The sequence below is a fragment of the Sphingomonas sp. GW821-FHT10F09 genome (assembly GCF_058809195.1).
This window is the reverse complement of record NZ_JBXASI010000008.1, coordinates 57,672-111,050: the sequence shown is the minus strand read 5'-3', so window position 1 is coordinate 111,050 and position 53,379 is coordinate 57,672. Positions and strand designations below refer to the sequence as shown.

At 64.6% G+C, this 53,379-nt stretch carries 44 protein-coding genes (1 of these 44 cut by a window edge); 20 read left to right on the top strand and 24 right to left on the bottom strand.

Annotation, left to right across the window (positions count from 1 at the left end; genetic code table 11):
- Window positions 1–343: 343 nt before the first annotated feature.
- Window positions 344–502 (bottom strand): hypothetical protein, encoded by a 159-nt coding sequence (locus AC1RTO_RS18385; RefSeq protein WP_493162277.1) that lies wholly within the window; start codon window positions 500–502, stop codon window positions 344–346.
- A 149-nt stretch (window positions 503–651) separates the two neighbouring features.
- On the opposite strand from AC1RTO_RS18385, the gene AC1RTO_RS18380 reads away from it, so the two are divergent.
- Window positions 652–1,293 carry an insulinase family protein gene (locus tag AC1RTO_RS18380; RefSeq protein WP_493162276.1) on the top strand — a complete coding sequence of 214 codons (642 nt, stop codon included), beginning with the start codon at window positions 652–654 and terminating at the stop codon, window positions 1,291–1,293.
- Window positions 1,294–1,668: 375 nt separating this feature from the next.
- Here the strand turns inward: AC1RTO_RS18380 and AC1RTO_RS18375 are convergent, their stop codons facing one another.
- Genes AC1RTO_RS18375 through AC1RTO_RS18365 form a run of 3 tightly spaced genes read right to left on the bottom strand, consistent with a single transcriptional unit; the run spans window position 1,669 to window position 4,837 of the window.
- Window positions 1,669–2,892: a dicarboxylate/amino acid:cation symporter gene (locus tag AC1RTO_RS18375; protein WP_493162275.1), complete on the bottom strand. Its 1,224-nt coding sequence runs from the start codon at window positions 2,890–2,892 to the stop codon at window positions 1,669–1,671.
- Window positions 2,889–3,929 carry an LLM class flavin-dependent oxidoreductase gene (locus AC1RTO_RS18370; RefSeq protein WP_493162274.1) on the bottom strand — a complete coding sequence of 347 codons (1,041 nt, stop codon included), beginning with the start codon at window positions 3,927–3,929 and terminating at the stop codon, window positions 2,889–2,891. The genes AC1RTO_RS18375 and AC1RTO_RS18370 overlap by 4 nt, the downstream gene beginning before the upstream one ends.
- Complete coding sequence (locus tag AC1RTO_RS18365; protein WP_493162273.1) at window positions 3,929–4,837, bottom strand: ATP-grasp domain-containing protein; 909 nt, start codon at window positions 4,835–4,837, stop codon at window positions 3,929–3,931. Before AC1RTO_RS18365 ends, AC1RTO_RS18370 begins: the two co-directional genes overlap by 1 nt.
- Before the next feature lie 633 nt (window positions 4,838–5,470).
- Here AC1RTO_RS18365 and AC1RTO_RS18360 point away from each other — a divergent pair.
- Window positions 5,471–5,728, top strand: coding sequence for a PepSY domain-containing protein (locus tag AC1RTO_RS18360; RefSeq protein WP_493162272.1), 258 nt, complete (start codon window positions 5,471–5,473; stop codon window positions 5,726–5,728).
- Between the two features lie 499 nt (window positions 5,729–6,227).
- Here AC1RTO_RS18360 and AC1RTO_RS18355 read toward each other — a convergent pair whose 3' ends face one another.
- On the bottom strand, window positions 6,228–7,352 hold the full coding sequence (locus AC1RTO_RS18355; RefSeq protein ID WP_493162271.1) for a sensor histidine kinase: 1,125 nt from the start codon (window positions 7,350–7,352) through the stop codon (window positions 6,228–6,230).
- Entirely contained in the window at window positions 7,342–8,580 is a 1,239-nt protein-coding gene (locus AC1RTO_RS18350; RefSeq protein WP_493162270.1) for a sigma-54-dependent transcriptional regulator, read from the bottom strand. The genes AC1RTO_RS18355 and AC1RTO_RS18350 overlap by 11 nt, the downstream gene beginning before the upstream one ends.
- 99 nt (window positions 8,581–8,679) lie before the next feature.
- Here AC1RTO_RS18350 and AC1RTO_RS18345 point away from each other — a divergent pair, with 99 nt between their 5' ends.
- From AC1RTO_RS18345 to AC1RTO_RS18320, 6 genes are all read left to right on the top strand, one after another.
- Window positions 8,680–9,978, top strand: coding sequence for an efflux RND transporter periplasmic adaptor subunit (locus AC1RTO_RS18345; protein WP_493162269.1), 1,299 nt, complete (start codon window positions 8,680–8,682; stop codon window positions 9,976–9,978).
- 13 nt (window positions 9,979–9,991) lie between these two features.
- On the top strand, window positions 9,992–10,669 hold the full coding sequence (locus AC1RTO_RS18340) for an ABC transporter ATP-binding protein (protein ID WP_493162268.1): 678 nt from the start codon (window positions 9,992–9,994) through the stop codon (window positions 10,667–10,669).
- A gap of 13 nt (window positions 10,670–10,682) precedes the next feature.
- Window positions 10,683–13,112 (top strand): FtsX-like permease family protein, encoded by a 2,430-nt coding sequence (locus AC1RTO_RS18335; RefSeq protein WP_493162267.1) that lies wholly within the window; start codon window positions 10,683–10,685, stop codon window positions 13,110–13,112.
- A complete protein-coding gene (locus tag AC1RTO_RS18330) occupies window positions 13,105–14,355 on the top strand; it encodes a TolC family outer membrane protein (RefSeq protein WP_493162266.1) in 1,251 nt (416 codons plus the stop codon). The genes AC1RTO_RS18335 and AC1RTO_RS18330 overlap by 8 nt, the downstream gene beginning before the upstream one ends.
- Window positions 14,356–14,843: 488 nt before the next feature.
- Window positions 14,844–16,805 carry an alpha/beta fold hydrolase gene (locus tag AC1RTO_RS18325; RefSeq protein ID WP_493162265.1) on the top strand — a complete coding sequence of 654 codons (1,962 nt, stop codon included), beginning with the start codon at window positions 14,844–14,846 and terminating at the stop codon, window positions 16,803–16,805.
- A gap of 87 nt (window positions 16,806–16,892) precedes the next feature.
- Window positions 16,893–17,099: a hypothetical protein gene (locus AC1RTO_RS18320; RefSeq protein ID WP_493162264.1), complete on the top strand. Its 207-nt coding sequence runs from the start codon at window positions 16,893–16,895 to the stop codon at window positions 17,097–17,099.
- 201 nt (window positions 17,100–17,300) lie between these two features.
- Here the strand turns inward: AC1RTO_RS18320 and AC1RTO_RS18315 are convergent, their stop codons facing one another.
- From AC1RTO_RS18315 to AC1RTO_RS18305, 3 genes are all read right to left on the bottom strand, one after another.
- A complete protein-coding gene (locus AC1RTO_RS18315) occupies window positions 17,301–18,812 on the bottom strand; it encodes a serine hydrolase domain-containing protein (RefSeq protein WP_493162263.1) in 1,512 nt (503 codons plus the stop codon).
- 433 nt (window positions 18,813–19,245) lie between these two features.
- Window positions 19,246–19,617: a hypothetical protein gene (locus AC1RTO_RS18310; protein ID WP_493162262.1), complete on the bottom strand. Its 372-nt coding sequence runs from the start codon at window positions 19,615–19,617 to the stop codon at window positions 19,246–19,248.
- Between the two features lie 25 nt (window positions 19,618–19,642).
- A complete protein-coding gene (locus tag AC1RTO_RS18305) occupies window positions 19,643–20,587 on the bottom strand; it encodes an SDR family oxidoreductase (RefSeq protein ID WP_493162261.1) in 945 nt (314 codons plus the stop codon).
- Window positions 20,588–20,629: 42 nt separating this feature from the next.
- Between AC1RTO_RS18305 and AC1RTO_RS18300 the strand changes: the two genes are divergently transcribed.
- Window positions 20,630–21,250: a TetR/AcrR family transcriptional regulator gene (locus AC1RTO_RS18300; RefSeq protein ID WP_493162260.1), complete on the top strand. Its 621-nt coding sequence runs from the start codon at window positions 20,630–20,632 to the stop codon at window positions 21,248–21,250.
- A 236-nt stretch (window positions 21,251–21,486) separates the two neighbouring features.
- Window positions 21,487–21,624 (top strand): hypothetical protein, encoded by a 138-nt coding sequence (locus AC1RTO_RS18295; protein ID WP_493162259.1) that lies wholly within the window; start codon window positions 21,487–21,489, stop codon window positions 21,622–21,624.
- A 199-nt stretch (window positions 21,625–21,823) separates the two neighbouring features.
- Here the strand turns inward: AC1RTO_RS18295 and AC1RTO_RS18290 are convergent, their stop codons facing one another.
- The 3 genes from AC1RTO_RS18290 to AC1RTO_RS18280 form a co-directional block, all read right to left on the bottom strand.
- On the bottom strand, window positions 21,824–22,153 hold the full coding sequence (locus tag AC1RTO_RS18290; RefSeq protein WP_493162258.1) for a nuclear transport factor 2 family protein: 330 nt from the start codon (window positions 22,151–22,153) through the stop codon (window positions 21,824–21,826).
- A gap of 331 nt (window positions 22,154–22,484) precedes the next feature.
- The gene (locus tag AC1RTO_RS18285) at window positions 22,485–23,198 is read right to left on the bottom strand and encodes a DUF6597 domain-containing transcriptional factor (RefSeq protein WP_493162257.1); all 714 of its coding nucleotides are present in this window, start codon (window positions 23,196–23,198) and stop codon (window positions 22,485–22,487) included.
- A gap of 408 nt (window positions 23,199–23,606) precedes the next feature.
- Window positions 23,607–23,909: a TetR-like C-terminal domain-containing protein gene (locus AC1RTO_RS18280; RefSeq protein WP_493162255.1), complete on the bottom strand. Its 303-nt coding sequence runs from the start codon at window positions 23,907–23,909 to the stop codon at window positions 23,607–23,609.
- A gap of 204 nt (window positions 23,910–24,113) precedes the next feature.
- Here AC1RTO_RS18280 and AC1RTO_RS18275 point away from each other — a divergent pair, with 204 nt between their 5' ends.
- Both AC1RTO_RS18275 and AC1RTO_RS18270 read left to right on the top strand, forming a co-directional pair.
- Window positions 24,114–25,268, top strand: coding sequence for a DJ-1/PfpI family protein (locus tag AC1RTO_RS18275; RefSeq protein ID WP_493162253.1), 1,155 nt, complete (start codon window positions 24,114–24,116; stop codon window positions 25,266–25,268).
- Window positions 25,261–26,256: a GlxA family transcriptional regulator gene (locus AC1RTO_RS18270; RefSeq protein ID WP_493162251.1), complete on the top strand. Its 996-nt coding sequence runs from the start codon at window positions 25,261–25,263 to the stop codon at window positions 26,254–26,256. Before AC1RTO_RS18275 ends, AC1RTO_RS18270 begins: the two co-directional genes overlap by 8 nt.
- A 302-nt stretch (window positions 26,257–26,558) precedes the next feature.
- Here the strand turns inward: AC1RTO_RS18270 and AC1RTO_RS18265 are convergent, their stop codons facing one another.
- Entirely contained in the window at window positions 26,559–27,194 is a 636-nt protein-coding gene (locus AC1RTO_RS18265; RefSeq protein ID WP_493162249.1) for a TetR/AcrR family transcriptional regulator, read from the bottom strand.
- A gap of 272 nt (window positions 27,195–27,466) precedes the next feature.
- Between AC1RTO_RS18265 and AC1RTO_RS18260 the strand changes: the two genes are divergently transcribed.
- Entirely contained in the window at window positions 27,467–29,617 is a 2,151-nt protein-coding gene (locus tag AC1RTO_RS18260; RefSeq protein ID WP_493162247.1) for a TonB-dependent receptor, read from the top strand.
- A gap of 11 nt (window positions 29,618–29,628) precedes the next feature.
- The gene (locus AC1RTO_RS18255; RefSeq protein WP_493162245.1) at window positions 29,629–30,936 is read left to right on the top strand and encodes a metallophosphoesterase family protein; all 1,308 of its coding nucleotides are present in this window, start codon (window positions 29,629–29,631) and stop codon (window positions 30,934–30,936) included.
- Here AC1RTO_RS18255 and AC1RTO_RS18250 read toward each other — a convergent pair.
- Complete coding sequence (locus AC1RTO_RS18250) at window positions 30,926–31,321, bottom strand: hypothetical protein (protein ID WP_493162243.1); 396 nt, start codon at window positions 31,319–31,321, stop codon at window positions 30,926–30,928. The genes AC1RTO_RS18255 and AC1RTO_RS18250 overlap by 11 nt on opposite strands.
- A gap of 37 nt (window positions 31,322–31,358) precedes the next feature.
- On the opposite strand from AC1RTO_RS18250, the gene AC1RTO_RS18245 reads away from it, so the two are divergent.
- Both AC1RTO_RS18245 and AC1RTO_RS18240 read left to right on the top strand, forming a co-directional pair.
- Window positions 31,359–32,681: a dicarboxylate/amino acid:cation symporter gene (locus tag AC1RTO_RS18245; protein WP_493162241.1), complete on the top strand. Its 1,323-nt coding sequence runs from the start codon at window positions 31,359–31,361 to the stop codon at window positions 32,679–32,681.
- 149 nt (window positions 32,682–32,830) lie between these two features.
- On the top strand, window positions 32,831–33,940 hold the full coding sequence (locus AC1RTO_RS18240; protein WP_493162239.1) for an ABC transporter ATP-binding protein: 1,110 nt from the start codon (window positions 32,831–32,833) through the stop codon (window positions 33,938–33,940).
- Here AC1RTO_RS18240 and AC1RTO_RS18235 read toward each other — a convergent pair.
- The 3 genes from AC1RTO_RS18235 to AC1RTO_RS18225 are packed head-to-tail and all read right to left on the bottom strand — an operon-like array spanning window position 33,901 to window position 36,895.
- The gene (locus AC1RTO_RS18235) at window positions 33,901–34,749 is read right to left on the bottom strand and encodes a carbohydrate ABC transporter permease (RefSeq protein ID WP_493162237.1); all 849 of its coding nucleotides are present in this window, start codon (window positions 34,747–34,749) and stop codon (window positions 33,901–33,903) included. The two genes, AC1RTO_RS18240 and AC1RTO_RS18235, sit on opposite strands and share 40 nt — an antisense overlap.
- Window positions 34,740–35,621 (bottom strand): carbohydrate ABC transporter permease, encoded by an 882-nt coding sequence (locus tag AC1RTO_RS18230; protein WP_493162235.1) that lies wholly within the window; start codon window positions 35,619–35,621, stop codon window positions 34,740–34,742. The genes AC1RTO_RS18235 and AC1RTO_RS18230 overlap by 10 nt, the downstream gene beginning before the upstream one ends.
- A complete protein-coding gene (locus AC1RTO_RS18225; RefSeq protein WP_493162233.1) occupies window positions 35,618–36,895 on the bottom strand; it encodes an extracellular solute-binding protein in 1,278 nt (425 codons plus the stop codon). Before AC1RTO_RS18225 ends, AC1RTO_RS18230 begins: the two co-directional genes overlap by 4 nt.
- A gap of 172 nt (window positions 36,896–37,067) precedes the next feature.
- Between AC1RTO_RS18225 and AC1RTO_RS18220 the strand changes: the two genes are divergently transcribed.
- Window positions 37,068–39,965, top strand: a complete 2,898-nt coding sequence (locus AC1RTO_RS18220) for a TonB-dependent receptor plug domain-containing protein (protein ID WP_493162231.1) — start codon at window positions 37,068–37,070, stop codon at window positions 39,963–39,965.
- Between the two features lie 73 nt (window positions 39,966–40,038).
- Window positions 40,039–40,473 (top strand): acyltransferase, encoded by a 435-nt coding sequence (locus AC1RTO_RS18215; RefSeq protein ID WP_493162229.1) that lies wholly within the window; start codon window positions 40,039–40,041, stop codon window positions 40,471–40,473.
- Between the two features lie 90 nt (window positions 40,474–40,563).
- Here the strand turns inward: AC1RTO_RS18215 and AC1RTO_RS18210 are convergent, their stop codons facing one another.
- From AC1RTO_RS18210 to AC1RTO_RS18195, 4 genes are all read right to left on the bottom strand, one after another.
- Window positions 40,564–41,787 carry a S41 family peptidase gene (locus AC1RTO_RS18210; RefSeq protein WP_493162228.1) on the bottom strand — a complete coding sequence of 408 codons (1,224 nt, stop codon included), beginning with the start codon at window positions 41,785–41,787 and terminating at the stop codon, window positions 40,564–40,566.
- A gap of 83 nt (window positions 41,788–41,870) precedes the next feature.
- Window positions 41,871–42,695, bottom strand: coding sequence for an AraC family ligand binding domain-containing protein (locus AC1RTO_RS18205; protein ID WP_493162227.1), 825 nt, complete (start codon window positions 42,693–42,695; stop codon window positions 41,871–41,873).
- A gap of 282 nt (window positions 42,696–42,977) precedes the next feature.
- Window positions 42,978–43,847: a CE1 family esterase gene (locus AC1RTO_RS18200; RefSeq protein ID WP_493162226.1), complete on the bottom strand. Its 870-nt coding sequence runs from the start codon at window positions 43,845–43,847 to the stop codon at window positions 42,978–42,980.
- 308 nt (window positions 43,848–44,155) lie between these two features.
- A complete protein-coding gene (locus AC1RTO_RS18195) occupies window positions 44,156–44,392 on the bottom strand; it encodes a DUF3253 domain-containing protein (protein ID WP_493162225.1) in 237 nt (78 codons plus the stop codon).
- 239 nt (window positions 44,393–44,631) lie between these two features.
- Between AC1RTO_RS18195 and AC1RTO_RS18190 the strand changes: the two genes are divergently transcribed.
- Together AC1RTO_RS18190 and AC1RTO_RS18185 are read left to right on the top strand one after the other, a co-directional pair.
- Window positions 44,632–45,966 (top strand): chloride channel protein, encoded by a 1,335-nt coding sequence (locus AC1RTO_RS18190; RefSeq protein ID WP_493162224.1) that lies wholly within the window; start codon window positions 44,632–44,634, stop codon window positions 45,964–45,966.
- A gap of 657 nt (window positions 45,967–46,623) precedes the next feature.
- Entirely contained in the window at window positions 46,624–48,990 is a 2,367-nt protein-coding gene (locus tag AC1RTO_RS18185) for a membrane-bound PQQ-dependent dehydrogenase, glucose/quinate/shikimate family (protein ID WP_493162223.1), read from the top strand.
- A gap of 270 nt (window positions 48,991–49,260) precedes the next feature.
- On the opposite strand, the gene AC1RTO_RS18180 is transcribed toward AC1RTO_RS18185, so the two are convergent.
- The 3 genes from AC1RTO_RS18180 to AC1RTO_RS18170 all read right to left on the bottom strand — a co-directional run.
- Window positions 49,261–50,367, bottom strand: coding sequence for a lactonase family protein (locus tag AC1RTO_RS18180; protein WP_493162222.1), 1,107 nt, complete (start codon window positions 50,365–50,367; stop codon window positions 49,261–49,263).
- Window positions 50,368–51,102: 735 nt separating this feature from the next.
- Complete coding sequence (locus tag AC1RTO_RS18175; RefSeq protein WP_493162221.1) at window positions 51,103–52,698, bottom strand: sulfotransferase family protein; 1,596 nt, start codon at window positions 52,696–52,698, stop codon at window positions 51,103–51,105.
- Window positions 52,695–53,379 carry the final stretch of a tryptophan halogenase family protein gene (locus tag AC1RTO_RS18170; RefSeq protein WP_493162220.1) on the bottom strand. The gene runs 830 nt beyond the window's last position, so the window shows 685 of its 1,515 coding nt (coding positions 831–1,515); its start codon lies beyond the right edge, outside the window — the gene reads right to left on this strand; it ends in the stop codon at window positions 52,695–52,697. The genes AC1RTO_RS18175 and AC1RTO_RS18170 overlap by 4 nt, the downstream gene beginning before the upstream one ends.

The window sequence follows — 53,379 nt, the reverse complement described above, 5'->3', positions numbered from 1 at the left end:
GCATACCCGTCACACCGCTCGACGAAGGGGTCCCTTTTGGACGCCGATAGGGGGTCCTTTTTGGACGCCGATTGACACTTAAAGAACGCACATTCACGATCCTGCCTGCTGGCGGTGGTACCAAGCAGACGGCCAGCCAAGTCGAGAGGCGTACATAGGGAACAACGGCAAATCGGCGCTACTTTCCATCCTCGCTCCCTTGCTCGCATTCTCTTCTTCCGGACTCGCTCAAGACAGGGCGTCCCCTCCTAGCAGGGGCAGCGCAGAAGCCGCGGACATACCGGCTTCCGATTGGAAGACGCCCTTGATCGGACGGCTTGCGAATGGCGTGAGGTTTGCGATCTTACTCCGGCGCGGTGAGGAACCTGGCGTCGCGCTGCTCATGCGCAACGAGGGCGGCTTCATCGTTGAACGTCGGCCCGGCGAACGCGGATTGGCTCATCTGATCGAGCATATCGCGTTTCACAGTCCAATGGTCGCCGCGCCGGACGACTTTGATCATCTGAAGCGCATCGGCATTCCGCTGACGTTGCCGGCACCGAATGCAGGCTCCACGTCATGGCGAGAGACCAATTACTATCTCTCGACCAAGACAACGGCCCCAAATGATATTGATGTGTTGCTGACCCTGTTCAGGGATGCTGCCACGGGATGCCCCTTCGCGCGGATGCAGTCGACGCCTCGCGGGGCGAAGTCATGCGGGAAATGGCCGATGAGAAGCCCGGGAACGACATCTACGCCAGCTACATCGCCGCTGTCGCGCCCGGCTCGCCGAACGATGTGATCGATGCGCAGAACTCGGACGATGTGCCGGTAGCGCGCGTCGACACCATCTGCGCCCTCTATCAACGTCTCTATCGTCCCGAAAACATGATGATCGTCATCGTCGGCAACGTGAAGCCCGACGCCATGAGGGCAATTATCGAAAAGCGTTTCGGAGACTGGAAGCCTGCGGATCCAGAAGCGCGCCGCGTACCCGTTCCGGTATTCGATCGCGGTCGCATTCGGCCGATCAGTTTCTCCGCGCTGCCGCAGGGGCGTCGAACGGCGTTGATGACGGTCGTGATGCCAGCGCTGGCCCCGCCATCATCGCATAACCGCCAGGCGCGCGATGATCTCTTGGACCTTCTGGTTACACGTGCGATCAACCTGCGCCTCTCCGCGCTTCAGGCGAACAGCCCGCCCGGAAAAGTGGGCATGTTCATCGACAATGGCGAGCATGGTCAGCGCCAAACAATGCTCTGGGACAATTTCTCGGATGGCCGCTGGGAACTGGCGTCAACAATGGGGTAGCGGTGTCGAACACCTTAGGGTTGAGGCACCAGAACTGTCGAAGGTTCCTGATCCGGTGTCGGCGGTTCGAGTGGCAGCGAACGAAGCGATCGGCTCACCAAGCTGCAAGGTGCGCTGACCGGATCAGTCTGCTTTCCCAAAGCCCCGTCATTTCGCGGTGACGAGAAGGCCGACACATTCTCCTTTCCCGATCCTTTTTGGGAAAGCTCGCGGGGCAGCCGGCAGCGCTGCGGCTCAGCACCTCCTCCGCTCCCAACATAAATGGATGGCAGAAGGTGAGAAACCGAAAGGAGGCTGCGAATGTCCACTTGTGGGTCAGCGCACTGAGGGGGCGTATTGTAGTCGAAAGCACATGTCTGCGCTCCCTCTGATCCTCTAGCTCAAGGGCGCGGGGTCAATGTCTGTTGCCCGTTCCGTCAAAATCGTGGTCAAGGCGACATCGGCCGTCACGTTGGCTGCGGTGGCGAACATGTCGGGGATCGTATCCACGGCCAGGAACAGTGGGAGGAGTTCGATTGGTACGCCGACCGCAAGTGCGACAGGGGCGTAGGCAGCGAAGAAGCTGATCTGGTTCGGCAGGCCGGCGATCACGAGATTGTTCAGCACAGCGAGTAGCGCGACCAAGCCGAGACGGCCCAGGCCGAGCTCGATACCGTTGAGATGCGCCAGCGCGAGTGTCGCAAGACCAATGGCGGTGGGCGCGCTGATCCGGAAAAGCGCCACGGCGAGCGGCAAGACCGTCCCGACGGGTCGTGCCGGCAGGCCCAGCGTCCGAGCGGCCTCCAGCATGGCCGGCAGCGATGCGAGCGACGATTGCGTGCTGAAGGCGACCGATTGGGCCGGCAGCACGGCGCGCAGGAACGTCGACAACGGGGTTCGCGCGACGACCGCGACGAGAAAGACGAACGCCGCCAACAGGAGGATGCCGCCGACGATGCGGGCAACGACGTACCAGAGCAGGAGCGCGCCCACCGCGAAGCCGCTGCGCGCAGCGACGTCGAACGTCAGCGCGAAGACGCCGATCGGCGCGACGAGCAGGACCCAGCCGATGATGACGAGCAGCGTGTCGGCGATGCCCTGAAAGGCATGGACGATCGATGCGGCGCGTGACCGGTCGATGTGACGCAGGGCTATGGCAAAGAACAGTGCGAACAGGACGACGGGCACGACCGCGCCCTGCGCCGCCGAGGCGATCGGATTGACGGGCACCAGCGCGCGCAGGGTTTCGCCGAGCGGCGGCAGATGGGGCACCTTGCCGCCCGCATCCCGTACCGCATCCAGTCCGGTCACCTGCCACTCGCTGAACATCGCGGACCCCAGCGCGACACCGAACAGCGCTGAGGCGGACAGCGCCACCAAGAACGCGCCGATCGCGCGACGCGCTACCCGGCTCGATCCGTCGAGGCCCGATCCACTGCCGAGGCCCGTCACCACCAGCGCGAACACCAGCGGAATGATCGGCATACGCAATGCATCGAGCCAGACCCCGCCGATCGTCTGCAACGCCGGCAGCGCGGCATTCCGTGGCCCCGCCAGATACCCGAGCGCAAGGCCGGCGACCAGACCGGCCAGGATACGCCCGACAGGAGGAACCCTCACGCCGGGTGAGCTTCGCGCATGGCCGTCGTGCCCATGACCTGCACGGCGAAGCGTTCCATCTCCTCCGCCTGCGGGCTCATCTGCAACAGGAGAAGGCCCAGGCCCACCGCCTCATATTCCGCAATCCGCTCCTTCAACTGCTCGGGCGTCCCGACCAGATTGGGCCGCAGCCCGCGGTTGGATACGGAATATTCCTGGAGTTTCAACTCGCGCTCGAGCTGCGTGCCCGACAGCCATTGATCGAAATTGGCATAGCCCGCGGGAAGTTCGGTGACGGTGGTGATGCGCTCCAGTTCACGCTTCGCTTCCGCTTCGCTGTCCCGCACGATCACATAGGCCGCCATGCCGTACTGCATCGGCGCGCCGCCGGTGGCGTGCCGACGGGCGGCCATATCCGCGATCTTGGGCGCGATCGCCGAGACGGGATCGCCGTGCATGACATAGGCATCACATCGCGCCGCGATCATCGCCTTGGCCGCTTCGCTCTCACCGCCCGCATAGACCATCGGTCGCCTGACAGGTTTGGGCGAACAGATCGCCTCTTCCGTCGTGTAGAATGTGCCTGAGAAGCTGAACCGATCCTGCGTCCAGAGGCCATCGACGACCGTCAACCATTCCGCGGTACGGGCATAACGGTCGTCGTGCTGGTCGAATTGCAGCCCATATTGGCGCGCCTCGTCCGCCCACCAACTCGATACGACGTTGAGCGCGAGCCGCCCGCCCGAGATCCGGTCGATGTTCGCCGCGGCCTTGGCGAAAAGCGCGGGGTGATGGAAATTGGGTCGTACCGCGACCATCAACTCCAGTCGCTCCGTCACCGCAGCAAGCGCGGCGGCGGTCGACCAGGCATCGAGCGCGGGCTGTTCGACACCTTTGATGTCGTTGAGGTTAAGCTCCGCGATCAGCGTCAGGTCGTAGCCCCATCGCTCGGCATCCTGCGTCAGAGCCTTGGCATAGGCCCAACTGGCCTTCATGCCCTCGTCGGCGACGTTGCGCAGCCAGCCGCCAAACACCGGCATCCAGAAACCGTAGCGCATCAGCGTGCCTCCTCAATCCAGCGGACGATCCGGTCGACCAGACGATCGTGCGGATCCCAGCCAAGCACGTCGAGCGGCTTCGCTACGAAGTTCGACAGCGCATTGACGTCGTAGAAACGGGGGATGCCGTCGCGATCGTCGATCAACACCTCGACTCCGCCAAGATCGAGTGAGGCGGCTCGCGCGATTGCCTCCGCCGCATCGCGCAGCGGCGCCGACGGCTCGGCCGCCGTCATCGTGATGGCGTTTCCCGCGACCTGACAGGCGTCCGCGGGGCATAGGTCGAACGCCCCGCCCCCGGCAACATCGATCGCATAGAGATAGGCGCGGTCGAGCGTCTCGATCCGGGTGATTGTGCCGCCCCGGGCCGGGACATAATCCTGCACCATCAGCACGCCATCGATGCTGGTCGGCAAGGTGCCATCGGCCACCGCCGCACGCAGCGCGTCCGCGTCGTCGAAGCGCATGATCCCGGCACCGGACCCACCGATATTGGCCTTCACCACCAACGGAAAACCGATTGCCGTAGCCGCCGCCGGAACATCCGCAGCACGGTGGACGACCCGGGTCGCGGGGATCGCGAGCCCCAGCGAAGCAATAAGGGCCAATTGGCGTGCTTTTGACGTGTCGATCGCCAGTGCAGGCGTACCATTCAGCACACGCGCACCCGACATCTCCCATCGCGCGAGCAGCGACTGTGCCCAGAATATCGGATGCTCCGCCTCCCGCAGGAACGCCGACATTGCCAACCGGCTGAGGACGACGGGGGCGGGGGGCGACGTCTCGGCGGGATCGAAGGCTGTCCGCGTGGTCCGAGCGTCATAGGTCACTCCGCGCCGGTCGAGCGCCGCAAAAAGCGGGGTAAACCATTGCGGATGTTCGTAAAGGATGGCGAGGTCAGCGGTCATGGCGGCGATTCCATGCCGGACCTGCCGGCCGATGCAAAACGGTCCGGGCTTTCCTCACCCCAAGAACAGCTTTCAGCGTATCGTTAGCTGGCCGAGGACGGGCCGCACCACGACGTCAGCTGACGCTACATTCCAGGCCCACCCTTGTTGATCTCGGTCGAGCAGGAACTGACGTCCAGATTCTGGCGCCGGAAAGCTGCCCTGAATAGTTGCGTCTGGCATGTTGCGGTTCAGGGATGCCGCCGCTTACACCCGATCGTAGGCGTTCTGCGTCCTGTTCAAAAAGCGACGGTATGATTCGATCGTCGTTGGGCTGATCGAGCAACTTCCTCTCGGATCGTGTAGTCGGCGCAAGGTGGCTGCCAGTGGCTCGCCCACAGACGTTCGCGACAGCGCCTACGCGATGTCAGTTGATCAGGAATTTGCGAGTTGGCCGGAAAGGACTGTCCGGCGTCGGAAATGCATAAGATTGCGCGACGCGGTAGAACAAGCAACCGACACCGCCTTGCCCCCGACTCTGCATCATTCGAGGTTGAGTTATCCTCTCGCGACATGTTCGAATGACGGCTTTCCATCAATGATGGGAACGAGCAGGCCTTACCATGCGATTAACTCGTCCCAAGGGAGTTGATCATGATTAAGAAGCTACTGGTCGTCGCTGTTGCAACCACCGTCATCGGTGCCCCGGCTTATGCCGATATGCCCGGCAAGGGTTGGATCAGCAGCGCGAACGTCAAGAACATGCTGGCCAAGCGCGGCTACCGCGTGACGAAGCTGGAAGCTGACGATGGCCATTGGGAAGGCGAGGCTCGTAAGGCCAACGCCAGCTACGAGTTCCACGTCGATCCTCGTTCTAGTGCGATCACGAAGATGGAACGCGATCACAACTGATTACCCCCGCTCGCCAAGGAGCCCTCAGGAGCCCTCAGGAGCCCTCGGCGTGCGGCGTTCAGCCGTGGGCGCGAGGCAGCGAGCAGTATTGCGAGCCGGTCCGCGCCCATTGCACGGCCATGTCCCAGCCTCGGCCGCGGTCGGGTGATTGCGCAAGTGCGATGCTGACCGGGATTATGCGTTTCCCCGCTACGGACGGTGGCACGATGCGCGATTTCGCCAGACGATCAAAGCATCGATTGGAACGGACCGCCTTAGTATGAAATCAAAGTTGGCGGCTTGAGCGACGGCTTGTTGGTTTCCTTAGTACACAACTTTATATTGGCTTCCGGCCGAGCTCTGCAGTTCATCAGTGTGGCGGCGAGGGCGTATTATTGCTTCACAGATCAACCGATCTATGATCACGAAGTACATCTGAGGCAGACGTGAAATCTCATGAGGGGCTCTTGATCACCCCGCTCTTGCTGCGCGCAAGATAATAATTTTCTACCGTTCGTCCTCAATCAGAACGGGACAAGGCCGTCAGCCTGAACTGTGTGGTACGGTCGTTGTCCAGTTTTACGTCGCCGCCGTGCGCGCGCGCGATGCGGCGGGCGAGGGTGAGGCCGATCCCCGAACCGGTGGGCTTGCTGCTGTGGAAGGGGCGGAAGATGCGGGTGCGGGCGTCAGGCGTGACACCGGGACCGCTGTCGCCGACCAGGATCGTCAGTGCCTTTGGCGCGGAAGTGATCGACAGCGTAACGCTGCCATGATCGCCCGCCGCCTCGGCTCCGTTCTGGAGCAGGGCCCAGACAGCCTGCGTCAGTTGGTCGCGATCCACATCCGCCATCGCCGCGTCCGGGATCGCGCATGTCAGCGTCACGCCCGGACCGAAGCGCGCGGCGAACAGCCGCGCGAGATCGTCGCCGAGTTCCGCCAGGGACACCGGTGCGCGAACCGGGGCGGGGAGGCGAGCGAGATCGCGATAGCCGCGGGTAAAGCCTTCCAGCCCTTCGATCCGGCGGGCGAGCGTCGCGAGAATGTTCGGAAGCGAGGGATGCCCCGCCGCCGCGGCGGTGATCGCGCTATCGGCCAGCGACACGATCGGCGACAGGCCGTTGAGAAGCTCGTGACCGAGGATGTCGATCATCTCGTCGGCGGCGCGATCCTGCGCGGCGCGCTCTTCCGCCTCGACGTCGATCAACGCGACGAGCCGATCGCCTCGACGCCCCTCGACCGCGTCGATCCTTAGGCTGCGACCCTCATGGCGCAGGTTGCGCACGGTATAATCGGCGAGCGCCGATGGCAGAGGCAGGATGCGCTCGTCGGTGGCGAACAACGTTCGGGCGGCGCGATTGATCGCGCGCGCGTCTCGCGCATCGACGCGCACCAGCGGCACAGGGATCTGGTCGAGTAATAGTCGGACCGACAAGGGGTCGAGCGTCTCCGCAGGAATATCGGCCTTCGCGGGCGGACGGTGCATCGCTGCCCATCCGCTCGCCCCCACGATCCACACGACGACCAGTAGCGCACCCGCGGTCGAGGCCCATAGCCCCGCCTGCCAGGACAACACCAGCAACCCGCCGCCGATCGCCAGTGCCAGCCCCGATGCGATCGTCGCGAGGCTGCGCCCCTCAAAGGCCATGGCGCGCCATGCGGCGGTAGAGCGCGCCGCGGCTCAGCCCCAAAGCGGCGGCAGCGTGCGAGACGTTGTGACGATGTTCGCGCAAGGCCGCCTCGATCATCGCGCGCTCGTTCTCGTCGAGGTCGAAGCGCGCCGCCGGCGCGGGAAGCGGGGTCGGGGCAGACGTGGCGACGAGGTCGCCGGGATGGATCGTGTCGCCCTCGCCAAGCAGCACGGCGCGCTCGATCGCGGCAGCGAGCCCGCGGACCTCGTCGGGCCAATCGGCGGCGCGGAGCGCGGCTTCCGCGGCCGAAGAGAGGCGCACGCCCGGGCGGCCGTAGCGGTCAGCGGCGAGGCGGAGGAAGTGGCGCCCCAGGATCAGCACGTCGTCGCCGCGCGTAGCGAGGGGCGGGATCGCGATCTCGACCGTGGCGACGCGCCGGGCGAGCGCGGGCGCGATCGCGGCGGGACGGTCGGCGATCGCGATGCAGCGCGTCGCGTCGGGCAACAGGTGGCGCAGGCGGTCTTGCTCGACCTCGCCGAGCCGATCGGGGTGGCGCAGCAGCAGCGCGCCGCGCACCGTAGCGATCCTCGACCATGACGCAGCGTCGCGCAGGTCGACAATCGTTAGCGGCGTAGCGGCCTGCTTCGAGGCGGCGTGGAGCGCAGCGGCGACGAGGCTGCGCCCGCTGCCTGAGGGACCGCTCACCACGACACCCGCGGGTGTCGGGCCGATGCGCCCAATCAGGGAGCGGACGCGGGCGATCGCGTCGCTCTCGCCGATCAGGCGGGCCGGCTGGTCTGCCACTGCCACCGGCGCGCGCGTCGGGGCCGGACCGGTCTGCCGCGCAACCCGCTCCAGCCTGGCGATGAGGTCGGCATTGCGCCACGGCTTCATCACAAAGTCGCTCGCACCTGCGCGCATTGCCGCTACCGCGATCCTGATGCCGCTGTGTGCTGTAATGACCATGATGCGCGCGGCGAGATCGTCGGCGTGGACGCGCGTGAGAAGCGCCAGCCCCTCCGCGCCGTCGGTCTTGCCCGGCGAGTAATTGAGGTCGAGCAGGATCGCGTCGAACCGCTGCGACGCCAGCAGCGACAGCGCCGCCTCCGGCCCCTCGGCGTGCGCGAGCCGGTGCCCCGCGAGCCGCATCGCCATCCCGAGCGATTCGGCGACATGGCGGTTATCGTCGACAAGCAGGATCGAGAGGCCGCTTGACGCGTCGTTCGGGTGTCCATTTCCGAACACCGTGTCCGCATCCGGACGGACGCCATCTGCGCCTCTTGGAGAAACTGCTGTGTTCATAATGACTTAGGGTTTTTGCTCGACCTGCGCGACACTGCGGCCATGATGACCGAACAGAAGATGGGCGCAAGTGCCCCGTCCGGCACGGGCTCCGGTGCGGCAATGGACCGGCGCGTGGCGCCGAAGCCGAAGCAGTGGTGGCGGCAGCGCGGCGTGCTGATCGTGGTGGCGGTCGCGCTCGTCGCCGTGGCGGCGTGGCGGATGCTGCCCGCGGCCGGATCGACCGACATCTCGGCCCGGGACCTCGACACCGGCGATGTCACGCGCGCCGCGTTCGACGATTATCTTCCGGTGCGCGCCACCGTCGCCCCCCGGCTGACCACTCTGGTCGGCGTCCTGTCGGGCGGGCAGGTGGAGAAACTGCTGGCGCAGGACGGCGCGATGGTGGTGGCGGGTCAGCCGCTCGCGACGCTGGCCAATCCGACGCTCAAACTGGACGTGCTGACGCGCGAGGCGCAGATCGCGAGCCAGCTCGGCGGCATTGCCAGCGAGGGCATGGGGATCGAGCGCAACCGGCTCGACCGCGCGGCGCAGGTTTCGCAGGCCGAATATGACCTCATCAAGGCGCGCCGCGACCTCGGCATCCGCCAGCAGCTTCACGACAAAGGGTTCCTTTCGGACGCGGGGGTGAAGAGCTTCGAGGAGGAAGCGGCCTATCAGGAGCGGCGTCTGGCGCAGCTCCGCAACGGGCGCGCCACCGAGGCCCGCATCACCTCGACGCAATCAGCGCGGCTGGAGGAGACGCAGAGCCGGCTCGCAGGCAATCTGAGCGCGGTGCGCGCCGGGCTGTCGACGCTGACGGTCCGTGCGCCTGCAAGCGGGCGGCTCACCAACTTCACGCTCCAGCCCGGTCAGACGCTGAAGCCTGGTGATCCGGCCGGGCAGGTCGACAGCGAAGGCTCATGGAAGCTTGAAGCGGACGTCGATGAGTTCTTCCTCGGCCGCGTTGCGGTCGGGCAAAAGGCCAGGACCGCGGACGGCGTCTTGCTGACCGTCTCCAAGGTGCTGCCGGCGGTGAAGGAAGGCCGCTTCCGCGTCGAACTGACCTTCGACCGCGCGCCGTCCGCGGGGCTCAACCGCGGTCAAACGCTCGACCTGCGGATCACGCTCGGGGCCGCGAGCAAGGCGGTCGTGGCGCCAGTCGGCGGCTGGCTGGAGGCGGGGGGCGGCAACTCGGCCTTCGTGCTCGACGCAGACAGTACGCATGCCCGCCGCCGCTCGGTCAGGACCGGCCGCCGCAACCCCGAACAGGTGGAAATCGTATCCGGCCTCAATCCCGGCGAGCGCATCGTCACCAGCAACACCTCGTCCGTGAAGGGCGACGTCCTGAACATCCGATAGGGGAGCCAAGCACATGATACGCATGGAGAACATCCAGCGCCACTATGTCTCTGACGAAGTCGAGACCATTGCGCTGGCCGATATCGACCTGCACGTCGCACGGGGCGAGTTCCTCGCCATCATGGGCCCTTCCGGCTGCGGCAAGTCGACCCTGCTCAATACGTTGGGTACCGTCGATCGACCGAGCGCAGGCCGCTATCTGTTCGGCGACCAAGACCTTGCGACGCTGGACGAAAGGGCCTTGGCACGGTTCCGCGGCACGACGCTGGGCTTCGTGTTTCAGAGCTTCAACCTGATCGATGAGCTGACGATCGAGGAGAATGTCGCGCTTGGCCTCGCCTATCGGAGCGATGTGTCGGATCGGCGCACGCGCGTCGCGGCGGCGATGGACAAGGTCGGCATCGCGCACCGCGCTCGCCACTTTCCGCACCAATTGTCCGGCGGTCAACAGCAGCGTGCCGCCATCGCCCGCGCGATCGTCGGCGAGCCGAAGCTGATTCTTGCCGACGAGCCCACCGGCAACCTTGACCTCGCCAATGGGGAGCAGGTGATGAACATCCTCACCGGCCTGAACGACGCCGGCACGACGATCGTGATGGTCACGCATTCGCCCAGCCACGCCGACATGGCGAAGCGCCGCATCGACATGCTCGACGGTCGCATCGTCGCATCCGCCGCGCGCGCGATCTGAAGGAGCCCGTCCGATGAAAGCCTCCGTCTTCACCTCCTTTTACCGCGCGCTGGCGCGACACCGGCTCTACGCCGCAGTCAATATTGGCGGTCTTGCCGTCGGGATTGCGGTGTTCCTCGTGCTCGGGCTTTACGTGCGGTTCGAGACCGGGTTCGAGAAGTGGCTGCCTGGTCACGACAAGGTCTATGTTGTGCAAACGGTGTGGACCATCCCGGAGAGCCCGGCGAACGGCCCTTATCCTTGGACGATGGGCGGATTGCTCGACGAGATGCGACAGGATTTTTCTGGCATCGTCGGCGCCCAGATCAATGGCGGAGACAGAGGAGGTGCGATCCTCGCCGGCGGTCGCGCGACAACGGTGGATGCGGCCCAAGTCGGTTCCAGTTTCTTCAAGGTGATGCCGCTGCCGTTGATTTCTGGCGATCATGCGTCCGCGCTGGCGCAGCCGGGGAATGCTGCGATCGACGAAACGACCGCGCGCGCCTATTTCGGCAATCGCGATCCGATCGGGCAGACGCTGGTCCTGTCGATGGACAAGGTCCGGACCTATCGCGTCAGTGCCGTGTTTCGCGACCTGCCCAGGAACAGCGATTTCAAGCTGTCGGTTCTGGTGCCGCTCACCCGCGACATGGCGAACCGATATTGGCATCACTGGGGCAGTGCGTCGCTCCGCACCCTGCTCCGCTTCGACACACCGGCCGCCGCGCGGGCATTCGAGAGCAAGCTGCCCGCCTTCGTCGACCGCCGGGGGAAGGAGCTGGCAGAGCCGGGAACCAGGCCATCGAACACCCAGCAACTCAAGCTGCTGCCGCTGACCGATCTGCACCTGACGCCCGAGGGCAGCGATAGCGGGAGCCGCAAGCTGACCGTCGTCACGCTGGGGCTGGTGGGCGTGCTGACGCTGCTGATCGCGGTGGTCAATTACGTCAATCTCGCCACCGCCCGTGCCGGGCTGCGCGCCCGCGAGGTGGCGATGCGCAAGGTGTTGGGCGCCGACCGTGGCGCATTGGTGCGGCAATTCCTCGGCGAGGCGGTGCTGACTGTGGCGATCGCCGCGCTTGTCGGGCTGATCCTCGCGGAACTTGGGCTGCCGCTGGTCAATGCCGCCGGTGGCTTGTCGCTGACGATCCCCTACGGCGTGATCGTTCCGGCGCTGGCGGTGCTCGCCATCATCGTCGGCGTGTTGGCGGGAGCCTATCCCGCGCTGATGCTGGCGCGCTTCCCCGCGGCGGCCGTTCTGGCCTCGTCGCGCTCGCCCGGCGGCGGGAGGGCGGGCACCCGCGTCCGCGAGTTGCTGGTGATCGGGCAGTTCGGACTCGCGATTGCCTTCATGATAGGCACGGCGGTGCTGGTCGCGCAGACGCGGCACGTCCGTTCCACCGACCTCGGCTTCCAGCGCGATTCGTTGCTCGTACTGACCTCATTGTCTGACCCGGCCGTGCCGGTGGATCGCAAGAACACGATCCTCGCCGCGATCCGCGCCTTGCCGCAGGTGACGGACGCCACCATCGCCAACGCCGCGGTCGGGGGCAGCGGGGAGAGCAACAACACCAACATGCCGCTGCCCGGCGTGGCCGGGCCGGGGCCGTCGCTCACCTGGGTTCTGATCAGCCCGCGCTTCTTCGAAACGCATGGCACGCGGTTGCTCGCGGGGCGCTGGTTCGACGACGCATATGGCGGCGACGACACGACCGGTCGCAAAGCCACGGATGGCGCGAACATCGTCATCAACCGCCGTGCGCTGCCCACGCTGCGATTCAAGACGGCGCAGGAGGCAATCGGAAAGACGCTGGGCGGCGATCGGCCGCGCACCATCATCGGTGTGGTCGATGACATGCGCTTCGACACGCCGCGCAACCCGATCGCGCCCACTTATTACATCTATACGCGCAAGCCGGAGACAGTCGGCACGTCGGTCGCGACGATCCGCATCGCCGGTGACCCGCGCGGCGCAGTCAAAAACGTGGCGGACCTTTGGCAGCGTATGGTGCCCCAGGTGCCACTGGCACTCAAAACCGCCAATCAACGGCTCGCCGAATTCTACGAGGCCGACGATCGCGCCACTCACCTTTTCGCGATCGGGGCGGGGCTTGCGGTGCTGATCGGGTGCGTCGGCTTGTGGGGACTCGCCTCCTTCAACACCGCGCGCCGAACGAAGGAGATCGGTATCCGCAAGACGCTGGGTGCCTCATCCGGCGACATCGTCAAGCTTCTGGTGGGGCAGTTCCTGCATCCGGTACTGATCGCCAATCTTGTCGCCTGGCCGCTCGCCTATTTCGCGATGCGAACGTGGCTGGCGGGGTTCAGTGATGCCGTGACGCTTTCGCCGGTCTACTTCCTCGGGGCGAGCGCGCTGGCGATCGTCATCGCGGTGATGACTGTGCTCGGGCAAGCGCTGCGCGCCAGCCACGCGGCTCCCGCGTGGGCGTTGCGCCATGACTAAGCGCGCAATGTTGCTGGCGGCGGCGCTGACGCTGGCGATGCCGGCCTCCGGGGAGACGCTGCGCGAGGCGCTAGCGGAGGCGTGGGCGAGCAATCCCGCGCTCGGCGCGGCCCGCGCGCGGCAGGACGCGCTGGCGGAAACCCCCGAACAGGCGCGTGCTGCCGGTCGCCTCACCGCCGCGGCCACGGGGGGCGCGGGGTATGACGACCTCGGCTATGGCCGTGTCGCGAACGGCGTCGTGGCGGCAACGCTGCCGATCTGGACCGGAGGGCGCGTCCCCTCCGCGGTGCGCGCCGCCAGCAGTGACGTCGCGGCCGGGCGCGAGCGGCTGCGTGATACGGAGCAGGCGGTGCTGGAGCAGGTAGTAGAGGTCTATGCTGCCGTGCTTTTCAACCAGCAATCGGTGGAGGTTGCGCGCGTCGGGATCGAGCGTCTTGACCGGCAGGTCGAAGAGGCGCGCTCCCGCTTCGGGCTAGGTCAGTCGACGCTGACCGACGTCGCGCAGCTGGAGGCGCAGCGGGCGAGTGTCGCTGCGAACCTCGCCGATGCCGAAGGCGCACTGGCGACCACCCGAGCCGCCTATCGCGCGATCGTCGGGCGGCCGGCGGGGACACTGACCGTGCCCGCGGACGACACCGGGCCGGACCTGCCGCGCACGCTCGACGACGCACGCGGCGCAGCGGCGGAGAGCAACCCCTTGCTGTTGGCTCAACGTCGCGCGCTCGGCGCCAGTGCGGCGCGGATCGATGTCGCGCGGGCAGAGGGGGCGCCAGCGCTGGACGCCTCCGGAGGGTACGGGCGCGGAACGCGGATCGGCGAGGCGGGCGGCGGGTTCCCGCTCGCGGGTAATGCCGGGCTGACGCTGCGCATCCCGCTGATGACCGGCGGCTTGGTCGGTTCGCGCGTGCGGGAAGCGCGGGCGAACTGGCGTGCCGACCGCTTCGCCGTCGATGCCGCCACGCGCGAGGCGGAGCGCGGCACAGATTCGGCCTGGGCAGCGCTGACCGCTGCTCGCACACGCCTGGAGGCGGGTGTCGCCGGTCTGAAAGCCGCTGACGTCGCGCTTCGCGGCGTGCGCGCGGAATATGGCTTCGGCCTGCGCTCGACGGTGGACATCCTGATCGCGGATCAGAGCTATCGCGGTGCGCAGCTCGACGTCGCGCGCGCGCGGGCCGACGTACTGGTCGCGCAAGCCGGCGTGTTACGGGCCATCGGCGGCCTGACCCTCGCCGCCTATGGCTGACCGGTGGGGCGGGTTTGGCCTTCACGCCGCTGATGTGGCTTGCTGACAATGCCAGCGCGTCGGAGTGGCGAATGATGTCGGTGAGCGCATGGACCTTGGTGGCCTAGCCCCTGCCTGCCTGGCCGATCGCCTGCGCCTGCCGCCGCTTTTCGCACTGACTGCGCGACGCTGAACCCTTACGTACGATTGTTCTCCTGTGGCCGTCTCGCGCAATCGCGGCACCGACGTCATCCGAACGATGGACTACAATGAATGTCTGTCCGACTCAGGAAAGCTACTCGCTGCACCTGAATGTCCGGTTCTGGCTCCTTCTGCGCTCACCCCGCGCGAGTTTACTCACGTCGATCAATCGGTTGGTACGGAACAGCCCTCAGCCTGCGCGAGTTTGGTAAGGGGGCTAAACTCTGTCCGGAATGAAAATGTCGACGATCGAAACTGAGCGCCTGACAATCCACTATGCCGTCCACGGCTTACCGAGCGATGAAGTCGTGTTGCTGCTTCACGGCTGGCCGGACGATTCGTCCACTTGGGACGACGTCATTCCCACGCTGACTGATGCCGGTCTGCGCGTGATCGTGCCGACGCTGCGTGGGTTTGGCGACACACGCTTCGTGTCGGATGCGGTGCCGCGAACCGGAAACAGTGCGATCCACGCGCTGGACATGATCGCGCTGATGGACGCGCTCGGCGTCGAGCGCTTCATGGTCGCCGGGCACGACTGGGGATCGAACATCGCCGAGGGGCTTGCGGTGGGCTGGCCCGACCGGGTCGAGCGCATGGCGATGCTCGCCACCCCGCCGAGGCTCGGCGGTATGCCGACGCCGCCGTTCGAGCAGGCGCAGCGGCAATGGTATCACTGGTTCATGGCGACTGCGCGGGGCGCACAGGCGGTGCGCGACGACCGCAATGGTTTCGCACGCATCCACTGGAACAACTGGTCGCCGCCGGGCTGGTACGACGAGGCGACGTTCGATCGGGTGTCGCGCGCGTGGGAGAACCCCGACTGGGTTGACGTGACCCTGCACAGCTATCGCGCGCGCTGGGACGAGGCAGAGCCTGATCCCGACAGCCGGTGGCTGGAGGACAAGGTAAAGGCGACGAAGACGCTGTCTCTGCCGACGATGTATATTCAAGGAGATGCCGATGGGGTGAACCCGCCGTCCGCTTCGAAGGACGTGCCGTCCAAGTTCACGGGGCCGTTTGCGTTCGTCCACATGGTCGGCGTCGGGCACTTTCCGCAGCGCGAGAACCCTGAAGGCGTGTCGCGCCACCTGCTCGACGTGTTCACCGGCGATCCCGCCGACCTCGCCGATACCACTGACCGGAGTCTGTACATGAAGAAAGCCACGCCCGTTCTCGCCGGCCTTGCCGCAGCCGGTGTCCTCGCCGTCACCGCGGTCGGGCTCGCCCAGGCGCAGGGACGGAGCGGGCAGCTGACGCAGGTCGCGCAGTTCGATCACCAGGTGACGGGCGTCGCCGTCGCGGAGGACGGGCGCCTCTTCGTCAACTTCCCGCGCTGGACCGACGACGCGCCGATCTCGGTCGCCGAGGTGCTCAAGGACGGTTCGACCCGGGCTTATCCAGATGCCAAGTGGAACAGCTGGCGGAACGCGCGCGCCAACGAGCTACCGGTCAGCGACCATTTCGTCTGCGTCCAGTCGATCGTGCCCGACGGCCATGGCAATCTCTGGGTTCTCGACCCCGGCGCCCCAGGCAACGAAAAGATTCTGGAGGGCGCGCCCAAAATCGTGCGGATCGATCTCGGCACTAACCAAGTGACCAAGGTCATCCATGTCCCCGGCGACGTCGCGCTCCAGGGCACCTACCTCAACGACATCCGCTTCTCGCCCGACGGGAAGACCGGCTACATCACCGACAGCGGCACCCGCGGGGCGATTATCGTCGTCAACCTGGAAACGGGCAAGGGCTTCCGCGCGCTGGACGGCCACCCCTCGACCCAGATCGACAAGACGGTCCAGGTCACGCTCGACGGCAAGCCGCTGATCCGGCCCGACGGCCGGCAGCCCGCCTTTGCCGCGGACGGCATTGCGATCTCGAACGACGGCCAGACGCTGTACTGGCAGGCGCTCACCGGCAAGACGCTCTACCAGATCGATACGGCTAGGCTGCGCCCCGATGTCAGCGAGAGCGAGCGCGCCGCCGCGGTCAAGGTCGTCGCGCAGACCCATGTCGCCGACGGGATTTGGATGAGCAAGGCGGGCACACTCTTTCTGACCTCGCCGACCGACTATTCGATCAAGAAGCTGAACGGCTCGACCGTCGAGACGGTGCTGACTGACCGCCGGCTGCGCTGGCCCGACACCCTTGCCGAAGGGCCCGACGGAAGAGTCTACGTCACCGCCAGTCACATCCAGGATACGCAGTGGTTCACGCCGGGCGCGCCGCCGTCGATCCGTACGCAGCTCTTCTCTTTCGCACCCGCAAAGTGAGCACCGCCATGACCTGTCTGCGCTAGAGCGAAGACATCGAGACACCCGAGGCCGACGCAGGCGACAATCGACGGCATCATCCAAGGGATGACTGAGCAGAGCAAGAGCATCGAGAATCGCGAAGGGGATGTGGTGCACGCGAGCCATGCCAGGAACACCGCCTGCGTAATCGTCGGGATGACCGTCGCCGACGACCTGCCGCCCGAACAAACGACCGAAGATGGGGAGCGCCAAAGGGCATCGGAATGGCAGCTTGTGCGTCCAACCGCCGCTGCGCGGCCGATCAACGCTTAGAGATGGCGACCAGCTAACGCGGTTAGGGCTTCCCGAAACCCTTAACTGGGTCGATCGCGGCTTTACCGTTTCTCCGTCTCCATCTGCCAGATCCGGGAAAACAACAATGTTGGCGCAGCCAAGGTTGCCAAGCGTCTTGTCAGGTCCATCGTCAAAGGCCTTCGCCTACAGCAATGTGGTCAGGATGCCGGTGTCGCGTCATCAGCGAGCCGGTGTTTGCAGCCGCTTCAGCGCATCGCTGGCATAGGTGTTGGTCGGATCGAGCGCCAGCGACTGGCGGAACAGGGTGATCGCCTGTCCGGGATCGCCTTCGGCCACGGCGATGTCGGCCAGTCCATGGTGGCTGTAGGCGGACTTGGGATAGACGGTCAGGTTGAAGCGGAAGATCGCCTTGGCGTCGGCATAGCGATGCGCCTCGTACAGATCATAGCCCAGCCCCACCGGCGCATCGTCGCTGAAATCGAGCTTCGCCCCCGACCGTTTAACCTCGCCATAGTGCTTGATGGCGCCGGCGACGCCATCGCGGTCGATCCGATTCCGCAGGATTTCGCGAAGCTGGGCGACTGGCGTCGTCACCGACTGACCGAAGGCGATGGCCGCCATCGCGTTGCCGACCTTTCCCGCCGATGCGCGGTCGCTGTTACTCAGCACGATGACGGTGAGATTGTCTGCGGGGAAGCAAATGATGTAGGTCGAAAAGCCGTTGTCGCTGCCGGAATGGTCCATTTCGCGGCGCCCGAACCGCTCGGCTACCCGCCAGCCGAAGCCGTAATTGTTCTTCACCGGCGTAAACATCGCGTTGAGCGACGCTTGGCCGACCAGCTTGCCGCGAACAAGTGCCCGGTCCCACAGTAGCAGGTCCCCCACCGTCGAATACAGCCCGCCCGCGGCGTAGCCGACCGTGTGGCTGATGATCGGCGCATTGATGAAGGTGGTGCCCAGCGAGTAATAGCCCGATGCCCGATGCGGGATCAGCGCGCGCGTGTTGTCATCACCGCTGTGCGTCATGCCGGGTGGTTCGAGAATGCTCCGCTTTACATACTCGCCCCAGCCCAGCCCCGACGTGCGCTCGATGATGAGGCCGAGCAGGTGGTAGCCAGAGTTGGAATAGTCGTATTTCTCGCCAGGCGCGAACCTGAGCGGCAGGTCACGGAACAGTGCGACCAGCTCGGCGGGCTTGTAGTCGCGCCGCGACAGAGCCTCGTCCCAGTCGGGCAGGCTGGAGAAGTTGGGGATGCCCGACGTGTGGTTTAGAAGCTGCCGGATCGTGATCGGCTTCCACGCGACCGGACAGTCGGTCAGGTAGCGGCAGATCGGGTCATCGACATTGAGCCTGCCCTGTTCCTGAAGCTGCATGATCGCGAGCGCGGTGAACTGCTTGGTGACGGACGCGAGGCGGAACACCGTGTTCGGGCCGTTGGGCACGCCCAGTTCGTATTTCGCCATGCCGTAGCTGCGTGCGAACACCGGCTTGCCGCCCCGCGCCAGCAACACGGTCCCGGAGAACTGCTCGTTCTGGGTGGCAGCACGGAGATAGGCGTCGAGTGCCGCATCGAGCGCCGGTTCGGTCGGCGCGGCCGTGGACGTTGGCAGCGCTGCCGGCACCTGAGCCGTCGCCGGCAGCGCAACGGCGGTCAGCGTCAACGCGGCGCTCCAGGCCACGCGCGGGATTATCGTCCGCCGCCATGCCCGCTTTCCATCGGTCACCACCACCGGCTTCCTCTTGCGCCGTTGAAAAAACTACGTGTATTGCATTAGCAATACACATGAGTTCGGGGAAGGCATGCACCTGAAGATTTTACGGACAGCGACCGTCGCGGCGACCGCCATAGCCAATTTCGCAACGCCCGCTTCTGCGATCAAGCCGGACGACGCGATCGGGAAAATAACTTGCGAAAGCGGCCCCGCCCGGCGGTTCGGGACGTCGGACGTTGTCCAGACTGTCCCGTTCAACCTTCGTTTGCAGGAACGAGTTTTAAATCATCGAGCCTGTCTGATCGCCCGATCATGACTTCGGCTATTCCGGAAGGGTAGCCAACAAAAAATGCTCGCACTGTTCGGACTGCGCCCGCGTGGTCTGCGTCATGCCGTTGTCGCGGCCCCGCGATTGATCACCGAGCAATAATTGCGATATAATCAGGGCCTATCATCGCAGACTGCGCTCAACCACGATGGCGGTGGCCAACAGGACGGCGAAAATGCCCGTGTTCAATTTGGGCTCCCAATAGTCCATCGCAAGGAAGGTCAGAGCCAGCCAGGCTGCTCCGCCCGCTACCGACAGCGCCATGACAGTAGGATCGCGCAACAGGTCAGGCTGTCGCCGCACCGCCCAGAGGCACAACAGCCCGAACAGCACCTGGCTGAGGGCGAACGCCGAGTTCAGCCCGTAGTAAAGCGTGGTCTCCTTCCCTGGCACGCGCTTCCCGCGCCAATACTGGTTCGCGACATCGATCGCGAAATGCATCGTGCCGGTGAACGTCAGCCAACCGAAGGCGGCGAAGGTTAGATATCTGGCCATCAATACCTCCTTGTTGCCGGACCGTTCAGAGGCGCACCCCGGTGGCGTCCTGTGACAATGTCCACAGCTGCTCGGCCGCTGCCCCGGCCAGCGCTTGCGGCGGGATCTTGGTCTTGGCCGGATGGCCGCGCGTCTCGCCGAACCGATCGGGACCATAATAGCCGCCCGCCTCTGCATCGGGCGATGTCGCAGCGAACAGTAGCGGCAACGCGCCTTGTGGTGCGGGCTGGAACAGGAACGGCAGCAGCAATCGGACACGGCTGTGCATGCTTCCGCGCCCCGGGCCGTTGTGGAGCAGCTCGGTACGCGCGACGCCGGGGTGGGCGGCGATGCTGCGGATGTTCCACCCGGCCATCGCGCTGCGCCGTTCGAATTCGAAAGCAAACATCAAACACGCGATTTTCGATCGGGCATAGACCGGCATCGCGTCATAGCCGTCACGCGCGTTCCAATCGTCCCAATCGACCGATCCCGCCCGCGCCGCTACACTCGACACCGACACGACCCGAGCCCCCGGCGACGCCTGCAGCAGGGGCAACAGCTGTCCCGTCAGCGCGAAATGGCCGATATGATTGGTACCGAATTGCAGCTCGAAGCCGTCCGCCGTCTCGCGACGCTCGGGCGGCACCATCACGCCGGCGTTGTTGACGAGCAGGTCAACCTGTTGCTGCTCATCCCGGAGCCGCTCGGCGAAGTGCGCGATCGAGGCAAGCGAGGCGAGATCCAAGGCGCTGAAGCGAACCTTCGCAACCGGTACCTCCGAGCGGATCCGCGCAACGGCATCGGCACCTCTGCGCTGATCTCGCCCTGCGATCACGACCTCGGCACCGGCCCGGGACAGCGCCTGCGCCACCTCGAAGCCGAGCCCGCCCGTGCCAGTCACTATCGCTACACGCCCGTTCTGGCGGGGCATGTCTTCTATTGTCCACTTTCCCGTCGTCGCTGATCCTGTTATCTGCACTGAGTGCATATATTAACTTGCACTAAGTGCATAAATCAAGCGTGAACAGGAATGTTGATTAACGATCACTCAACCACGCCCGGCGTGCGGGAGCGCAAGAAACGGGAGACGCTGCGTCGGATCACCGATGCCGGCATATGCCTGTTCATTGAAAAAGGTATCGACGCGACCACAGTGGACGAGATCGCCGTGATGGCCGGCATCTCACGCAGGACGTTCTTCCACTATTTCAAGTCGAAGGACGACATACTGCTATCGCTCCAGTCCGGCATGGGGGATTTGATTGCACAGCGCGTGCGTCAGGCGGACGCGGAGTCTACCCCCCTCGATGCGATTCGCGCGGCAGTGATCGCGGTCTGTGCCGATGTACCGGCTGACGACATGATCGCGATCGATCGGCTCATGCGCTCGAACCCAGCGGTACAGGCACGCAAGCAGGCAAGTTACATCGAGCATGAACGAACCTTGTTTACCGCTTTACGTGGACGATGGCCTGATCGCACACGCGAGACGGCGTTGCGCCTGGTCGCCATGCTGGCCATCGGTGCGATCCGTCTTGCGACCGAGGCCATCGATCAGGAGGGTGAAAAGCGCACGCTCGTCGAGCTTTTGGACATAACGTTCGATGCCATAGTCTCAGAATCGTCGGGCAGACGACCAACGACTGCATGAGTCCGCCCGGCTACCTGTGTTGCAGTTATACCGCTGTTTTTCGGTCTCAACCGAATTCCCGATCAGCCATCCAGACAGTGCGGAAACCCGGCAGCTGGTCCATGGTGTCGCGAGTTCAGCCTGACCGCGCTCGCCTACAATCTCAGGCGAGCCATCACTCTCATCAGCATTCCAGGCCTGATCCAGGCGGGTGACGAACTGACCCGCGCTGCCAATTGCCCCGATATAGCCCAGACATGCTCCAGACAAATACGCCGCCCGCACAGCAGAAAACCCGGATCTTGATGCTTGCTGATCCGCTTGGTGAAAAACGTCAGGTTGGCGCCGTGCTGCCGCGTTTTCGCACGGTCTGCGATCCTTTTTGGGAAAGCTGACATGGCAGCGGGCGGCACCGAGGCTCAGCACCTCCCACGCTGCCAACATGGAATGGATAGCAGAAGGTGGGGCGCCAAAAAGGAGGCCGCGAATGACCGGATGCGGGTCTTGGCCGCCGAAGTTGGCGAAAGAAGCGGTCGGGCAAAGCCCCCAAGCTTATCTATCAGCAGAGCCTCTGCGCTTCCGATCCTGCGTCGGCTATCGCTGCTTTTGGCGAATAGGGTCAGATTTCTGCGCTTGCTCGTTGATCTGAACGTTAGAACCATGGGCAATGATGAGTTCATCGCTTTGTGGAATCAGAACGAGTGACATGCGATCGCGGCTTGGCGGCATTTGCTCGCCGAAGGGCGTTTTGAATGCGCCGACTGTCCATCGAAGCACGGCGGCAAAGGCTCCTCCGGGCAAGACGACAACGGACTCGATTGCTTCGAGTGTCAGAGGGACACCCTTGAACATGATATCGAAGTAAGCGCGGTGAGCTTGGTCGACCTGCGTCTTGCCCTGCCAATGCATGCCCACGATGTTCACTCAGTGCACATCACCAGCGTACAGTTTGGCCATCGCGTCCATATCGGAGGCGTTCCACGCCGCGGCGTATCGTTTCGCCAGTCGCTGCACCTTGTCAGCCGTCGTGTTCAGCATCGCTGCCCCTGTCCCACTGCTCATTAACGGCCCTGTCGCAAGTAGCCCCAATATCGTTTGCCGCCGGTCCATGTCGCGTCCTCCATAGGTGGGGGCGGATTAGCGCCAGCGACACGGCCGCGATTCAACAAAAGCGTCAGCGACCTCGCGCCCACTCTGCAAAGAAGCTGGCGGGGAGACCTCCGGCGAGGGCACGACAATCGCGTACAAAGTGCGCCTAATCGGCATAACCGGCCTCATGGACCAACCCCGTCCAGGTAGCACACGGCAAGCCGACTTTCGCGTCGAGCACCGCATTGAGGCGTACCATTCGCGCAAACAGTTTGGGGGTGAGGCCGACCTGTCGCTCGAACCGACGCGTGAACTGTCCGTCACTGAGTTCCGCCCCCCGGGCAAGCGCGCGCACGCCCAACCTTCCCCCCGCACGTTGCAACGCCGCGGCGGAAAACGCCACCGGATCGACGGGGGATAGGCGATCGACTTTGCTCCTCAACCAGCGCTCTGCGGCGCCGACCCGCTCATCGAAGTTGCAAGCCAACATGACTGCATCCCGCAGATCCGTCCCGGCCGGGCCGATGACGTCGCTGATCGCGATGCCCTCATTGACCAAGGCGGTCATCGGTGTGCCGAACAGAGCATGGAATCCAGCAGGCTGAAATCGGATCGTGAATACGTGGATGCTGCCGGACATGATGAGGCGTGTGCGCCGATAGCTCTGAGGGCCGACGATCACGACCTCGGGCGCGAATGATGCTGCTCGATCGTCGTGCGAAACGCGGTAGCGGTCCTGCAGATAAAACTCGATGAATTGATCAGGTCTCGCCGGTAAGGGTGATGTCACGGAGTCCACGCCGAGCTGCGCCTCTCGCTCGGCATAGGACCGCACGACGCCCCTCAGACTCGCATCAGCTTGGCGTTGATCGACGATCATGCTGCATCATCGCCCAGCCGAACCGCGCGCGCCAGCTTCATCACTGGCAGCGACTTCATGACCAACTTTGGCACCGTGCTCACCGTCTAGCTGATAACGGCCGGTTGTGGGTCGTCACAGCCGCTGATCGGTCGATCGCCGCATGGCCATTTCGACCGTTCCCGACGCCGTTGCAATCGTATGCCTCGCTGCCTTGGGAGCTTCGCGGCTGTCCCGTTTCTCCATCTGCCTGTCCATTTCGGGAAAGTGCAATCGGGAACACATTTCGGGAAAAGGGAACTCAAGGGCGGCCGTCAGCGAGATTGGTGTGGCAGGATCCCCGTCACAGGTTCGTTATTGGAAAGCTGAACGTGACCCTCAGCGGTACGAACGAAGCATATCCAAGACCGATGTCGCGACAGTCTCGATTCAAGCATCATCCGGATGGGATCCAGCTATGACAATTTCAAAATAGACCGATCCGGCAGCCATCGAGAATGCGAGGTCGATATCGGCTGCCTTTGATAGCTCCCCCCTCGCGCAAGCCCGATCGAACATCTGCCCAATATCGCCGGCACGTTCGAGCCACAGCGTCCTCCTGATCTCGCTATTTTCTTCGATCTCCAGCGAAGCGATCAGCGCCGCACGCCCAAATGGTGTCGTCAAGAAACGGACAAGGGACTTGAGGGTTTCGGGCAGGTCTCGATCGATCGTCCCGGTGTTCGCGATCACGATCTGCCGGGTGACCATCTGGGATATGCCAAAGAAGGTCAGCGCCGCGCGTGTACCATCGCAACGGGAAAGCCTTGGCCGTCTCGATGGCTAGCGTCTTTCGGCCAGCCTGATCCCGGTGGCAGAAAATGACGGGACATCGGCATTTGCGCCGCATTGGTTTCCACCGAAGAGAGTGGGCCTCTTATCTGGAACCGCCCTCCCATGTACCTTAGCCGCAACCTTCGTGCTCGTATTGTCCTGTTGTCCGCTGCGAGCCTAATCGTGAGCTGCGGTTCGGTCGCGGCCCGCGCTACCGCTGCCGACGCCCGGCAGCAGCATCAGGTTGCGCAGCCTGTTGAGGAACGGATCGTGCCCTATCATGCACGATTCGGACGGACGCGCCCGATCATCGCCGTCGTCGGCGAGAATAGCGGCACCGAGCTGACCGACTATGTCGTTCCCTATGGCATCCTGCGCCGTGCCGATATCGGCGAGGTTCTGTCGGTCGCGACGAGGTCCGGACCAATGACGATGCGGCCCGCACTGCACCTTCAGCCGCAAGGGTCCATCGAAGAATTCGACGCGCGCTATCCGGAGGGAGCGGATTATGTCGTGGTGCCCGCGGTGTCGCGGCGCGATGATCCGGTTCTGCTCGGCTGGATCAGGGAGCAGGCGCGCAAGGGCGGCACGCTGGTCAGCATCTGTGACGGTGCGCTGGTGGTGGCGAACAGCGGTGCGATGGACGGGCACCGCGCCACCGCGCATTGGGCGACGGCGGAGCTTCGTCGCAAGGCCTATCCCAAAGTGCGATGGATCGACAACCGCCGCTATGTCGCGGACGGGACCATCGTCTCCAGCGCCGGGATCAGCGCCGCCATTCCGACATCGCTGGCGTTGGTCGAAGCCATTGCCGGACGCGCCCACGCCGAGGCGGTTGCCGCCACGATCGGAGCGGTTGAGTGGAGCGCGACCCACAACAGCCAGCGCTTCCACCCCAAGCTTGGTCGCAATCTGACCGCCTTCGCCACGACGGAATATCTCAACCGGTGGTTCCACAAAACACAGAATATCGGCTTTCCCGTCAGCACCGGCGTGGACGAGGTCGCGCTGGCCCTGGCGGCGGACGCCTATAGCCGGACTGGGCGAAACCGTGCCTTTGCCGTCGCCGCGTCGGATGCGCCCGTCCGGACGCGATATGGCCTGACGCTCCTGCCGGACCATCCCGCGCCGGGAACGCTCACGCGAACCACCGCCGTTCCGACCGCGATGTCCGCACTGGTTCTGGATCAAGTGCTTGCCGACATCGCCCGGTCCTATGGCGAGGAAACCGCCTATGGCGTGGCGCTCGGCTTCGAGTATCCCGGTTTCCATGACTGAGGCGTCGATCCAAAGGGTCGCACACCCGTTGCGGGTGGTGCTGCTCGCCTATGACGGGATGAACCTTCTCGACCTCGCCGGGCCGTTGCAGGCGCTCACCACTGCCAACCGCAGCGCAGGTGGCAAGGCGCCTTTGCGTTACGAAACCCTCGTGGTGTCCGGCGACGGTGGTGCGATCGTGACCAGTTCGGGGTTGCCGGTGGTCACGGTGTCGACCGCGTCGCTAGCGGACTTGCCGATCGACACACTGATCGCGCCGGGCGGGTGCTGGGGTGAGGAATACGAAGTCGAGCCGCGCCTGCGCGACTTCATCGCCACGCGCGCGACCTCGGTTCGGCGGCTGTGCTCAATCTGCACCGGTGCCTTCCTGCTCGCGGCGGCCGGGCAGCTCGACGGTCGCAAGGTCGCGACGCATTGGGCGTGGCTGGACAAGTTGAAGTTGCGGCATCCGGCGCTGGAGGTCGACGCCGACAGCATCTTCGTCCGCGACGGGGCGCTGTGGACGTCCGCGGGTGTCAGTTCCGGCATCGACCTGACGCTGGCACTGATCGAGGAGGATTTCGGGCCACGGGTCGCCATCGATGCCGCACGACAAATGGTCGTGTTCATGAAGCGGGCGGGCGGACAATCGCAGTTCAGCGTACCGCTCGCCGCGCAGTCACGCGATCATGGCTTTGTCGAGTTGCACGCGTGGATGGCCGCCAACCTGTGCTCGGACCTGTCGGTGCCGCGTCTTGCGGAGTATGCCTGCATGGCACCGCGTACCTTCGCGCGCACATATCTGCAGAAAGTCGGGCGGACGCCTGCCAAGACGGTAGAGCAGATGCGACTGGAGGCGGCGTGCCGTGCGCTGGAGGAGACGGATCTTCCGTTCAAGACCATCGCCGCCCGGTCCGGTTATGGCGATGAGCAGACACTGCGGCGCGCATTCCAGCGCCAGCTCGGAACCAACCCCACCACGCATCGCGCCCGCTTTTCGCCTCATTAGCCCAGCATCCCGCGCGCGATCAGCGCTGCATTTGCCGCGCAGATCCCGAAGAGCCTGAAGCGGAAACGATAGCCCTGGTTGGTGCCGCCGTCCAAACTGCCTGCCAGAAAGTCGCAGCAGGCCTGTTTCCCAATTCACCACCCTTGTGGGAACGTCCCGGCCGTCTCGCTGGCCTTTCCTAATTGGGAAGGCATCAAACGCCTCAGGCGCCTATTCGGCTAGCGAGCAGGATTCCTGTTTTGACCAACGACACAACCAGCTAAACCATGCCCGGCGTAGCTTCGCCGCAACATCGGACATGGTCACTTACGCACAGCCCTCATACCCGCCAGCAGGACGGTGGCGATGATGTCCGCCGCGACCGTTTTCGGCAGGTGATCGATGTCTGCGCGCAAGCGAGTCAAAGAGGCGAGGAAGAAATGGGCGCGACTTGATTCGGTCCATAGCGATGCCCAGCCCTCTTCCTCCGCCAGCCTCGCCAGAATGGCCGCCATGCGCGCGTGGAGCGTGCCCGGCCCCGCGCCGGCGTCAAAATCCTCCCCATAGGTCTGAATGAAATCGCGCAGGACCGCCACCTCCAGTGCGCCACCGCTTTCCAGCAGGATGAAGGCAATGAAACGCCGCAGATGCTCTTCGGTGGTTTCGCCCGCGACCGCCGGCTCCCGCGCCCAATAGGTGCCCAACGTGAAGCTGACGTCCGCAACGATCGCCGCCTTGGTGGAATAATAGGTGAAGAAGGTCGCGCGCGAGACCCCCGCCGCCGCAGCGATATCCGCTGGCGAGACCGCTTCGTAACCACGCTCCTCGAACAATTGCAGCGCGTGGCCAAGCAGCCGGCGCCGGGTGCGTTCCGGCTTGGTCAGGGTGCTCGCGCCAAGGCCGGAACCCTGGCGTGCGCCCAGCCGGCGCCAGCGATCGAAAATTCGTTCCCGTGTCATCAACCTGTCGCAATAAATAATTAGACGACCGTCCAGTAATTAAGACAATCATCGGCATAACCCGAAAATGATGCCGGCCTGTCAAGCGTTTGTTGCCAAATTCAGCGCAACACCCGTTTGTCGGAGCCATTCTCGTGACGTGTATCGATCGGAAAGTCGATCATGTCCAACACGATATCCTCACTTTTTCAGGATTTAAAATGAAGACCATACGCTATTTGTTTGCGGCAACCGTGTCGACTCTATGCTGCGATAGCGCGTGGGCGCAGTCCGTGCCGAAGGAATCCTCCGATGAGATCGTCGTGACCGCCAACAAGCGCGAGCAGACGCTGGTCAATATCTCCGCTCCCATCGCGGTGTTAAGCGGCGATCGCATCGAGCGGCACGGCGTTACCTCGTTCGATACGCTGGTCGATCAGCTTGCCGGTGTCAGTGTCACATCCGATTTCGGTGGCAGTTCCTCCAAGTCGATCAGCATACGCGGCGTCGGCGCGACGGATGATTACCGTCCGAATGGCAGCAGTTCGGTCGCGATGCACGTCGATAACGTGTACCAGGCGTCCAACGTCTTCCTGACAGTGCCGTTCTTTGACACCGACCGGGTCGAGGTGCTGAAGGGGCCACAGGGGACGCTGTACGGCCGCAACAGTACAGCGGGCGTCATCAACCTCATCACCCGCAGCAAGAGCGATCTCGTCAACGGCTATGCCCAGGCCGAATATGGCAGCTACGATCGCGTTCGCATCGAAGGCGCCGCGGGCGTGCCGCTCTCCGATACGATGGGCCTGCGCCTCGCCGGCGTGATCGACCGGGGCGGCGGCTATCAGACCGCGGAGGGAGCGGGGGTATTGAGGGGCACGACGACGTTTGCGGGTACGCCCCCGATCGGCGATCCGGGCCGGCGAACCGGATGGGGCGACAACAACCTCGTCGCCGGTCGCGCCACGCTCGACTTCCGGCCCTCCTCTGGCACGCATCTGGTGGCGAAGCTGTTCGGCAGTCGCGACCGGGGCGAGCCGGTACAGATCGATACACGCGGCGGCGTCAACAATGGCGGTTTCGTCGAACCCGACAACGACCCCTACACCTTCTATTCCGATCGCCGGCAGCACAAGCGGATCGACATCTGGGGCGTATCGGCGACGCTCAACCAGCATCTGGCGGATACGGTCGATCTCGACATCGTCGGGGGCTTCCAGGACGGGGACCGCTTTTTCGAGGGCGACGGCACCGGATCCCCGAAGCGGATTTTCGACTACAACTTCTCTGACCGCATCCGCCAGCATTCGCTGGAGGTCCGTGTCTCCCGGCACGATGCTGGTCCGGTCGGATGGGTGGCAGGCGCCTATTACCTTCGCGATCGCGTCAACTTTCTGACCGACTTGCTCGCCGCGGACGTGGTGGCTTCCAACCTGCGCACCGATTACCGCCAGAAGCGCACCAGCAAGGCGGTGTTCGGGCAGGTCGACTGGACGATCGTTCCACGCGTAATCGTCAGTGGTGGCCTGCGCTATACAGGCGACGACGCGCATTATGACGGCAGGACCAGCGATCTCAATCCGTTCGGCGTGTCGAACGCGCGGGTGATCGCCCCGGTGCTGCCGGTCGTCTTCGACAACCGCTTCTCGGACGACAACCTCTCGGGACGGGCCACCTTGTCGTACCGTCCGAGCGAGAGGAGCAACATCTACGTTTCCTACGGGACCGGCTACAAGTCGGGGGGATTCGACGGGTCCTCGATCTTCAGCACGGTGGAAGCGCTGCCGTTCCGATCGGAGGACGTGCGGTCGATCGAGGGCGGGTTCAAGCTGACCGGCGCGCATGGCCTGTTCCTGAACGTCGATGCTTTCCATTATCGCTTCAACGATCTCCAGGCGAACACCACGCAGATCCTCGCCGGGCAACAGACCGCCGCCAACGTCCGTACCAACGTCGCAAAAGCGCGGATCTATGGCGTGGACGTACAGTTCGGCGCGACGTTGGTCCGCGTCGGCCCGCACCGTCTGTCCGTCGATGGCGGCGCCACTTTTGTCGACAGCCGCATCCTCGACTATCGCTCGTCGAACCCGACGCTGGTCGCGATCAATCTGGGCAACGACCTGCCGGCGGCGCCGCGTTTCTCCGGCAATGGCGAAGTCCGCTACGACTATGCCAGCGACCGGGGCTGGACCTTCGGCGCAGCGGTCGATGTCCGTCACAAGAGCAGCGAGTTCAAACGGCTTGACAACAATACAGGTTCGCTCGCACCGGCCTATACGCTGCTCAACGTGCGTATCGATCTGACGCTCGCCGATCCGGCGGTCACCCTGTTCGTGTATGGCCGCAACCTGACCGACACGACCTACTTCACCGATCTGACCCGTACCTTCCGGCTTGCCGGCATGCCGCGCACCTTCGGCGGCGGTGCCCGCTTCTCCTTTTAGGATATCGCACCATGTCCCTTCGTTCGATCGGTCGCACGCTCGCCGTGATCGCCACGCTCGCAGCCTGCTCCGTGCAGGCGGCGAGCGACGGGGATGAGCGTTTTACGATCGCGGTCATCCCCGACACGCAATTCTATGCCGATTTCCAGCATCAGACCGAAGCCGGCTTCCCGTTCGATGCCCGCGAGATGCTGTACGATCAGTTGGCGTACATCGCCCGCAACGCCCGCTCGCAGGGCGGCGACATCGCCTTTGCGACGATGGTGGGCGACGTGTGGGAACATCCGACCGAACGGATGGACGCCGCACACCGCGCCCGCGGTTTCCGACAGGTGCCCAACGCCCTGCTCGATGATCCAGATCTGGCGCCCGATCCCAGAACCCGCACCATCGAGATGCCGATCGCGCGCCGCGCCTTCGGCATCCTGTCGGGCAAATTGCCGTTCTCGGTCGTGCCGGGTAACCACGATTACGACGCCAACTGGTCCGACGCGCGCTTTCCGCCCGCACCTGATCCGTGGCATCCGGGCAGCCATCCGCTGCCGTTCGGGATGCTCGCCTATTCCGGGTTGACCAACTTTACGTCGGTGTTCGGTGCCGATACGCCGTTCTTCAAGGGCCGTGACTGGTACGTCGCGAGCTACCATGGCGGGGCCGACAGCGCGCAGGTCTTCAGCGCGGGCGGATATCGCTTCCTCCATCTGGGGCTGGAGATGGCGCCGTCCGACGACGTCATTGCGTGGGCGGAAAAGGTCGTGAAGGCGCATCCGGGCATGCCGACGATCCTCACCATCCACGATCATCTCAACCGCGATGGCGAACGCAGGGCGATCCCGTCGGTCGATTTCAAGGCCATCGACCCGGCGCACAACAACCCGCAGGACCTGTGGGACAAGTTCATCACCCGCAATGATCAGGTCTTCCTGGTGCTCAGCGGGCATCAATATGGCCAGTCGCATCGCACCGACGCCAATGCCGCCGGGCACAAGGTACATCAGGTGCTCGCCGACTATCAGGACCGGCACCAGACCCTCCTGACCGTCGCGCCGACCCGCGCAAAAGAGCATGTCGGCGTCGGCGATGGCTGGATGCGGCTGATGCAGTTCGACCTGTCGGGGCCGTTACCGAGCATCCGCGTGCGGACCTATTCGACGCATTACAAAGCGACGTCGGGCCAGTTGCAGACCTATGCCGCCTTCTACAAGGCGGCGGAAAAGCCGAAGCTGGATGATGCCGGGTTCCTCGCCGAAGACGAGTTCACCCTCCCGCTCGATGACTTTCGGGCACGATTTGGCCGGGGCGGGAAGGTCAGGCCGTAGAAATCGCCGTCGCGATCATCGTCTGCCCGATTTGAGAATAAATCGGGCAGACCTCCTTCCGCGGTACCGATCGTTCCTTTGACTGCCAACAGTGGTATTTGGACCGTATCAACCTTCCCGAAATCCGATCCTTTTTGAAAAAGCCGACAGGGCAGCGAGCGACGCCGAGGCTCAGCACCTCCCATGCTGCCAACATGAATGGATGGCAGAAGGTGGGGCGCCAAAAAGAGGCGGCGAATGACCGGATGTGGGTCGTAGTGAAGTGATTTTCCTGCATGCTGAATCGATACAAACGCCGCAGGCTGACGTCACGGCGAGGTAGCGGCTTGGCTGAAGCCAGTGCGGCGAGCGAACTGTCTTCGCTCGACGGCATGATCCGTGTCATGCCGTCGAGCTGCGCGAGAGCATGCGTCGGAGATTGTATGAGCGAGACCCAAACCGAAACCGCGATGCCGGCCTCATCGCGCTTCCCGCTTCACCTCCAGATGCTCGCAGGCTTTGCCATCGGCCTGACCGGCGGCCTCGTCGCCAACCTGACGGCAGGCGACGCAACATGGGTGAAGGCGATTGCCACCTATGTCACCGGCCCGGCGGGGCAGGTGTTCCTGCGCCTGCTGTTCATGCTGGTAATCCCTTTGCTGTTTTCCGCCCTTGTGACCGGCGTTGCGGAGATGGGTGATCTCGCCTCGCTCAAACGGGTGGGTCTGCGGACGCTTTTCTTCACGCTCGTGCTGTCAACGATTTCGGTAGTGGTTGCGCTGGTTCTGGTGAACGTAATCAGGCCGGGCGGCGGCGTCGATCCGGCGCTTGCCCGGGCGATGCTGGCTCAGGCCAGCACCGGTGCCGGCGCGATAGTCGGTTCGGGCCGAGATCAACCGGGTGGTGTCGAGGCGGTGCTTGCCATTATCCCGTCAAATGCGATCAAGGCAGCTGCCGACGACGACATTCTTGCGCTCATGGTGTTCGCGCTGGCGATCGGCATCGGGTTGGTACTGGTTCGCACCGACAAGACACAGGCCTTCCAGAACGCGGTCGAAGGCTTGTTGGAGGTCGCGATGGCGTTGATCAGCCTCGTCATCCGGCTCGCCCCGATCGCCGTCGCCTGCTTCATGTTCAATCTCGCCGCGCTGTTCGGCTTCGATATCCTTATCCGGCTCAGCTGGTATGTCGCGACGGTGCTGGCTGCGATCCTGTTCCAGCTGGTGATCGTCTACGGCGCCGGAGTGTGGTTTGTGGCGGGCATGGGGCCGCGCACCTTTTTCGGCGGCGCGCGCGAGGCGATGGTCATGGGGTTTTCCACCGCGAGTTCGAACGCGACCTTGCCCACGTCGCTACGCATTGCCGAGACCGAGCTGAAGCTGCCGCGCAAGGTTGCGCGCTTCGTGTTGACGATCGGCGCCACCGCCAATCAGAACGGCACCGCGATCTTCGAAGGCGTCACGGTGATCTTCCTCGCGCAATTCTTCGGCGTGGAGCTCTCATTTGCCCAGCAGGGGATGGTGATGCTGGTGTGTATTCTTGGCGGGATCGGCACCGCAGGCGTTCCCGCCGGGTCGCTGCCGGTGATCGCGTTGATTCTCGGCATGGTCGGCGTGCCGCCGGCCGCGATCGGGATCGTGCTCGGGGTCGATCGTCTGCTGGATATGTGTCGCACCATGCTCAACGTTACGGGTGATCTCGCGATCGCCACCATGGTCGACGGGCGCGCCCCTACTGCAACAACCGAAGAATGCCATGATAGGTAGCCGCCTGAACGGATGTCCGGTTTCGAGAAGCGACGAGCGAGCTGCAGGCGACCGGTTATGGGTCTGGTCATCGCGAGGCTGCGGCAACGATGACTTTGCCCGCTGTCGTGTCTGCCGCTACCCAAAGGGTTTAGGTAAAAGGATACGCGGTGGCGAGCGTCGAAATCAGAGGACTTTCCAAGCGTTTCAGCGACACGACGGTACTTCAGCCGACGGATCTGGCAATCGCTGACGGCGAGTTCGTGGTTCTCGTCGGGCCGTCAGGTTGCGGCAAGTCCACGCTGTTGCGCATGATCGCCGGGCTCGAGGTGCCGAGCACGGGGCGGGTGGTGATTGGTGGGCGCGACGTGACGGATGCGGCGCCGTCGGACCGCGGGCTGGCGATGGTGTTCCAGTCCTATGCGCTCTACCCGCATCTGACGGTCGCGGAAAACATCGCGTTTCCGTTGAAGGTCGCGAAGGTCGCCAAGCGCGAGATTGCCAATCGGGTCGCCGAGGTGGCGGCGATGCTGGACCTGTCCGAACTGCTGGACCGCCGCCCGCGCGCGCTGTCCGGCGGCCAGCGCCAGCGTGTCTCGATCGCCCGTGCGGTGGTGCGACGGCCGAAGGTATTGTTACTCGACGAGCCATTGTCGAACCTCGACTCCAATCTACGCGCGCGGATGCGGCACGAGTTCGCCCGGCTGCATCAGCAGCTCGGCGCGACGATGATCTATGTCACGCACGACCAGCTCGAGGCGATGACGCTTGCCAACCGTATCGTCGTGATGAGCGAGGGGCGGGTCGAGCAGGTCGGGCCACCGATCGAGGTCTATCGGCGGCCCGCCAGTCTTGCGGTCGCCGCGGCGATCGGCTCGCCGGGGATGAACCTGCTGCCGGCGACGGTCGTGTCGGTGGACGAAGACGGGACGATTGTCAGGCTGGCGGGGGGCGAGATGGTCCGGACGGGCGCGATCGTTCCTCAGGATAAGGTCGGTGCGGCGGTAACGCTCGGCGTTCGTCCCGAACATCTGCACGTCGATGACGCAGGGCCGTTTCTGGGCGCGATCGAGCTGTTCGAACGGCTGGGGCCGCTGTCGTTTGCCCATCTCGGCGCGCGCGGTGCGATCGATACGATCGTGGCGCAGCTGCCGGGCGACCGGTCGGCAACGCTTGGCGAAACGCTGCGCGTCGGGGTCGCGCCAGAGAATGCGCATCTGTTCGCCGCCGATGGCCGCGCCTACCCTTTCACGCTGCCGCCGAGCAGGCCGGTCAGGTAATAGCGCTGCATCGCGAGGAAGAGCAGCAGCACGGGCAGTGTCGTCACCACCGCCGCTGCCATCATCAGCTCGCCGTCCGCCGAATGCTCGCGCGCGATCGCCGCGACCGCGACCGGCAGCGTGTAGAGGTGCTGGTCGGCCAGCACGATCAGCGGCCAGAGAAAGTCGTTCCACGAGCCGAGGAACATGAACAGCGCCAAAGTGACCACGATCGGTGACAGGAGGGGCAGGACGATCGTGAGGAAAATCCGCGCTTCGCTCGCGCCGTCGATCCGCGCCGCGTCGATCATCTCGTTGGGAATCGCCAGCGTCGCCTGGCGCACGAACAGGATCGCGAAGATGCCCGCGAGGCTCGGCAGGATCACGCCGGCATAGCTGTTGACGATCCCCATTTGCTTGAAGATCAGGAACAGCGGCAGCATCGCGATCTGGCCCGGCACGACGAGCGATGCGATCAGGATCTTCAGCAGCCGTTCGCGTCCGCGGAACCGAAGCTTGGCGAAGGCATAGCCCGCCGGCACCGTCAGCAGCAGGCCCAGGACCGTCGAGATGGCCGCGATCGCGACGCTGTTGAACAGCGCGGGGACGATCCGGTAGTCGAACCATGCGCCATCGATCAGCCGTCGAACGAGCAGTTCGTGATAATTCTCCAGCGACCAGCGCGATGGCCAGAGCGGCGTCGGGAGGTTGCTCGATTCCCCACGCGGCATGAACGACACGATCACCATGTAGACCAGTGGCGCGATGGTCAGCCCCGTCAGCAACGCGACCGCCGTGTTCGCAAGGACCGCGCGAGGTTTCAAAGCCATTCGTAGCGCCTTCCGATCCGCGTCTGGACCATCGTCAGCGCGAGGATCATCAGGAACAATACGAATGCGACCGCGCTCGCCTGCCCCAAATTCCACCATTTGAAGCCTTCGTCGAACATGAAATACAGGATCGTCGTGGTGCTCTGCGCCGGGCCGCCGAGCGTCATCACATAGGGCTCGGCGAAGATCTGCAGGAAGCCTGCGACGCTCATCACCGCGGCGAGCAGCAAGGTCGGGCCGATCGCGGGGAGAGTGACATGGCGAAAGCGGCTCCAGCGCCCGGCGCCGTCGAGCCGCGCGGCCTCCATCAGGTCCTGCGGGACCGCAGACAGGGCGGCGGTGAAGACGATCATGTTGTAGCCGAAGATCTTCCAGGTGACGAAGATCAGGATCGCCGGGATCGATGTATGCGGGTTGCCGAGCCAGTCGATCGGCGCTGCGCCGACCGTTGCCAGCGCGCGGTTGATGAGGCCAGAGCGTTCATTGAACAGAAATCGCCATACCACGGCGGTCGCGACGATGCTGGTGACGTAGGGTGCGAACAACAGCACGCGCCACAGCGGCTTCCACCGCACGGTCGCATCGTTCAGCAGCAGTGCGACCGCCAACGACGCACCGATCGCCATCGGTACGCCAAGCACCGCGAACAGCGCGGTATTGCCCATCGCCCGCCAGAATAGCGGCGTCGAGAACAGATCGGTGAAATTGCCCAGCCCGACGAAGCGCAGGTTCGCCCAGTCGGCGAGCGCGTAGATCGAGTAATCCGTGACCGACAACGCCATCGCGAGCGTCGTCGGCAGAACGAAGACGAGCGCGATGATCGCGAGGACCGGCGCGGAGAAGACCCAGGCGGCGCGTTCCTGGCGCGTCATGCGAGCGTCCCGGCCTCGACCAGCGCGCGACGTTTGGCCAGCAACTGGTCGACGCGTGTGTCGAGCCCGGCGAGTGCCTGCGGGATCGTCTGTACGCCCCGCACGACGCGCTCGGCGGCGAACTGGATCTCCACTTTGATCCGCTCCCACTCGATGACCCTCGGCGCGACCGCGGGAAAGCGCATCTGTTCCTTGAACGGCGCGAGTATGGGCGCACGGAGTTGCGGCGACGACCAGGCGCGAAGGCGGGCGGGAAGATTGCCGATCATGGTCTGGTACCGGAGTTCGCTCGCCGGTGAACTGAGGTGGCGAACCAGCGTCCAGGCTTCGGCCGCGCGCGGCGTCGAAGCGGAAACGCACAGGCTGGTACTCAGGCCCGACACCGCGCCGACACCGTGGGGACCTGCCAGCCGTGCGGTTCCCCAGCGTTCGGCATGAATCTCGGCAGCGCGACGATGCAGATCGAGCAACGTCGTCGGACCGGTCGGCCAGATTGCAAAATAGCCCTGCGCAAACGCCGCGACCGGATCCTGGATCTCGGTCGAGAGCGCTTTCGGCGCGAGTCCTTCGGCGAATATCCGGGCGTAATAGGCGAATGCGGCCCGCGCCTCCGGCGTCTGGAAGTTACCGCGCGTATCGTGGTCGCGCAGCATCGCCGCGCCGGTCTGGCCGAGCATCGTCATGAGCATGTCGGGCCAGTTGAGCAGGAGCATGAACACGAAGTCGTCAGGCCGCTGTCGCTTGATCGCACGGCCCATGCGGAGCCAGCCGTCCCAATCTTCGGCGGGCTCGGCATAGCCCGCTTTGGCGAGAATGTCGCGGCGGTAGAACTGAACCTGCGGCGCGACCGACCATGGCACTGCAAAGTCTCGGCCGCCGACCCTGGTCGCGTCGAGCACACCGGGAAACATGTCGGCGACCAGCGCAGGCGACGGGATCGGGGCGATCGCGCCGATCGTCGCGAACTCCTGGACCCAGCCGTTGTACAGCATCAGCACGTCGGGCATCGCGTCGCCGGCCTGCGCGGTCAGCAGCTTTTCGTGACTGGCCGTCGCCGGCAGCGATTGAACGTCGACCGGGATCCCCGTCGCGGCCGTGAAGGCGGGCATCAGCATCGGCGAATAGTCGCCCTCGTAGCTCATCGCCCAGAACTTCAACGGTTCGACACCGCGGCCACCGCTACAGGCCGCCAGACCCAGCGTCGGCAGGAGCCCCAATGCGGCCCTACGCGTCCAGTCCTGCGCCCGTTCCCCCATCGCAGGATCGTGGCGCATCGCGACGTTCCGCGCCACCCCCTGCGCGAGGCGGCAATCGGAGAAATATTGAGCCAGGTTAATACCTTGGGCGGCGTCGGAAAGGGCGATTTGCTTGCTCCGCAACCGGGGATGCGCCTAAGCCCGACATCATGCTGGCGGGGGACAATGCCGGCGAACAGGGAGAGAGTTCATGCGTATCCTTCGCCGCCGTCATCTGCTGTCTGGCGTCGCGTTGCTTGTGGCAACGTCGGTGCAGGTGGAGGCGCAGGTCGCTCCACCGACCACCGATACGCCCGTATCCCCAGCGGCCGATCCGGACCCGGATGCGGCGAGCGAGATCGTCGTCACCGGTTCGCGTATCGCGCGACCCGATTACGAAGCGCCCAATCCGATCGTGTCGTTCGGCGCTGCCGACCTCCAGAAGTCCGGCAACACCAACGTCACGACCTTCCTCCAGCGCGTGCCGGCGCTGACCAATTCACGTGACAGTACGCGGACCGCCGGCAATGCCCAGGCCGATGGCAGCTTCGGGCAGGTCGGGCTCAACCTGCTCGACCTGCGGGGGCTCGGACCCAACCGGACGCTGGTGCTCGTCAACGGCCGCCGCCACGTCGCAGGCCAGCCCGATACCGCGGCGGTCGACATCAACGCGATCCCGACCGACCTGATCGAGCGGGTCGACGTGCTCACCGGCGCCGCCTCCGCGGTGTACGGCGCCGATGGCGTCTCGGGCGTCGTCAACTTCGTGCTGAAGCGCGATTTCGACGGCGTTGCCGCCCGCAGCCAGCTTGGTATCTCCGAGCGGGGCGATGCCGCCAACCGCTTCGCCTCGCTGGTCGCCGGCCGCAACTTCGCCGATGGCCGCGGCAATCTGACGCTCGCCTACGAATATAATGCCGACCAGCCGCTTGCGAACGACGACCGTCGATACCTGGCACAGGGCGACCGCCAGTATTTCGTCAATCTCGACACTTATGATCCGACGCGTGCGGGCAGCTACAAGATCGGACCGGTCGGTGACCTGCGCTATCCATACAGTTCGAACCAGGGCATCGTCTATATCGGCGACCAGACGTTCCGCGGCGACGGCGCGATCTACACGCCTGGCCGATTCCTGCAGAACGACGGTTATTCGATCGGCGGCGACGACACGCCCGTCGCGGGATATATCGGCGATATCTTCCCGCGCACGCGCCGCCATGCGGTCAACGTGCTGACGCATTACGATGCGTCGGACGCGTTCAAGATCAGCCTGGAAGGCAAGTTCGTCCAGTCGACCGTGACGAGCTTCGGCGGTTATGGCGGCAATTATCCGGCGAACATCGCGCTCGACAATCCGTATATCCCGGCAAGCATCCTCGCCGCGGCGACCGCGGCCGGGCTCGGTTCGGTCGACGTCAACCGCAACAATTTCGACATCCCGCGGCGCGGCGAGGAAGACCGCCGGCGCACCTATCGCGGTGTCGTCGACGTCACCGGTCGCATCTCGGAGCATGCCACCTACGACGTCTCCTACACCTACGGCCAGACCGACGTCCGTGCGACCAAGCTCAACGATCGGCTGAACGACCGCTTCCTCAACGCGCTCGATGCGGTGCGAGGGCCGGGGGGAACGATTGTCTGCCGATCGGCCGATGCCCGTACCGCTGGCTGCGTCCCGGTCAACACGTTCGGAGGCAACACTGTCGATCCGGCGTCGTTCGGCTATTTCCTGAGCGACCCGGCGAGCTCTGCGCGTCTGACACAGCACGTCGCCAATGCCGCGCTGAGCGGCGACTTCGGTCAGGTCTTCACGCTGCCCGGCGGCCCGGTCGCATTCGCGGTCGGTGGCGAATATCGCCGTGAATCGAGCCGCTTTCGCCCGGCGCAGGCGATCACCGACAATTTGTTCTACCAATATGACGAATATATCCTGCCGACCCCGTCGCGCGGTCATTTCGATGTCTGGGAAGCGTTCGGGGAGCTCAATGCCCCGATCCTGAAGGACGTGCCGTTTGCCAGCCTGTTGTCGGTCGGTGCCGCCGGACGCTATTCGGATTATTCGACGGTCGGTTCGACCCGCGCCTACCAGTTCAATGGCATCTACGCGCCGATCCGCGAGATCAGCTTTCGCGGTTCGTACGGCCGCTCGGTCCGCGCGCCCAACATCGGCGAGATTTTTCGTCCACAGACCGGCAGTAGCAACTACTTTTCCGACCCGTGCTATCTCGGCAATCGCACCCTTGGCACGCAGTTCCGCGCCGCGAACTGCCAGACGCTGATTACCGGGGCAGGGGGCAATCCCGCCACGTTCACGGCGCAGAACAACCCGAACGCTACGATCTTCATCCCCGGTACGCAGCAAGGCAATCCGGACTTGCGCGCCGAAGTCGCCCGTACCTGGACCGCGGGCGTCGTGGTACGCCCGATCTCCGGGCTGTCGATCGGGCTCGACTGGTACGACATCCGCCTGCGCGATGCGATCAACACGCCCGACGCGAATACGATCGCGTCGCTGTGCGTCGACCAGCCGACACTAGACAACGCCTATTGCAACGCGATCAGTCGCGAGCGCGGCACGGGGTTCATCAACGGCTATGTCGTGCAGCCGCAGAACGTCGCGGCGTTCCGCACCGCAGGCGCCGAACTCAACATCGCCTATCGCTTCCGGACGACGCGCGTGGGGACGTTCGATATCCGGCTGGTCGGTGGCTATCTCGACAGGCTCGAACAGGTGGCCACGCCGGGCGCGGCCACCGAGGATAATGTCGACCAGCCGTTCCGACCGAAATACACCTTCACCTTCTCGCCGAGCTGGACGGCGGGCGCACTGACGCTGAGCTACAACCTGCGGTGGCAGGACGGCGTCCGTCGTTTCGCCAAGGTCGATACCGACGCGAATCCCAGCCTCGTCGACCCGCGCTATCTTCGGTACAAGGAACTGTGGCAGCACGACGTGCAGGCCGAGGTCGCGGTCAACGAGCGCTTCTCGTTCTATGGCGGCGTCAACAACCTCGCCGATCAGAAGCCCGACATCGGTTTCGAAACCAACGTGCCGATTTCGCCGGTCGGTCGGTATTTCTATGCGGGCGCGAAGGTTCGGTACTGAGGCGGTCGGGAGTTGACCGTGAGGGGCGTCGCGACGACGGACGACGGATTGCCTAACTGAGAAAAAGACGCCTGTGCTGACCGACGACATGATTAGCCTCATCACGATGGAGGAAGGGGCGTTCATCGATCCCAGCTGTACGGTTATCGATCCGCATCGCCTGACGCTGCGCAAGGGCGCGTTCGTCGGTCCGGAAGGACTGATCGATGCCGGCGGGGGCGTCGAGATCGGCGAAGCCGTGCGGATCAGCTACCGGTGCACCATTATATCGCTGACCCATTATATCACGCGCTCGGTCTGGCGGCGGGGCGTGGATGGCGATCGGCTTCGTCCGGTGTTGATCGAACGTGGTTGCTGGATAGGCGCCAACGTGACGATTTATCCGGGCGTCACCGTTCGGGAGGGATGCGTCATCAATGCCGGATCTGTGGTTGCCAAATCCACCGAGGCGCATGGGCTTTACTGTCCGCCCTACGCCGTGCGTATCAAGGATCTCGAGTTCGACTGATGATTCCGCGCAATAAACGATTGACCGAAGTTCGGGCATGGCCTGGAAAATCGAAAGGCTGAATATGGGTCGACCTGGCCGGACATCGGCTTATCCATATGCCCGCCGCTTGAGATCCAGCGTCTTCATAGCGACTGCAAGGGCATCGTCGGCAGGTAAGACGAGAACATCAGGTTCGATAAGCGACCGGGCGCGATCATACACATCGTAGACCGGCTCCGCCGAGTATTGCAGCTGTATGTTCGTACGATCGAGATGTAGCGGAAACACGCCTGCACCAAGTCGCATCATTGGCGTGCCGACGATAGAGGCACGTTCGATCCCCCGCATCCCCATCGGAAAGCCCTCGGCCATGCTGGCGCTCCAGCGTGACGTAAGTACCACGACTGGCGCAGTATAGGTGAAGGGGCCACGTGGGTCGACGACCTCGGTCCACGGATCGCTGAGGTGATCGCCTTCGCGTCGGCGCATCCGTGCGTACGGCTTCTGCCTTGCGATGAAACGTCCCATGATCGGCCGCGCGACTGCGGTGTCACCGCCACCATTCTGGCGCACGTCTATGACCAGTCCTGGCGCTTCACGTAACCGAAGCAGGGCGGCATCAAATGCGTCGATCACCGCTTGATCGGAGAAACTGCGGATGACGATGCAGCCATAACCGTCTGGAAGGAGCCGAGCCTCTACGTCAGGCAGCGGGGGCGTGATCTTTACTGGCAGGAGCACCGATCGTTTGCCACCTTTGGCACCGTGCAGCGTCATCCTACGTGGCTCGCCGCGCCGCCCGGCTACCGCGACGTTGAGTGCATAGGCATTGGCCGCGAGATCAGGGTGCCTCAGGCAGCGCGGCATCGACGTTGCCGCACGCCTGGCAATCGACAGGCCATCGACGCTGGTGACCGTATCGCCCACGATGATCCCCGCGTCTGCCGCAGCCGATCCTTCCCGAACGCTGGTCACAAGCGCGCCTCCGTCGCGTCCGGGTTCTACCCAAAGGTCGTAATAGGGAAGGCGCGCGGCGCCGTCCGCAGCATCGCCGCGATGGGTATGCGCATCGTACAATTCGGCGAGGACGCGGTCGACGACGGGGGCGAACGCATCGCGTGATCCCGCGGCGAGTGCCTGTGGGCGGTACAGCGCACGCACGGCAGCCCAGTCGGTTTGCTTTTCGCCAAAGTAGCAATATCGCTCGCCAAGCGTCCGCCACAGCTCATCGAAGTCCTCGGCATAGGTGACGTCGTGTGGCGGTTCGGCTGCTTCGATACGAAAGGGGAATGCCTGGGCGCCGAGAAAACCGACGCCGGCAGTGAGGATCAAGCGGCGGGATGGGGCGGCGTGCATCAGTCGGACCTCCGGGTGAAGTCCGGTGCTAGCAGCGGCAGGCGTTACAGGATTGAACGTTATTGCTGCGCATATCGGCGAGGCGAGGCGCCGACGATGCGCTGGAACTGGCGGGTCAAATGGCTCTGGTCCGCATAGCCCATGTCCAGCGCCACCTGTGCGATGGCTTGCCCTTCGAGCAGCCGCACCCTTGCTTCGGTGACCCGACGCTGGTTGCGGTAGGCGAGCGGGCTGAGCCCGATCGCTTTCTTGAAGGTTCGTGTGAAGTGAAAGACGCTTAGGCCACTCAGCACGGCCAGGTCGTGCAGGCCGAAACCATCCGCGTAGTTCTCGTCGATATACGCCTTTGCGTCGGCGATGCGAGCCGCGGGGACGGCCTGCGATCCGGCCATGTCCGGAATGCCTCGGCCTTTACCGTCAAGCGCCCGTACGAGCGCACCGAGCGCGCTCTCCTGTTCCAGTCGGCCCGTCGCATCGGAGCTGAGGACGGCGTGGGCGGCAGAAACGATCGCGAGCAGGGTCGGATCGTCGGACACCGGGAGATCGAAGCGGAGTATCCCATTGTTGCGATCGCGATCGACATAGGAGGCCATGGTGTCCTCGCGAAGGTAGAGGACGTCATACCGCAAGACGTCGGACCCGATCGTCGCGTTGGCGTGCGCTTCGTCGGGGTGCAGCAGCAAAACATTGCCGGTATCCACCCGGTATGATCGTCCAGCCACGGTCAGCCTCTCCGCACCAGCGACGATGGCCCCGACGACATATTCGCTATGGCTGTGGTCGGGAAAGCTACGCTCGCGGTAACGGACGGAGACCAACTCGACGCCAGGCATCAGCGGCGGCCGATAAAAGCGCACGCTATCGGACGTGATGGACCCGGTCATAGATGCTTGGTTACGTGCCGAGCGCTGATTTTGCGAAGCCAGAATTGGGTTGTCACTAATTCGAAGGTCTCGTCCGGTGTCGATCACGTTGAGACGGCAGGACTGATCCGCCGATGATGCGCTTCAACGGGGCCGGCGCACGCGCGCTCTTCTCAAGGCCTCCGGCTAACTCTGGGCTTTTGTTGAAGCTGGGCATCTGCCGACCTGAACGAACGGTGCAAGCCGGGAAGCGGCGAAGCTGCGCTGAGTAACCGCTTCTGGCTCCAAGCTGCCGAAGTTCCGTCAGCGCCGATGGCGTGACAGGAACGTCCACATCGCCTCATTGTCGACGACTGACCAGCTGTGTTGACCACCGCGTGTCACACGCGCTGCAACCGCCGCGCCGTCCGGGCAGCGTGCATAACCTTGCTCGTAGATCGTAGCGCTCAGATTGCGAGCGTAAGGTTGAGAGCAGCCGTTTAGCGCTGCCCAGCGTTGCAGGGCCACGGTCTGGGCATATTGCCAGTAGGGGGCGCCGCCTCCGGTGATCGGGTTTGTGGAATCAGCGTCGCCGGCAAAAGCCAGAAGGGGCATCGGCACGTCCGGGCGACACGTTGCGGGATCAGCTTGCGTTCGATCGGACGCGAGCGGACGTCCGGCACGCAGTCCGACGACCGGGGCGATCGCTGCGAAACGTCGAGCGGCGACGCAGCCGAGCCAGGACCCCATCCGTCCACCGCCCGACAAGCCGGTCAGGTATACGCGCGTGCCGTCGACGCAGCCGGTTGCGACAAGCCGGTCAGCCAGGCCCGTCAGATAAGCCACATCGTCGCGGGCGTCCTTTGGCGGCAAGGTCCCCGTGACGGTGGGGACGCCGGGGATATTCCAGACGAAGCCACGATCTGCTGCAATACCGCCGTCAGGCGCCACGACCATAAAGCCATGCCGATCTGCCGTGTCGCCAAGATGGCTGTCGCGCAGCATCTGTGCCCCGGTGCCTGTGCTGCCGTGCAGCAGTATCACAAGCGGCATGGGCCCGGCCGTGGGTGCCACGGGAAGGTGGACCGATGCCCGTTCGGGTAAGGCGTCAACGTCACCAAGGCGGCACTCGGCATGAGCCACAGCAGCACCAAAACACAGGCTCAGGGCAATCAGAAGACGAAGAACCAACATATTTCCGATCCCCGAGGTCAGCCTTTTGCTCCCAGAAGCGATTACAACACCGATGGATACGTGTCCAAAGTTGGGCGGCAGTCATGGCCGTCGTGACGACCGGTCGTGGGTCGCGCCTGCCGCTGTGCGGCGGGCCTGGCGTCCTGAACAGTCGGGCGAACAAGCCTGGCCCGGGTCCGGTGATTTCGACCGGATAATCCGATCGTTTTCATATATATATCAGGCATCGTAGCGGTCCTGTGGCGCTTCTGTCTGGCCACCGCGGCGCCATAGCGCAGCCGCGACGGGCGCGGGGAAGGAATCCGCCCTCATTGATCTCGGAAACGGCCGATCCTGTACGGTCCTGACCGCATTGCCAGCGGTATACCTTTCCAGCTCAGCTGCACCAGCCCGTCGCGGAGCAACTCGTCGATTGCGGCGTGGACCGCTGGCATCGCATCGCGCCAGTCGGTCGTGATCATGCGCGCCACCTCGCTTGGGCAGATCGTCGCGTCCGGTTCGCGGCGCGCGAGCAGAGTCAGCGTCGCGGCTTTTGGATCGATCATCTGAGCTACGTCGGCTCCTCATGCTACCCGGTCAAGCCACGCACGGTACGCGTCGCTTATTATATTGGGGTCGCGCACAGCGATCTGACTGGCGAGGGTGGCGGCGTGTGAAATTGATATGAGTGAGCCTGAGCTTGGGGAGCGGGACCGCGGGCGTGCGTAACCGCGTATGGGTCTGAATCATCACCACGATGGGCGTCGGGGGTGGCCTGTCGGGCCCCGGGGCCTAAGAGAACGCCATGGCTGGCCTGCTCGATCAATTCTTACCGTCCAAACGTTGGACGCTGTCGCGATATCGGGCGTTGTTGCGCGCGCGCGGACCGCGATCGACGCAGTTTCGAACGCGTGCTGCGATTCTCACAGGTGCGATCCTGATAGGGATCGTTGCGACGCTGTTTGCCGAAGCGGCCGATTGGGCCGGCGAGGTTTTCGGGCGCTTTGCCGCAAACTGGCACTGGACGCCGCTGATAACGACGCCGTTGACGTTCATGGGGCTGGTCTGGATGACGCGGCGCTACGCGCCGCTCGCGCGGGGATCCGGTATTCCTCAAGTGATCGCAGCCCAGGCCAGCCCGAACGATGCTATCGGCACGCTGATCTCGATCCGGACGGTCGCGGCCAAGGCCGTGTTGACGATCGGTGCGGTGCTCGGCGGCGCTTCGGTGGGTCGGGAGGGACCTACCGTTCAACTAGCGGCTGCGGTCATGGGGTTCACGCACCGCCTCGTTCGCGTGCCGTTGCGGGGCGGCGTCGTCATCGCCGGCGGCGCGGCGGGCGTCGCGGCTGCATTCAATACGCCGCTCGCCGGGCTGCTGTTCGCGATCGAGGAGCTTTCGTCCGCCTATGAGCAGCGTGTGACGCTGCTTGTCCTCGCGGCGATCGTGATCGCGGGGATGGTCGCGCAGTCGGTGCAGGGCGACTATATCTATTTCGGCGCGATCGGCGCGCATATGCCGCTGTTGTCCGCCTTGCTCGTCGCGCCGATTGCCGGAATTGCGGGTGGGATGACCGGCGGGCTGTTCTCGCGCATTCTCCTCGCAATGTCGGTCAGCCGCAACCGCGCGACGGGATGGACGCGCGCGCATCCGGTTGCGTTCGCCGGCATCTGTGGCGGTGTCGTTGCGGCGCTCGGCGTCGGGACCGGGCTGACGTGGGGAACCGGCTATGCATCGGCGCGAGCGATGATCGTCGGCGTGGATGCACCACTCTGGTTCGGGCCCGCCAAGCTGATCGCCACGGCCGCGACGGCGATCGCGGGCCTGCCGGGCGGAATCTTCGCGCCATCGCTCGCCGTTGGCGCTGGCGTCGGCAATCTCCTGCGCGAGATTTTCCCTGGCGAGCCGGCCAGCGCGGTCGTTATTCTGGGTATGGTCGCCTATTTTGCAGGTGTCGTGCGCGCACCGCTCACCGCAGTCGTCATCCTGTCCGAGACGACCGCGAGCCGGGGCCTGATGCTGCCGATGTTTGCGACCGCGTTCATCGCGGATGCCGCCAGCCGGTGGGTATGCCGCGAGAAGCTTTACCATGGACTATCGAAGACCTTCGCGATGACGGAGACGATCCGACCCACCTGAGCCTGGCAAATGTATGACGCTGTTTCGGGTGCGGATCGCCAAGGCTGCCGGAGGCGTCGGTAGCACCCATAGCCGCCCGCCTGTCGCGCGAACCCGGGACGCTGTTCGAGCGCTTCGGCGCCAGCTGCGCAAGGACGTGGTCCGGCCAACCGAGGATCCGGTTGAGCCGTTCCCGAAGAGCGAGGCGTTCATCGTTCGGGATGAGAGCGGCCGGCGTGCTGACGACCTGATGCGCTGGGTAGGGACTGCCGCCCGGGAACGAGCGTCCGCAACTTCAAGCTGCCGTCGTGGCGCACACTCGCCGCCAAGCCAGAGTAGCGGTGCCTCGTGCGGCTTACGAAGTTCTGCGAATGGACACCGGACACATATCAGGTTGGTGAGGGGAAGCCCGTCAAAGGAGTGATGTGGTTCGCGGTGCTACCGCAGCCGATGTTCGCAATAGCAGGCTTCTACGCGTCATGCCCGGTGGTCCGGGAATTAGGAAGGTCACGTGTGGTGCGTCCGCGGCAGTATCAAATCTGATCGCACAGCCAGGGACTCGCCGAATCCGGAGCGGATCCAGCCTGAGCATGCAAGATGTAGCGAGGAACGCCAGGCTGGCCTGAAACTTCGGCCTTGTAAAACGTTGAGCGAGCAATGGTTTGAAAGGGAACAGCAATGGCTCGGCTCTACCGGCTGGTGATCGCATGGTGTGTGGCCATCCTCGGTGGCTTGTTCGCCGTCGCCGGCGGCGTGCTCTCGTCGCTGGGCGGGTCATTCTACTATCTGGTTGCCGGCATCGCGATGGTCGCCAGCGGCGCACTGCTTGGTCGCAACGCCCGGATCGGGCGCTGGCTGTTCGTCGCCATCTGGGTCGGCACGCTGATTTGGGCTATTTGGGAGGTTGGGCTTGACGGCCTGCAGCTCGTTCCCCGCCTGGTGGCACCGACCGTGCTACTGGTGCTGGTCCTGCTGACCGGCTGGCGGGCGCGCTCGTGGCGGTCGCCCGCACACGCGGCGCCGGCTGCGGCCGTGGTTCTACTTGCGCTCGGCATCGGTGGCATCGCACTCCACACCGTCGGGGTCGAGGCGCAGGGGCCGTCCGGCACCGCCGCGTTACCCGCCGCGCCGACTGGCGAGGCCGATGCGGACTGGCGTGATTACGGCGGGACGCTGTCGGGACGGCGCTACTCGGCACTCGCCGATATTACGCCGCAGAACGTCGACCGCCTCCAACTCGCCTGGACGCAGCGGACGGGCGACCTGCCGATGGCCGCGGAGTCGAAAGAGCACAAACGCGAATATCACTCCGAAGCGACGCCGATCCACATCGGCGACACGCTTTACACATGCACGCCGCACTCGTTCGTCCAGGCGATCGACGCTACGACCGGTAAGACCAAGTGGAGCTGGCACGAGGACGCGCGCGTCCAGGGCAACAATTATCTGGTCTGCCGCGGCGTTACCTACTTCGAGGCACCGGCAGGAACGCCGTGCCCGCGCCGCATCTTCGCGCCAACATTCAACGCCCGGCTTGTCGCGCTCGACGCCACCACCGGGCGGCCATGCAGGAGCTTCGCCAACAACGGCGCGATCGACCTGCGCACGAACATGGGCACGTCGAAGCCATCGGACCAGATCGGCACCACGCCGCCAGTCGTCGTCGACAACCGGCTGATTATTGGCGAGCGGATCATCGACAACGTCAACCGCGACATTCCCTCTGGCGTCGTGCGTGCCTATGATCCGGTATCGGGTGCCCCCGTCTGGGCGTGGGACGTCGGTCGCTCAGCGGATGCGATCGCGCCGTTGCCGGCGGGGCAGACCTACACGCGCGGTACGCCGAACGTGTGGGGAGCGATCACTGCCGACGCGGCGAACGGCATCGTCTATCTCGGCACCGGCAACGCGTCGCCCGATTACTGGATCGGCTATCGCCGGCCGTTCGACGATCGCTTCGGCTCCTCGATCGTCGCGCTCGATATCGGGACGGGCAAGCTGCGCTGGGCACGGCAGCTCGTCCACCGCGACATGTGGGATATGGATCTGCCGATCGGACCGTCGCTGTTCGACTATCGCGCACCCGACGGACGGATTATCCCGGCACTGATCCAGACGACCAAGATGGGGCAGGTGTACTTCCTCAACCGGCTGACGGGTGCACCGCTCGCAGCAATTACCGAAAAGTCGGTGCGCACCGATGGCGCTACGCCGGGGGTGCGTGTGTCGCCGACGCAACCCTTCTCTACAGGAATGCCGAGCTTCACGCCGGCCGCGCCGACTGAAGTTGCAACCTGGGGTGCGACGCCTATCGACCAGCTGTTTTGCCGCATCGACATTCGTCGCGCGCAGGGGACCGGCATCTACCAGCCGATGGGGCTGAAGCCGATCATCGGTCATCCTGCGTTCGACGGCGTCACCGACTGGGGCGGTGCGGCAGTCGATCCGGTGCGTGGCGTGATGACGGTCAACACGATGGAGATGCCGTTCAAGCTGTGGCTGATGCGGCGCGACGATCCGCGCGTCGCCGAACTCATGAAGCAGAAGCAGGGTGGTGAGAACGCCATGCAGGCGCAGCTGCAGACGCAATACAACACCCCCTATGTCGCGGTGGTGAAGGCGTGGGTCGGCATCTTCGGCGCTCCTTGTGTCGCCCCGCCTTGGGGACATCTGACCGCGGTCGACCTCGGCACCCGCAAGGTCCTGTGGAAAACGGTACTCGGCACCGCGCGCGATACCGGGCTGTTCGGTTCCCATTTCGGCGTTCCGATCAAGACGGGCGTGCCGAATCTCGGCGGATCGATCATAACCGCGGGCGGGCTCGCCTTCATCGGCGCGACGACGGACCAGTATCTGCGGGCCTTCGATCTCAACACTGGAAAGGTGGTGTGGAAGGCGCGCCTGCCGGCCGGAGCGCAGGCGACGCCGATGACCTATCGTGGGCGTGACGGCCGGCAATATGTCGTCATCACCGCAGGGGGACATGGTGCGCTGGGTACGCGATATGGGGATTATACCCTGGCCTATGCGCTTCCGAAACGCTGACGATCGTTGGCAGGCCAATGTCGCTTTCGACTGCCATCATGAATCCTCGACGAGGTACGTCGTGCTCGTGTCGTCCGTCAGGTCCGTGTGTGCAACACCTTTAAGCATGACGTGAAGAGCTCTTGCCCTTGCGCCGTCCGGCGCCGCTCCGCCAGGGGCCGCGACATGGACGTCGTGGAACCCCATCGGTGCGCAATACCTGCAGCTTGCACCCCATAACGCTTCGACGCGCCGCAAGCGCTGACGGTCAAAATCCGTCCCGGCCGCGCCTTATTCGATGATAAACACTACGCCGCGCACCGGCGTGGTGCCGACAGCGGTCAGGAGGCGCCCGTCTTGCTCTAGCGGCAGACGTGCAATGCCACCTGATCGCTCATTCGCGACGAGCATCTCCTGCCGGTCTTCCATCAGCGTGAAGAAACGCGGCCAGTGGCCACCGCATGCGACATGCTGCACCAGGCGCAAATCTCCCTTCGAGCCAATGACGAAGACCGCGATGCTGTCGTGCCCACGGTTGGACACGTAGAGGCGCGTCCCGGCCGAGTTCACCGCGATGTGGGCCGCGAATGACGTGCCCATGAAGCCTCCGGGGAGCGTCGACACTTCACCGCGTGGCGTGAACGTACCGTCCGCTGCCGCACGCAGTACGGTGACCATATTGGCCAACTCGGCGACGAGATAGGCGATCGGCAGGCGTGGGTGCCTCACCAGATGTCGGGGTCCCGAGCCAGCGACAGCACGATAGGCGATGGAGGAGTCGACGATCCTGCCCGCGGCGCGATCAATGTGATGGGAGAAGACGGCGTCGGCGCCCAGATCGACTGAATGCAGGATGTCGCCACTGCTATCGAAGCCCACCCAGTGGGCATGTGGCCCAGTCTGCCGCCCGATGTCCGGTCCCGTGCCTTCGTGCTGCACCACCTGTGGTTCGCCTGCCGGCAGCCCTGTCACGGGATCCAGTGTCCATAGAGCCACGCTGCCGCTCGAATAATTCGCTGCCGCCAGCAGCCTTTCGTCATTCGAAAGGCCGATATGGCATGGGTCCGCGCCCATGGTGGACGACATGGCGACCTGCCTCACAGACAGGTCGTACACCCCCATCATACCCTTCTGCTGCTCATTCAGCAGATAGCGCAACCGGTGACGTCGCGACCGGACACCGAAGGAGGCATTGCGGATCGCAGCATATGCGTCGCCAGCCGTCCAGCCGCCGTCTGTCGCCTTCAATGACACCAGTCCGGGACCGCCTTGCTGAGCGTATGTGCCCGCCGTCAGCCGGACTGTACTCGCAGCGATGCCAACCCGCGGTAGCGATCCGATCGCAATCATCCCGCCGATGACAGCGCGGCGGGTCGGGAACAGGGGCCTATCGATCATGCCCCGCTTGAAGCCTTCTGTGCGTGTCGCGTCAACGGACGGCTTCGCCGGCTGCTGCTTCCGCCCATGCCATGCAATTCTTCCTCTTTTGGTCAGCCTCTGCTTGCCCGTTGCTGTCGAGATGAACGAATGGCAGAACGCGGGATGCGCGCAGGCGGCCTCGAATGGTCGCAAGTGGGTCTTATGCGTCGCGACTGGCCAACAACTATCACGTGAGATGCGATGTGCTGCCGCGGCTCATCGTACATTTTCGTCCTTTGGGGCGTGAGCATTCGAGTGGGGGTACTCATGGGGTGTTTGCGGTCTGTCTGAAGAAGGTGCTTACAACTTCAATATGTTAGAGTGCGCCGGGAGTGCGGAATCGGCCCGTCCCCGCAACCATCTTCGATGACACAAGCCCCGTAGCACCCACTGCGGGGATGTCGGCGTTTCTCGCCTCTTTCCACTCCCGCGTGCCCAGCCATGCGAGGATGGAACGAAACTCGCCGCGCTTCGCGCCCGGTGTCAGCGTCACACGCTCTACAAGGCCACGGATGGCGTCCGCAGCTTCGTCGAAGTCTCACAGGCGATTTGGGGCCAAGGCGATTGGACATGGAGCGAGTGCCATGGTGGATGTCGTCGGTCATGGGGTGAGTATTGCGACAACCGGGAGCCGCGAAGGGGGCTGGCTCTATGGTGCCGCCAACGGCCCCTTCCGCGGCAACTCAGCCCCGCCCGTCTCTGAAAACACCCCCCTCAACGCACCACCGCATCCACCAACCCGTCGCGCACCAGTCTGCTCTGAAGCGATCCGAGGTGATCCGCATAACGCTGCCAGGCCCCGACGCCGTCGGCGTTGATCCGGCGCCGGACCTGGGTCGCGCTGGCGGTCATCACCGCGCCCGTCGCTTCGTGGGGACGCAGGCAGGCGGACTCGAAGGGCAGGCCGCATGCGTCGAGCAGGCGGCGGATGTGCGGTTCGGGATCGGCGATCAACGCCTCCAGCGATACGCGGATCAGCCCGATCTCCGGAATGCCGCCCCAATGCGCCATCAACGCGCGATGATGGCGGTAATGGTCGGCCAGGTCGTCCTGCGCATAGGACCAGCTGTGGCTCCCCGCGAACAGCCGTTTGTAGGCACCGAACAGCGCATCCATCGGATCGCGTTCCAGTGCGACGATCGCCGCATCGGGAAAGGCGCGCCGGATCAGGCCGACATAGTGGATGTTCTGCGTCCGCTTGTCGATCGTGACCGGCCGGCCGCCGTCGAACGGCGCCATCTCACGCGTGTAACAGGTCGCGATGGCGGCCGGCGGCACCGTGACGGCTGCGGCGACCACGCGCGCATCGAGCAGCGGCGCATCGGCGCAATTCGCCAGCCGGCCCACCGCGATCGCGAAGGCCTTGGGTTCGCCCATCGCATGGACCTGGCTGTGCGCCGCCAGGATCCGCTCGACCAGCGTCGTTCCCGAACGTGGCAGGCCGACGATGAAGATCCGTCGCGGCCCTTCGCGCCGTATTGCATCGGGAGCGGCAAAAGCGGCGGCGGAACAGTGCGTCCGCCACGCGGCGATCGTCGCGGCCTCCTCGTCGCGCGACCAGGGCTCCAGCCGTCGCATGATCGCCGCGCCGCGTTGCAGGCAGTTCCAGGCGGCGTCGGTGTCGCCGATGTCGTCATATTCCTTGAACAAGGCATAAGCGACGCGCGCGGCCTCGGCCGGGCTGCGGCAGGCGACCTGTTCGAGCGCGGCGACGTGATTGTCGCTCGCGGTCCAGCGGCGCAGATGCGACAGGCGGTGGCTGGCCGCGACGAAGCGCCCGCCCGACACGGCGATGGCGCGCTCCAACGCCATCTGCGCGCCGGTCCGGTCGCCGACATATTCGCGGATGCTGCCCAGATTGTACCAGGCGTCGGCGTCGTCCGGCGCGACCGCGCAGGCCCGTTCGGCAAGCGGCAAGGCCTCTGCAGGCAATCCGGCATGGGTCAGCGTGAAGCCCGCCAGCACGAGGTCGCGGGGATCGCGCAGCCCCGCCGTCACCGCCGCACGCACGCTGCGGACGGCATCCGCCAGCCGTCCTTCCTCGACCAGAGGCCGCGCCCGCTGCGCCAGAAAGCGCGCCTCGACGGGGGATCGTGCCGGGGCCTGCCGCGCGCCGCAGGCGAACGCGCGTTCCGCATCCACCATCTGCCCGGCGGCCATCGCGGCCTGTGCGTAGAGCCACCAGCCATCCATGTCGCCCGGCGACCGATCGGTCACCCCCTTGGCCAGCCGCATCGCCGTCGTCGCATCGCCGCGTCGCATCGCATCCGCGGCGGCGACCAGCGGTCGGGCAGGGCCGGTCCGCGTCATGCCGGAACCGGCGCGGCGCAATGCGCGCGGATATAGGCTTCGTGGGTCGGCATGCGTTCCGCGACCTGTCGTATGCCGGTGCGGATGCTCGCCAGATGCCGGGTCAGCGCGTCGTCGTCGATACCGTCGGCCAGCGGATCGTGATCGTCGGGCATGATCCCCTGACCCAGCATCACGCTGAACCAGCTGGCCTCCTTGAACTGATCGAACTCGCCGGGCGCGATCCGCGCCGTCGTCCGGAACGATTCCATCATTCGTTCCAGCCGTTCGGGGAGCGCCAGCGCCCGGCAATAGCGCCACAGCTCCTCGCGCCCGCCCGACAGGCGATAATGGAGGACCAGGAAATCCTTGATCGTATCGAACTGCAGGTCGAGCTGGCGATTGAACTCGGCCACCGTGCAGGGATCGGGCGTCCGGCGCGGGAAATGGCCGATGATCTTGTTGAGCGAGTTGAGGATGACGTGGATCGTCGTCGCCTCCAGCGGCTCCAGAAAGCCCGCGGACAGGCCGACCGCGATGACGTTCTTGTTCCAGATCCGTCTCGCGCGCCCCGTCCGGAATGCGATCAGGCGGGGCTCCGCCAGCGGTGCTCCGTCGAGGTTGCGCATCAGCACGTCGCGCGCTTCGTCCTCGCTCATGAAGGCGCTGCAAAAGACATGGCCGTTGCCCGTGCGATGCTGC

What these genes read in the sequence shown, in the direction of transcription:
- AC1RTO_RS18250 (WP_493162243.1), bottom strand. Translation starts at nt 31,321, where the DNA reads ATGACACGGATCATGCCGTCGAGCGAAGACAGTTCGCTCGCCGCACTG.
- AC1RTO_RS18320 (WP_493162264.1), top strand. Translation starts at nt 16,893, where the DNA reads ATGACTGAGCAGAGCAAGAGCATCGAGAATCGCGAAGGGGATGTGGTG.
- AC1RTO_RS18265 (WP_493162249.1), bottom strand. Translation starts at nt 27,194, where the DNA reads ATGACACGGGAACGAATTTTCGATCGCTGGCGCCGGCTGGGCGCACGC.
- AC1RTO_RS18190 (WP_493162224.1), top strand. Translation starts at nt 44,632, where the DNA reads ATGGCTGGCCTGCTCGATCAATTCTTACCGTCCAAACGTTGGACGCTG.
- AC1RTO_RS18230 (WP_493162235.1), bottom strand. Translation starts at nt 35,621, where the DNA reads ATGACGCGCCAGGAACGCGCCGCCTGGGTCTTCTCCGCGCCGGTCCTC.
- AC1RTO_RS18330 (WP_493162266.1), top strand. Translation starts at nt 13,105, where the DNA reads ATGACTAAGCGCGCAATGTTGCTGGCGGCGGCGCTGACGCTGGCGATG.
- AC1RTO_RS18310 (WP_493162262.1), bottom strand. Translation starts at nt 19,617, where the DNA reads ATGGCCAGATATCTAACCTTCGCCGCCTTCGGTTGGCTGACGTTCACC.
- AC1RTO_RS18225 (WP_493162233.1), bottom strand. Translation starts at nt 36,895, where the DNA reads ATGCGCCACGATCCTGCGATGGGGGAACGGGCGCAGGACTGGACGCGT.
- AC1RTO_RS18270 (WP_493162251.1), top strand. Translation starts at nt 25,261, where the DNA reads ATGACTGAGGCGTCGATCCAAAGGGTCGCACACCCGTTGCGGGTGGTG.
- AC1RTO_RS18380 (WP_493162276.1), top strand. Translation starts at nt 652, where the DNA reads ATGCCCCTTCGCGCGGATGCAGTCGACGCCTCGCGGGGCGAAGTCATG.
- AC1RTO_RS18180 (WP_493162222.1), bottom strand. Translation starts at nt 50,367, where the DNA reads ATGATCGATAGGCCCCTGTTCCCGACCCGCCGCGCTGTCATCGGCGGG.
- AC1RTO_RS18285 (WP_493162257.1), bottom strand. Translation starts at nt 23,198, where the DNA reads ATGATCGTCGATCAACGCCAAGCTGATGCGAGTCTGAGGGGCGTCGTG.
- AC1RTO_RS18275 (WP_493162253.1), top strand. Translation starts at nt 24,114, where the DNA reads ATGTACCTTAGCCGCAACCTTCGTGCTCGTATTGTCCTGTTGTCCGCT.
- AC1RTO_RS18195 (WP_493162225.1), bottom strand. Translation starts at nt 44,392, where the DNA reads ATGATCGATCCAAAAGCCGCGACGCTGACTCTGCTCGCGCGCCGCGAA.
- AC1RTO_RS18200 (WP_493162226.1), bottom strand. Translation starts at nt 43,847, where the DNA reads ATGTTGGTTCTTCGTCTTCTGATTGCCCTGAGCCTGTGTTTTGGTGCT.
- AC1RTO_RS18360 (WP_493162272.1), top strand. Translation starts at nt 5,471, where the DNA reads ATGATTAAGAAGCTACTGGTCGTCGCTGTTGCAACCACCGTCATCGGT.
- AC1RTO_RS18335 (WP_493162267.1), top strand. Translation starts at nt 10,683, where the DNA reads ATGAAAGCCTCCGTCTTCACCTCCTTTTACCGCGCGCTGGCGCGACAC.
- AC1RTO_RS18385 (WP_493162277.1), bottom strand. Translation starts at nt 502, where the DNA reads ATGATCAAAGTCGTCCGGCGCGGCGACCATTGGACTGTGAAACGCGAT.
- AC1RTO_RS18255 (WP_493162245.1), top strand. Translation starts at nt 29,629, where the DNA reads ATGTCCCTTCGTTCGATCGGTCGCACGCTCGCCGTGATCGCCACGCTC.
- AC1RTO_RS18245 (WP_493162241.1), top strand. Translation starts at nt 31,359, where the DNA reads ATGAGCGAGACCCAAACCGAAACCGCGATGCCGGCCTCATCGCGCTTC.
- AC1RTO_RS18220 (WP_493162231.1), top strand. Translation starts at nt 37,068, where the DNA reads ATGCGTATCCTTCGCCGCCGTCATCTGCTGTCTGGCGTCGCGTTGCTT.
- AC1RTO_RS18365 (WP_493162273.1), bottom strand. Translation starts at nt 4,837, where the DNA reads ATGACCGCTGACCTCGCCATCCTTTACGAACATCCGCAATGGTTTACC.
- AC1RTO_RS18300 (WP_493162260.1), top strand. Translation starts at nt 20,630, where the DNA reads ATGTTGATTAACGATCACTCAACCACGCCCGGCGTGCGGGAGCGCAAG.
- AC1RTO_RS18175 (WP_493162221.1), bottom strand. Translation starts at nt 52,698, where the DNA reads ATGACGCGGACCGGCCCTGCCCGACCGCTGGTCGCCGCCGCGGATGCG.
- AC1RTO_RS18185 (WP_493162223.1), top strand. Translation starts at nt 46,624, where the DNA reads ATGGCTCGGCTCTACCGGCTGGTGATCGCATGGTGTGTGGCCATCCTC.
- AC1RTO_RS18295 (WP_493162259.1), top strand. Translation starts at nt 21,487, where the DNA reads ATGCTCCAGACAAATACGCCGCCCGCACAGCAGAAAACCCGGATCTTG.
- AC1RTO_RS18205 (WP_493162227.1), bottom strand. Translation starts at nt 42,695, where the DNA reads ATGACCGGGTCCATCACGTCCGATAGCGTGCGCTTTTATCGGCCGCCG.
- AC1RTO_RS18340 (WP_493162268.1), top strand. Translation starts at nt 9,992, where the DNA reads ATGATACGCATGGAGAACATCCAGCGCCACTATGTCTCTGACGAAGTC.
- AC1RTO_RS18345 (WP_493162269.1), top strand. Translation starts at nt 8,680, where the DNA reads ATGATGACCGAACAGAAGATGGGCGCAAGTGCCCCGTCCGGCACGGGC.
- AC1RTO_RS18305 (WP_493162261.1), bottom strand. Translation starts at nt 20,587, where the DNA reads ATGCACTCAGTGCAGATAACAGGATCAGCGACGACGGGAAAGTGGACA.
- AC1RTO_RS18355 (WP_493162271.1), bottom strand. Translation starts at nt 7,352, where the DNA reads ATGGCCTTTGAGGGGCGCAGCCTCGCGACGATCGCATCGGGGCTGGCA.
- AC1RTO_RS18370 (WP_493162274.1), bottom strand. Translation starts at nt 3,929, where the DNA reads ATGCGCTACGGTTTCTGGATGCCGGTGTTTGGCGGCTGGCTGCGCAAC.
- AC1RTO_RS18235 (WP_493162237.1), bottom strand. Translation starts at nt 34,749, where the DNA reads ATGGCTTTGAAACCTCGCGCGGTCCTTGCGAACACGGCGGTCGCGTTG.